Annotated in this window: 37 protein-coding genes; 7 read left to right on the forward strand and 30 right to left on the reverse strand. The window is 73.5% G+C overall.

The window, feature by feature from the left end; translation table 11 throughout:
- From M4J07_RS17240 to M4J07_RS17275, 8 genes are all read right to left on the reverse strand, one after another.
- On the reverse strand, positions 1-1724 hold a 1724-nt coding region (locus M4J07_RS17240), incomplete at its 3' end, for a condensation domain-containing protein (protein WP_255972813.1).
- A gap of 10 nt (positions 1725-1734) precedes the next feature.
- Positions 1735-9525: a non-ribosomal peptide synthetase gene (locus tag M4J07_RS17245; protein WP_255972815.1), complete on the reverse strand. Its 7791-nt coding sequence runs from the start codon at positions 9523-9525 to the stop codon at positions 1735-1737.
- A gap of 97 nt (positions 9526-9622) precedes the next feature.
- Complete coding sequence (locus M4J07_RS17250) at positions 9623-10810, reverse strand: NAD(P)/FAD-dependent oxidoreductase (protein WP_255972817.1); 1188 nt, start codon at positions 10808-10810, stop codon at positions 9623-9625.
- A gap of 227 nt (positions 10811-11037) precedes the next feature.
- A complete protein-coding gene (locus M4J07_RS17255) occupies positions 11038-11268 on the reverse strand; it encodes an acyl carrier protein (protein WP_255972819.1) in 231 nt (76 codons plus the stop codon).
- Positions 11216-12877: an amino acid adenylation domain-containing protein gene (locus M4J07_RS17260; protein ID WP_255972821.1), complete on the reverse strand. Its 1662-nt coding sequence runs from the start codon at positions 12875-12877 to the stop codon at positions 11216-11218. The genes M4J07_RS17255 and M4J07_RS17260 overlap by 53 nt, the downstream gene beginning before the upstream one ends.
- Before the next feature lie 48 nt (positions 12878-12925).
- Positions 12926-13651 (reverse strand): LmbU family transcriptional regulator, encoded by a 726-nt coding sequence (locus M4J07_RS17265; protein WP_255972823.1) that lies wholly within the window; start codon positions 13649-13651, stop codon positions 12926-12928.
- Positions 13652-13710: 59 nt separating this feature from the next.
- Positions 13711-13926 (reverse strand): MbtH family protein, encoded by a 216-nt coding sequence (locus M4J07_RS17270; RefSeq protein WP_255972825.1) that lies wholly within the window; start codon positions 13924-13926, stop codon positions 13711-13713.
- A 496-nt stretch (positions 13927-14422) separates the two neighbouring features.
- On the reverse strand, positions 14423-14578 hold the full coding sequence (locus tag M4J07_RS17275; protein WP_255972827.1) for a hypothetical protein: 156 nt from the start codon (positions 14576-14578) through the stop codon (positions 14423-14425).
- Positions 14579-14747: 169 nt separating this feature from the next.
- Here M4J07_RS17275 and M4J07_RS17280 point away from each other — a divergent pair, with 169 nt between their 5' ends.
- From M4J07_RS17280 to M4J07_RS17290, 3 genes are all read left to right on the forward strand, one after another.
- A complete protein-coding gene (locus M4J07_RS17280) occupies positions 14748-15515 on the forward strand; it encodes a thioesterase II family protein (protein ID WP_255972829.1) in 768 nt (255 codons plus the stop codon).
- Positions 15516-15601: 86 nt separating this feature from the next.
- Positions 15602-16777 (forward strand): serine hydrolase domain-containing protein, encoded by a 1176-nt coding sequence (locus tag M4J07_RS17285; RefSeq protein WP_255972831.1) that lies wholly within the window; start codon positions 15602-15604, stop codon positions 16775-16777.
- 268 nt (positions 16778-17045) lie between these two features.
- On the forward strand, positions 17046-17687 hold the full coding sequence (locus M4J07_RS17290) for an LmbU family transcriptional regulator (protein WP_255972833.1): 642 nt from the start codon (positions 17046-17048) through the stop codon (positions 17685-17687).
- Positions 17688-17714: 27 nt separating this feature from the next.
- Here the strand turns inward: M4J07_RS17290 and M4J07_RS17295 are convergent, their stop codons facing one another.
- Positions 17715-18359 (reverse strand): FMN-binding negative transcriptional regulator, encoded by a 645-nt coding sequence (locus M4J07_RS17295; RefSeq protein ID WP_305127821.1) that lies wholly within the window; start codon positions 18357-18359, stop codon positions 17715-17717.
- 312 nt (positions 18360-18671) lie between these two features.
- Between M4J07_RS17295 and M4J07_RS17300 the strand changes: the two genes are divergently transcribed.
- Positions 18672-20024, forward strand: a complete 1353-nt coding sequence (locus tag M4J07_RS17300; protein WP_255972837.1) for a lysine N(6)-hydroxylase/L-ornithine N(5)-oxygenase family protein — start codon at positions 18672-18674, stop codon at positions 20022-20024.
- Positions 20025-20107: 83 nt separating this feature from the next.
- Here the strand turns inward: M4J07_RS17300 and M4J07_RS17305 are convergent, their stop codons facing one another.
- The 9 genes from M4J07_RS17305 to M4J07_RS17345 form a co-directional block, all read right to left on the reverse strand.
- Positions 20108-20950 (reverse strand): 4'-phosphopantetheinyl transferase family protein, encoded by an 843-nt coding sequence (locus M4J07_RS17305; protein ID WP_255972839.1) that lies wholly within the window; start codon positions 20948-20950, stop codon positions 20108-20110.
- 35 nt (positions 20951-20985) lie between these two features.
- On the reverse strand, positions 20986-22740 hold the full coding sequence (locus M4J07_RS17310; protein WP_255972841.1) for an acyl-CoA dehydrogenase: 1755 nt from the start codon (positions 22738-22740) through the stop codon (positions 20986-20988).
- 236 nt (positions 22741-22976) lie between these two features.
- A complete protein-coding gene (locus tag M4J07_RS17315) occupies positions 22977-23174 on the reverse strand; it encodes a DUF5302 domain-containing protein (protein ID WP_255972843.1) in 198 nt (65 codons plus the stop codon).
- A 56-nt stretch (positions 23175-23230) separates the two neighbouring features.
- Positions 23231-26338: an acyltransferase domain-containing protein gene (locus M4J07_RS17320; RefSeq protein ID WP_255972845.1), complete on the reverse strand. Its 3108-nt coding sequence runs from the start codon at positions 26336-26338 to the stop codon at positions 23231-23233.
- 30 nt (positions 26339-26368) lie between these two features.
- On the reverse strand, positions 26369-26650 hold the full coding sequence (locus M4J07_RS17325; protein ID WP_255972847.1) for an acyl carrier protein: 282 nt from the start codon (positions 26648-26650) through the stop codon (positions 26369-26371).
- A gap of 100 nt (positions 26651-26750) precedes the next feature.
- Positions 26751-27707 carry an aromatase/cyclase gene (locus M4J07_RS17330; RefSeq protein WP_308284755.1) on the reverse strand — a complete coding sequence of 319 codons (957 nt, stop codon included), beginning with the start codon at positions 27705-27707 and terminating at the stop codon, positions 26751-26753.
- A gap of 75 nt (positions 27708-27782) precedes the next feature.
- Positions 27783-28565 (reverse strand): SDR family NAD(P)-dependent oxidoreductase, encoded by a 783-nt coding sequence (locus tag M4J07_RS17335; RefSeq protein WP_255972850.1) that lies wholly within the window; start codon positions 28563-28565, stop codon positions 27783-27785.
- Between the two features lies 1 nt (position 28566).
- Positions 28567-30342: an FAD-dependent oxidoreductase gene (locus M4J07_RS17340; protein WP_255972852.1), complete on the reverse strand. Its 1776-nt coding sequence runs from the start codon at positions 30340-30342 to the stop codon at positions 28567-28569.
- An 85-nt stretch (positions 30343-30427) separates the two neighbouring features.
- On the reverse strand, positions 30428-32032 hold the full coding sequence (locus M4J07_RS17345; protein ID WP_255972854.1) for a class I adenylate-forming enzyme family protein: 1605 nt from the start codon (positions 32030-32032) through the stop codon (positions 30428-30430).
- A 160-nt stretch (positions 32033-32192) separates the two neighbouring features.
- Between M4J07_RS17345 and M4J07_RS17350 the strand changes: the two genes are divergently transcribed.
- A complete protein-coding gene (locus M4J07_RS17350) occupies positions 32193-32675 on the forward strand; it encodes a nuclear transport factor 2 family protein (protein WP_255972856.1) in 483 nt (160 codons plus the stop codon).
- A 39-nt stretch (positions 32676-32714) separates the two neighbouring features.
- Here the strand turns inward: M4J07_RS17350 and M4J07_RS17355 are convergent, their stop codons facing one another.
- From M4J07_RS17355 to M4J07_RS17400, 10 genes are all read right to left on the reverse strand, one after another.
- Positions 32715-33632 carry an MBL fold metallo-hydrolase gene (locus tag M4J07_RS17355; RefSeq protein WP_255972858.1) on the reverse strand — a complete coding sequence of 306 codons (918 nt, stop codon included), beginning with the start codon at positions 33630-33632 and terminating at the stop codon, positions 32715-32717.
- Positions 33633-33643: 11 nt separating this feature from the next.
- The gene (locus M4J07_RS17360; protein WP_255972860.1) at positions 33644-33907 is read right to left on the reverse strand and encodes an acyl carrier protein; all 264 of its coding nucleotides are present in this window, start codon (positions 33905-33907) and stop codon (positions 33644-33646) included.
- A gap of 89 nt (positions 33908-33996) precedes the next feature.
- Positions 33997-35253, reverse strand: coding sequence for a beta-ketoacyl synthase N-terminal-like domain-containing protein (locus M4J07_RS17365; protein WP_305127822.1), 1257 nt, complete (start codon positions 35251-35253; stop codon positions 33997-33999).
- Entirely contained in the window at positions 35250-36515 is a 1266-nt protein-coding gene (locus tag M4J07_RS17370; RefSeq protein WP_255972862.1) for a beta-ketoacyl-[acyl-carrier-protein] synthase family protein, read from the reverse strand. The genes M4J07_RS17365 and M4J07_RS17370 overlap by 4 nt, the downstream gene beginning before the upstream one ends.
- Before the next feature lie 53 nt (positions 36516-36568).
- Positions 36569-37342 carry a thioesterase II family protein gene (locus M4J07_RS17375; protein ID WP_255972863.1) on the reverse strand — a complete coding sequence of 258 codons (774 nt, stop codon included), beginning with the start codon at positions 37340-37342 and terminating at the stop codon, positions 36569-36571.
- Positions 37343-37417: 75 nt separating this feature from the next.
- Complete coding sequence (locus tag M4J07_RS17380; RefSeq protein WP_255972865.1) at positions 37418-38239, reverse strand: AfsR/SARP family transcriptional regulator; 822 nt, start codon at positions 38237-38239, stop codon at positions 37418-37420.
- Positions 38240-38341: 102 nt separating this feature from the next.
- On the reverse strand, positions 38342-39202 hold the full coding sequence (locus M4J07_RS17385) for a 4'-phosphopantetheinyl transferase family protein (protein ID WP_255972867.1): 861 nt from the start codon (positions 39200-39202) through the stop codon (positions 38342-38344).
- Positions 39203-39263: 61 nt separating this feature from the next.
- Positions 39264-40007 carry an acyl carrier protein gene (locus tag M4J07_RS17390; protein WP_255972868.1) on the reverse strand — a complete coding sequence of 248 codons (744 nt, stop codon included), beginning with the start codon at positions 40005-40007 and terminating at the stop codon, positions 39264-39266.
- A gap of 50 nt (positions 40008-40057) precedes the next feature.
- Positions 40058-40699: a ScbR family autoregulator-binding transcription factor gene (locus tag M4J07_RS17395; protein WP_255972869.1), complete on the reverse strand. Its 642-nt coding sequence runs from the start codon at positions 40697-40699 to the stop codon at positions 40058-40060.
- 51 nt (positions 40700-40750) lie between these two features.
- Positions 40751-41581: an AfsR/SARP family transcriptional regulator gene (locus M4J07_RS17400; RefSeq protein ID WP_255972870.1), complete on the reverse strand. Its 831-nt coding sequence runs from the start codon at positions 41579-41581 to the stop codon at positions 40751-40753.
- Between the two features lie 397 nt (positions 41582-41978).
- Here M4J07_RS17400 and fdxA point away from each other — a divergent pair, with 397 nt between their 5' ends.
- The gene (gene fdxA, locus M4J07_RS17405; protein ID WP_255972872.1) at positions 41979-42305 is read left to right on the forward strand and encodes a ferredoxin; all 327 of its coding nucleotides are present in this window, start codon (positions 41979-41981) and stop codon (positions 42303-42305) included.
- A gap of 56 nt (positions 42306-42361) precedes the next feature.
- Here the strand turns inward: fdxA and M4J07_RS17410 are convergent, their stop codons facing one another.
- Positions 42362-45649 carry a condensation domain-containing protein gene (locus M4J07_RS17410; RefSeq protein ID WP_255972874.1) on the reverse strand — a complete coding sequence of 1096 codons (3288 nt, stop codon included), beginning with the start codon at positions 45647-45649 and terminating at the stop codon, positions 42362-42364.
- A 537-nt stretch (positions 45650-46186) separates the two neighbouring features.
- Between M4J07_RS17410 and M4J07_RS17415 the strand changes: the two genes are divergently transcribed.
- Positions 46187-46996 carry a dimethylarginine dimethylaminohydrolase family protein gene (locus M4J07_RS17415; RefSeq protein ID WP_255972875.1) on the forward strand — a complete coding sequence of 270 codons (810 nt, stop codon included), beginning with the start codon at positions 46187-46189 and terminating at the stop codon, positions 46994-46996.
- A gap of 12 nt (positions 46997-47008) precedes the next feature.
- Here M4J07_RS17415 and M4J07_RS17420 read toward each other — a convergent pair whose 3' ends face one another.
- Positions 47009-47599: a ScbR family autoregulator-binding transcription factor gene (locus tag M4J07_RS17420; protein WP_255972877.1), complete on the reverse strand. Its 591-nt coding sequence runs from the start codon at positions 47597-47599 to the stop codon at positions 47009-47011.
- Positions 47600-47629: the final 30 nt, after the last annotated feature.

A 47629-nucleotide genomic window follows, 5' to 3' on the forward strand; every position in this document is an offset into this window, starting at 1 on the left:
GTGGGGCAGCCGGCGACGGCCGATGCCGTGCGGTAGTCGGTGAGGACCAGCGCGGGTTCGGCGGTGGCGAGCAGCAGGCCGACGCGCGCGGCCGGGTAGCCGGGGTCGATCGGCAGGTAGGCGCCGCCCGCCTTGAGGACGGCGAGCAGGGCGACCACCAGGTCGGCGGTCCTGGGCAGGGCCACGGCGACCAGGACGTCGGGGCCGACGCCGCGGTCGCGCAGCACCGCGGCCAGCCGGCCCGCGCGGGCGTCGAGGTCCGCGTAGGACAGCGTGGTGTCGCCGGACACCACGGCGGTCGCGTCGGGGGTCCGCGCCACCTGGGCGGCGACCAGTTCCGGCACGGTCGCGGCGGGCACCGGCTCGGTCGTCCCGGACAGCCGGGCGAGCCGGTCGTGTTCGGTGTCGGTGAGCACGTCGATGCCGCCGAGCCGGGTCCCGGAGTCGGCGGTCACCTGCCGCAGGACGCGCACGTAGCGGTCGACGAGGCTCTCGGCGGTGGTGTGGTCGAACAGTTCCGTCGCGTATTCGAGCCGTCCGTAGGCGCCGCCGGACGGGGCCGGGACGATGTTGAGGAACAGGTCGAACTTCGCGGTCCCGGTGCCCGCGGGGACGGGGGTGACCCGCAGGCCGGGTATCTCGATCTGCGACCACTCGAACTGCCAGGCCAGCATCGTCTGGAACAGCGGCTGGTAGGCGGTGGTGCGGTCCGGGCTGAGCAGTTCCACGAGGCGCTCGAAGGGCACGTCCTGGTTGTCGTACGCGGCGAGGGCCCGCTCCCGGACCTGTTCCAGGAGGTCGCCGAACGTGGGGTTGCCGGTCAGGTCGACGCGCAGCACCCAGGTGTTGGCGAAGAATCCGATGAGGTCGTCGAGCTGTTCGTCGGCGCGGCCCTCGATGGGGCTGCCGATCGTCAGGTCGTGGCCGGCGCCGAGGTGGTGCAGGAGCACCGCGAGTGCGGCCTGGGCGACCATCGGCGCGGTGGCTCCGCGTTCGGCGGCCAGTTTCCCGATGCCGGTGAGCAGGTCCGGGTCGAGGGCGAAGTCGACGTGGCCGCCGCGGTGGTCGGCGGCGGTCGGCCGGGGCCGGTCGAGGGGCAGCTGGACGGGCTGCGGGGAGCCGGCCAGTTGCTGGCGCCAGTAGTCGAGTTGGGCGGCGGCGACGCTCTGCGGGTCGTCCTCGTCGCCCAGCAGTTCGCGCTGCCACAGCGTGTAGTCCTTGTACTGCACGGCGAGCGGGGCCCACCGGGGGGCGCTGCCCCGGTGGCGGGCCTCGTACGCGGACAGCAGGTCCCGCAGGAACGGCGCCATCGACGCCCCGTCCGCGGCGATGTGGTGGAAGACGAACACCAGCACGTGCTCCTGCGGTGCCAGGCGCAGCACCGTGGTCCGCAGGGGCAGTTCCGTGTCCAGGTCGAAGCCCCGGCACGCGGCCTCCTGCGTCGCGGCGTCGACCGCGTCCGGCGCGACGTCGACGACCCGGAACTGGAGGGCGGCCTCCTCGGGCGGCAGGATCCGCTGCTCCGGGGTGCCGTCCGCGTTCTCGACGACGAGGGTGCGCAGGCTCTCGTGGCGGGTGACGACGTCGGTCACCGCCGCGGTGAGGGCCGCCGTGTCCAGCGGCCCGTCCAGGCGCAGCACGAACGGGATGTTGTAGGTCGCGGACGGGCCTTCCAGGCGGTGGAGGAACCAGAGCCGGCGCTGGGCGAAGGACAACGGGATCATCGACGCACTCCTACACGTTCGTCGGGCGCAGCATCGGGCGCAGCCGGGGACGGTTCGACGTGGTGGCCAACTCCGCGATCTGTTCCGCCAGTTGGGCGACGGTCGGATGGCGGAACACGGTCGTGACCTTGACGTCGACGGCGAGTTCCCTGCGGATGCGGCCGATCAGCCGGGTGGCCAGCAGCGAGTGTCCGCCGTGGTCGAAGAAGTCGACGTCGATGCCCACCTCCGCCACGCCGAGCAGGTCGGCGAACAGCCGGCACAGGGTTTCCTCGGTGGGGTTGCGCGGCCCGCGTCCGGTCGCGGTGGCGGTGTGGTCCGGTGCGGGCAGGGCGCGCCGGTCGAGCTTCCCGCTGGGGGTGGTGGGCAGTTCGGCGAGCGGCACGATCGCCGAGGGGACCATGTACTCGGGCAGGTGGGCGCGGGCCAGGTCCGTCAGGGCGGACGGGTCGAGCCCGGCCGGGTCCGTGGTGCCGTCGGCCGGCACGACGTACGCGACCAGCCGCTGGTCGTCGGCGTGGTCCTCGCGGACCACGGCGACCGCGTGGCCGACGTCCGGATGCCCGGTCAGCACCTGCTCGATCTCGCCGAGTTCGATGCGGAAGCCGCGGATCTTCACCTGGAAGTCGGCGCGGCCGAGGTACTCGACCTGGCCGTCCCGGTTCCATCGCACGACGTCGCCGGTGCGGTACATCCGGGTGCCGGGGTCGCCGAAGGGGCAGGCGACGAACCGGTGCGCGGTGAGCGCGGTCTGCCCGAGGTAGCCGCGGGCGAGGCCGGTGCCGGCGAGGTACAGCTCGCCTGCCACACCCGGTGGGACCGGGCGCAGCGCCGCGTCCAGCACGTACACCTGGGTGTTCCACACGGGGGTGCCGATCGGCACGCGGTCCGCGCCGGGCTCGTGCTGCCAGGCGGTGACCTCGACCGATGCCTCGGTGGGTCCGTAGAGGTTGTGCACGCCGCAGCCGGGCAGGACGTCGGCGGCCCGGTCGGCGAGCGCGGGCGGGAAGGCCTCGCCCGCGACCTCGATCCAGCGCAGGCTGTCGCACGCCTTGGCGGCGGGTTCGGCGACGAAGGCCTCCAGCAGCGACGGTACGAAGTCCGCGCCGGTCACCCGCTCGCGCCGGATCAGCTCGGCGAGGTAGGCCGGGTCCCGGCGCCCGTCGGGACGGGCGATGACGACGGCCGCGCCGGCCTGCAGCGGGGCGAACAGCTCAGGCACGGACACGTCGAAGCTCGCCGACGTGCTCAGCAGCACCCGGTCGTCGGCCCCGACGCCGAAGTGCGCGAGGCCCCAGCGGAGCCGGTTCGTGATGGCCCTGTGCGTCACCTGGACGCCCTTGGGGCCGCCGGTGGAGCCGGAGGTGTAGATGACGTACGCGGCGTGGTCCGGGGTCAGGGCACGCCGGGGGGCCGTCGTGGGGTACCCGGTCACGTCCGGCAGGTCCGCGTCGAGGACGAGGAGCGGGCGGGCGCTGTCCAGCACGTGCCGGACCCGGTCGTCGGGCAGCTCGGTGTCGATCGGCAGGTAGGCCGCGCCGGCCTTGACCACCGCGTAGATCGCCACCATGAGGTCGACGGAGCGGGGGATGCGCACGGCGACGAGCCGTTCGGGGCCCGCGCCCTGCTCGACGAGCCAGTGCGCAAGACGGTTGGCGCGCCGGTCGAACTCCCCGTACGTCAGCTGCTCCTGGTCGCTGATGAGGGCGATGCGGTCGGGGTCGCGGGCCACCTGGTCCTCGAACGCGTCGGGCAGGGTGGTGCCGGCCACCGGGTGCGCCGTGTCGTTGGCGCGCCGCACGAGCCGGTCCCGTTCGTCGTCGGAGAGCACCTCGACGGCGCCGACGGGTGTCGCCGGGTCGTCGAGCAGCTGGTCGAGGACGCGCACCAGGCGGTCGGCGATCTCCTCGGCCGCGCCCTGGTCGTAGAGGTCCCGCTGGTAGTCGAGGGAGAGTCGCAGGTAGGGGTCGGAGGAGTTGAGGGTGAGCGGGTAGTGGGAGCCGGCGAAGGGGCGGATGGCGTCGATGGTGAAGCCGGCGGAGGCGTTGGCCTCGACGATGCCCTCGCGGTCGATCGGGTAGTTCTCGAAGACGACGATGGTGTCGAACAGGGCGGGCAGTCCGGCGCCGCGCTGGATGTCGGCGAGGCCGTAGTAGTGGTGGTCGAGGAGGGCGATCTGCCGGTCCTGGAGGCCGGCGATGACGTCGCCCAGGCTCTGGTCGGGGCGGCAGAACACCCTGATCGGCAGGGTGTTGACGAACAGGCCGACCATCTCGTCGGAGCCGGGCAGGTCCGCCGGGCGGCCGTTGACGGCGGCGCCGAACACGACGTCCTGCTGCCCGGTCAGCTTCGAGACGACGATCGCCCACGCGCCCTGGAGGAGCGTGTTGAGGGTGACCCCGAGTTCCGCGGCGCGGCGGGCGAGTTCGCGGCCCTTGTCGATGGACAGCGGCACCTCGACCCGGCCGAGGGCGGACACCTCGGCCTTGTCTCCCTTGCTGGTGGTGTCGGCGGCCACGAGGGTGGGCTGGTCGAAGCCGGCGAGCTCCTCGGTCCACCGGGCGGCCGACGCGGTGCGGTCCTGTGCGGACAGCCAGGCCAGGTAGTCGCCGTAGCCGCGGACCGGGGCGAGGTCGCCGGACTCGGCGTACAGCCGGATCAGGTCCTTGATCACCAGGGGTGAGGACCAGCCGTCGAACAGGGTGTGGTGGGCCGTCAGGATCAGCTTGGCCTGCTGCGGCCCGCAGGTGAGCAGGGCGAGGCGGATCAGCGGGGGCCGGGCGGGGTCGAGCCGGTCGGCCCGGTCGTCGGCGAGCGCCCGGTCGAGCGCCGCGTCCTGGCCGGCCGCGTCCTGCCCGGTCAGGTCGAGGTGGCGCCAGGGCAGGGTGACGTGTTCGGCGACGACCTGCACCGGGTCGCCGTCGGCCGTGGCGAGGAAGGCGGAGCGCAGGTTCGGGTACCGGTCGAGGAGGGCCTGTCCTGCCGCGCGCATGCGGGCGGGGTCGACGGGTCCGGTCAGGTGCAGCACGAACTGCATGTGGTAGACGTCGAAGGACCCGTCGGCGAGGGCGGCCTGGAACTGGATGCCGGACTGGCCGGGGGCCTGCGGCCACACCTCGACCAGCCGGCCGTAGCCGTCCTCCCAGGCGTCGATCTCGGTCTGCCGCACGGTGACGAGCGGGGCGTCCGACGGGGTGAGTCCGCCGATGCCGGGGCGTCCCGCGTAGGCGGCCATGCCGTGCAGCACCTCGACCCACAGGTCGGCGAGTTCGGTGGTCCGCTCGCGGGTCAGGACGCCGGTGGGGAACATGAAGGCGACCTGGAGCCGGGCGCCGTCGGGGGTGTCGGTGGCGACGGAGTTGACCTCCAGCGCGGACAGGGCGGGCAGGTCGGGGTCGGGCGCCGGGACCAGCTCGGCGGACCAGGACGCCGGTCCCCAGCCGCCGGCCCGCAGGTGCTCGGGCACGTCGGCCTCGGAGATCCGGCCGAGGTAGTTGAACCCGATCTGCGGGACGGGGAGTTCGGCGAGCTGCGGGCCGGTCTCCGGGTTGAGATGGCGCAGCAGTCCGTAGCCCAGGCCCTTGTCGGGCACGCCGCGCAGCTGCTCCTTGACCAGTTTGACGGCCCGGCCGGCGGCGGGGCCGCCCGCGAGGACGTCGGCCAGGTCGACCTCGCGCACGTCGATCCGGGCCGGGTACATGCTGGTGAACCAGCCGATGGTGCGGGAGAGGTCGGCGCCGGGGACGGCGTCCTCCTCGCGGCCGTGTCCTTCGAGGCGGACCAGGGTGGAGCGGTCCGCGCCGCGCCACCGGTCGACCGCGAGGGCGAGCGCGGCGAGCAGCACGTCGGTGCCGGTGCCCCTGAACGCGGCGGGCAGCGTGGTGAGTACGGCCTCGGTGACGTCGGCGGGCAGCTGCACCCGCACGGTGTCGACGGTGCCCATCACGTCCACCGCGGGGTCGAAGGCCCGGCTGCCGATGGGCGGGGCGGGCTCCTCCAACAGGTCGCGCCAGTACGCCAGTTCGGCCTCGCGTTCCGGGGAGAGCGCCTCGTCGGCCAGCGCCGCCGCCCATCGTCTGGCGGAGGTGCCGACCTCGGGCAGTTCGGGCGTCCGGCCGGACCTGACCTGCTGCCAGGCCTCGGCGAGATCGGGCATGAGGATGCGCCAGGAGACGCCGTCCACCACCAGGTGGTGCAGGACGACGAGCAGTCGTCCCGGCCCGGACGGGGCGGTGAACCAGACGAAGTCCGCCATGGTGCCGGCCGCCGGGTCGAGCCGGCCGACCGAGGCGTCCAGCTCCGCCTTCGCCGCCGCCAGCGTGGCGGGCTCGTCCCAGCGGCCGTCGCAGTCGACGCGGTGGATCAGGTCGGCCGCCCGGACGGTGCCCGGGGGGCGGACGTCGAGGGAGGGTTCGGCGCCGGGCAGCAGCCGGGCGCGGAGCAGGTCGTGCCGGTCGAGGACGGCGTCCAGGGTCGCGGCGAGGCCGTCCGCGTCGATGTCCGAGGGCAGTTCGAGCACCATCGACATGGCGAACCGGTCGGTGCCGCCGCCGTGTTCGAAGACGTGCCGGGCCACCGGCTGGAGCGGCAGCGGGCCGACGCCGCCGTGCTCGTCCTCGGCGAGCCGGGGCACCAGGTCCTGGCGGGCGGCGGCGGCCTCGGCGAGGCGGGCCGCGGTGCGGCACTCGAAGATCTCGCGGGTGGACAGATGCAGGCCGCGGGACCGGGCCCGCGCCACCACCTGGATGGAGCGCAGGCTGTCGCCGCCGACCGCGAAGAAGTCGTCGTCGATGCCGACCCGGTCGACGCCGAGCACGTCCGCGTAGGCCGCGGTGATGATGGACTCGGCCTCGGTGCGCGGTTCGCGGTAGGCCTCGCCGCGGAACTCCGGTTCGGGCAGCGCCGAGCGGTCCAGTTTGCCGGTCGGTCCGAGCGGCAGCCGGCCGAGGGCCACGAAGGCGGACGGCACCATGTAGTCGGGCAGCCGTGCCGCGACGAACGTACGCAGTTCGGCGGACGAGGCGCCGGCCAGGACGTCCACGTCGCCGATGCCGCCGGCGCCGTCGTCGCCGACGGCCCCTTCGCCGGTGTGCACCACGTACGCGACGAGCTGCCGCCCGCCCGAGGGCACCTCGCGGCTGAGCACGACGGCCTCGCCGATCCCGGGGTGCTGGGTGATCGCCGCCTCGACCTCGGCCGTCTCGATGCGGAAGCCGCGCACCTTCACCTGGCCGTCGCCGCGGCCGACGCACTCCAGCTGCCCCTGCGCGGTCCAGCGGGCCAGGTCGCCGGTGCGGTACATCCGCTCGCCGGCCGGGCCGAACGGGTTCGGCACGTAGCGCTCGGCGGTCAGGCCCGGGCGGTCGTGGTAGCCGCGGCCGAGGCAGGTCCCGGCCACGTACAGCTCACCGATCACGCCCTGCGGGGCCGGGGCGAGTCCCGGGCCGAGGACGTAGGCGCGCATGTTGCCCAGCGGCGTGCCGATGGGGGCGACGTCGCCGCCGTCCCACGGGTCGGCGGCGGCGAGGGAGTAGGTGGTGGCGTAGAAGCTCTCGCTCTGCCCGTAGGAGTTGACGATCTGGACGTGGGGCAGGGCCTCGCGCACCTGCCGGACGAGCCGGGCGGGGAGCACGTCGCCGGCCAGGACGACCGTGCGCACCTCGGTCGCCTTCGCCAGGTGGTCCACCAGTTCGCCGAGCACCGAGGGCACCGCGCTGATGACGTGGCCGTCCCAGGCGTCGCGCTCGGCGAGGGCCAGCGCGTTCGGCACCAGTTCGGCGACGCCGCCGGTGGACAGGGTGGTGAGCAGTTCGAAGACGGAGACGTCGAAGTTCACGGAGGTGCCGGCCAGCATCCGCCAGCCGGGCGGCGCGTCGAGGACGCGCACCAGTTCCCGCACGCCGTTGACGACGTTGCGGTGGGTGATGGCCGCGCCCTTCGGCTGGCCCGTGGAGCCGGAGGTGTACATCACGTACGCGAGGTTGTCCGGGTCCAGCGGCCAGGTCCTGGCGCCGTTGTGCGGCGCCCCCTCGGGCGCGTCCCACGCGGCGCGCCGGTCGAGGTCGATGGTCGTCATGTCGTGCGGCGGCAGGTCCCGGGACGTCGCGGTGTCGGTGACGGCGAAGCGCGGGCGGGCCTCGGACAGCACGCGCTCGGCCCGGCCGCCGAGGTACTGCGGGTCGAGCGGCAGGTAGCCGGCGCCGGACTTGAGGATGCCCAGGAGGCCGACGACCAGGTCCTCGGTGCGCGGCAGGGCGAGGACGACCAGGTCGTCGGGTCCCGCGCCGTGCCGGACGAGCTGCCAGGCGACGTCGTTCGCCCGGTCGTCGAGCTCCTGATAGGTCAGGGTCCGGCCGTCGCAGACGAGGGCGGGGGCGCCGGGCGTCCTGGCCACCTGGTTCTCGAAGAGTTCGGGGACGGTCAGTTCGCAGTCCTGGCCCGCGCTGTCGTCGAACCGCGTGAGCAGGCGGTCGCGTTCGGCCGGGTCGAGGACGTCGAGTGCCGCGACGCCGCGCCCCGGGTCGGCGACGAGCCGGCTCAGGACGCGCACGAACCGGTCGGCGAGGACCTCGACGGTGGCCCGGTCGAACAGGGCGGTGGCGTACTCCAGGCGGACTCCCGCGCCGCCCGAGCCGTCCGGGATCATGTTGAAGAACAGGTCGAACTTGGCCGTGCCGGTCTCCAGCGTCTCGGCCTCGACGTCGAGGCCGGCGAACTCCAGCTCCCCCAGCGGCTCCTGCCAGGCGAGCATCACCTGGAAGAACGGGTGGTAGGCGGTGGACCGGTCCGGGTTGAGCAGCTCCACGAGCCGCTCGAACGGCATGTCCTGGTTGTCGTACGCGCCGATGGACCGGTCCCGCACCCGCCCGAGCAGCTCCCGGAACGTGGGGTTCCCGGAGAGGTCGACGCGCAGCACCCAGGTGTTGACGAAGAAGCCGACGAGGTCCCGGAGTTCCTCGTCGGTGCGGCCCGCGATGGGTGCGCCGATGGGCACGTCGTCGCCGCACCCGAGGTGGTGCAGGAGCACCGCGAGCGCGGAGTGCATGACCATCGACACGGTGGTGTCCTGCTGCGCGGCCAGCCGCTCCACGGCCGCGAGCAGGTCGGGGTCGACGGAGAACTGGACGAGGTCGCCGTCGGGGCTCATCGTCCGCGGCCGTGGGCGGTCGGTCGGCAGCGCCAGCGGCTGCGCCAGATCGGCCAACGCCTCGCGCCAGTAAGCCAGTTGGCGGGCGGCCAGGCTGTCGGGGTCGGACTCGTCGCCGAGGACGTCCTGCTGCCACAGCGTGTAGTCGGCGTACTGGACGGGCAGCGGCTCCCACTGCGGGGCGCGGTCCTCGTCGCGGGCCGAGTACGCGGTGCTCAGGTCGCGCAGCAGCGGGCCGAGGGACTCCCCGTCGAGGGCGATGTGGTGCACCACCAGGACGAGGGTGTGCTCGCGCGGTCCGGTGCGCAGCAGCCGGGCGCGGATCGGCACGTCGGCGGCCAGGTCGAAGGTCTCCTTGGCCACGGCGTCGACCGCCGCCGCCCGCCCGTCCCGCGTGACCTCGACGACCGGCAGGTCGCACAGGGTCTCCGCCGCGGGCAGGACCTGCTGGTGGGGGACGCCGTCGTCGCCCTCGACGATCACCGTGCGGAGGACCTCGTGCCGGTCGACGACGTCGCGGAGCGCCGCCCGCAGGGCGCTCACGCTCAGCTCTCCGGTCAGCCGCAGGGCGAATGCGCCGTTGTAGGTCGGCGACGGGCCTTCGAAGCGGTCCACGAACCACAGCCGACGCTGCGCGAACGACAACGGGATCATTGTGTCTCCAAATCGGCGGAACCAGGAAGCATCGGCGGGCGGAACCAGGGCGGATCAGCGGCGGATCAGCGGGGGGGGTCGGGGAGCTGGGTGCCGCTCAGCCCTGGTCGAGCAGGGTCAGCAGTTCGTCGTTGTAGAAGTCGTCGATGGAGCACGCTCCCGACAGCGTCGAGAAGTACCGGTCGATCAACTCCTGGTGGCCGACCAGCTTCTGGAGCATCTCGGCCCGTCCCTCGGGCTTGAGCTCGGCCACGTTGAGCGCGCCCTGGTAGTGGTTGAGGGCCTCGCCCCCGAGGTCGTTCTCGTAGCGCCGCAGCGCCGCCTTGAGCGCGGCGTCGTCGTGCAGCCGGTCCCCGATGTGGTCGGTGAGCGACTGGGCCTGGACGAAGGCCTCGGTGATGCCGCGGGCGGTGATGGAGTCCTTGTGGTTCACGGCGTCGCCGACGAGCGCCCAGCCGGGCCCGTAGGCCTTGCGGAAGTAGTTCTCCTGATGGCCGGTGCCGTACAGCTGCTCCACGCGTTCGCCCGCCTGCATCCGCTCGTACAGTTCGGGTGCCGTCGTGCGGAAGGCGTCGAGGTAGGCGGGCTCCACGTCCTTGCGGACCTGCCCGAAGTCCTCCTGCGGGAAGTACGCCATGAGCAGCGTGAGGTCGTCGTTGGTGGGCAGGACGCCGATCCAGCGCCCCGGCCGTTCGTACAGCTCGAAGTGCGCGGGCACGCCCGCCCAGTAGCTGTAGTAGGTGCAGGTCAGCCGGGCGTGCTCGATGACGTTCGGCGCGCCGGCCTTGCGGGCCACCAGGGACCGCATGCCGTCGGCGCCGACGACGAGGTGCGCGCGGTCGGTCGCCTCGGCGCCGCCGGGCGTCGTGTACCGGACCCCGACGACGCGGTCGCCCTCGAAGACCAGGTCGTTGACCGCGCAGCCCTCCCGGAACTCCACGCCGGCCGCGACCGCGCCGTCCGCGAGGATCGGGTCGAGCACGTACCGGCGCGGCGCGTACGTGGTGCGCAGGCCGTCGATCGGCAGCGAGAAGCCGTCGACGCGGACGCCGGGGGCTTCGTAGCTCTGGTGGTCGATCGGCCGGCAGCCCGCTTCGCGGAGCCGGTCGAGCAGCCCCCACCGGTTGAGCAGCGCCACGCCCTGCTGGTGGATGTAGTGCGAGGACAGCGTGTCCTGCGGGAACCGCGCCTTCTCCAGGAGCAGGACCCGATAGCCCTGCCGCGCGAAGAGCATGGCCGTCGGCGAACCCGCACAACGGGCACCTATGACAATCACGTCGTACATGGCGCCTCTCTAACCAGATAGTTTTTTGGCACACTGCGGCCACGACCGGAAATGCCGTGAATGAATTCGATGGGCGAATGCGTGCGTGCGGTGAGTGCAGTAAGTGCGGTGAATGCATTCGCGCATTCGATGCTAGCCGGTGAAAACCGGCGGAATAAAGGGAGTTGGCGCGTCTCGCCGGCGGGACACGGCGGGAATTGCACCGACCGGCCCCGGAATTAAGGGAACTACGGAGCGACCGCGTCCAGGGATTCGATGTACGCGGAGATCGATGCCACCGTGGGACTGCGGAAGAGCTCGTCCATCGTGACCTCGACGCCCAGTTCCTCGATGAAGGCGCCCTGGATCTTGACCATGATCAGGGACTGTCCGCCGAGGGCGAAGAAGTCGTCGTCGAACGCGATGTCATCGCGCTGGAACTCCCGGCACCAGATGGCGTGCACGCTGTCGGCGATCATCGCTGTCCTCTCCGTCGTCTCTGTCGTTTCTGTCGTCGGCCTGGCCGGCCGGCTGTGCCGTCGCGGCCAGCGCCGCGCGGTCGACCTTCCCGTGCGGGCTGAGCGGGATCCGCGGGACGGTCACGAACCGGGCCGGCACCATGTTCCGCGGCAGCGTCTCCAGGAGACGGGCCCGCAGCTCGTCGTCGGCGGGGGCGTCGTCGCCCTCCGGGACGAGGAACGCGGTCAGTTCGGCCTCGCCCGCGCCGGTGTGCGTGACCACCACGGCGGCCTCCCGGATCCCGGCGAGCCGGCCGAGCGCGCGCTCGATGTCGGTGGGGTCGATGCGCATGCCCCGCACCTTCACCTGCGCGTCGATCCTGCCGAGGACGACGAGTTCGCCGGCCTCGGTCACATAGCCGCGGTCGCCCGTGCGGTAGAGCCTGCGGGGTGCGCCGTCGACCACGACCGTCGTGAACTTCTCGTTCTCCGGGCCCGTCGCGCCGAGGTAGCCCGCGCCGACGCCGGCTCCGGAGATGCAGATCTCGCCCTGCTCCCCCGGCGCGACGCCGCGCGAGCGCTCGTCGAGCAGGTGGATGTCGGTGTTGTGGGCGGGCCGGCCGACCGGGGCGACCTCGTGGTCGCCGGGCCGGTAGTCGGCCAGGTCGTACGACGTCGCGACGTCGGTGCACTCGGCGACGCCGTACTGGTGCAGCAGGGTGCAGGTGGTGCCCGGGCGCCGCGCCCAGTCCAGGACCCGCTCGGGCTTGAGCGGTTCGCCGCCGAAGAGCAGGTAGTCGAGCCGGGCCAGCGCGTCGCCGCCCCGCGCGGTCTCCCAGTCCACCAGCAGGTACAGCGTGCTGGAGGCACAGTGCACCACACGGATCTCGTGCTGTTTCAGCATGCGGTGGGCGAGCATGGCGTCGAAGTTCCGGCTCGCCATCAGGTACTGGGTGGCACCGCAGAACAGCGGTGTCATCAGGGCGCGTTGGGAGAGGTCGAACCCGAAGGCGCTGACCACCAGGTGGTGGGAGCCGCTGTGCAGGCCGTATTCCAGCCGCAGCCACTCCATCAGGTTGAACCAGCCCTCGTGCCGTACCGCGGTCAGCTTCGGCGTGCCGGTCGACCCGGACGTGAAGACCGCGTAGCACACGTCGTCCCCGGTGACCGGGACGTCGGGGCGGGTCGCGGGGAGTTCGGCCAGCTCGTCGGCGAGTTCCGCGAGGTCGACGACCGGGACGGTCGCCGACTCGACCAGTGCGGCCGTGTCCGGGGACGCCACGATCAGGGCGAGTCCGGGGATCTGCCCGAGCAGCAGCCGCAGGCGCGCCGACGGGTAGGCCGGGTCGAGCGGCACGTAGGCCGCGCCCGCCTTGAGCGTGCCGAGGATGGCGACGAGCAGGTCGGCCGAGTAGTCGAGACAGACGCCGACCTTCGCTCCCCTGCCGTGTCCGAGCGCGGCGAGATGGTGCGCGAACCGGTTCGCCGCCGCGTCCAGTTCCGCGTACGTCAGCTGCCGGCCTGCCCGGTGCACGGCGACGGCGTCGGGGGTGGCCGCCACGTGCTCCTCGAAGCGCCGGTGGACGACGGGCACCGGGGGCAGGGCGACGCGCTTTCCCTGAAGGATCATCAACTGACTCCGATGTGAGAGGTGTTCCCTTCGGGCGGTGCGGCTCCGCTAGGCCGTGCGCTTCCCGGCGGTGCGCCCGTCGGCGCTCTCGAGCACCTGGGTCACCCACTTGTCGACGGGCAGACCGTGCGCGGCCGCGGCCTTGGAGTAGTACTCCAGCTGGCCGGCGGACAGCTCGATGGTGAGCGTGGTGACCTTCTGCCTGCGCTTCCCGGCGGCCGCCGCCGTGGCCAGTTGGGCCACTTCCTTCGGCTCGTCGCCGCCGGCCGGGGTGATCTCGGCCGTCTCGTTCTGCGCGGCCAGGGCGGCGCGGACGGCGCGGCGGAGTTCGTTGCGCGACCACTTCTGCTGTTCGGCCTTGCGCAGCCAGTAGTCCTGCTCCGGCGGCGACAACCGGGTCACCTCGGCGTGGTGGGCGAAGCTGAGGCTGTCGCGCCTGCGGTGGTGCTCGAACCGCCGGGCCACCCACGCGTAGTTGCGCAGGGTCTGGTAGTCGAGCCCGGTCCGCTCGATCGCCTCCTTGTACCGCCGCCACCCGTAGGTGCTCTCGCCGTAGATCAGCCAGTCGGCGAGCCACCACGCCGAGGAGTTGACCAGCTCGCGCAGATTGGCCCCGATCTGCTCCCAGGACCGCTCCGGCAGGTTCTGCGGGAAGACCATCCCCGACTTCTGGACCGTGGCCTGCGATCCCACGAAGGACAGGACCACGTCCCGTTGCGCGGGCTCGCCGCCGCTGCCCACCGGCCTCGTCTTGTACCTGCTCGCGGTTCTCACAGCGCCCGTCACCACGTCATCTCCCAACTCTGAGTGTCTTCCCGGTCCGGGGGGCGCGATCAGTCCGCCGCCATGGCCTCGCGCAGGCTCTTGGGGCGCAGGTCGGTCCAATGGCTCTCGACGTACTCCAGGCACTCGGCCCTGGCCGCCTCGCCGAAGACCACCCGCCAGCCCGCGGGCACCTCGGCGAACGCCGGCCACAGGGAGTGCTGCTCCTCGTCGTTGATCACAACGCAGAAGCGGCCGGCCTCGTCATCGAAGGGGTTCGTGCTCAACTGGCACCGTCCTTAACCGTCGTGGTGTGACTCGGGATGGGGCTCCGCCGGGCCGGGTGCGGGACCGCACCGGGCCTGAGGTCGCCGCTCGGCGTTGTCCGGTCGACGGGACAACGAACGGGTGTCCGGTCGACGGGACACCCGGCGGTGGGGCGACTGCGGCGTTGCGACGTCACCGTAAGGAACCGGCCATCGGCGCTACAAGGGCGACGGGCCCGCCGGCCGCCCGTTCGTCCGCCGGGGTCCGTGCCCCGCCGGGATTCCCTGTACCGGGCCGGAATCGTGTGCCACGATGCCGGTCCGCGGCCCGGGGACGGCCTTCGGACCTGTCCGTGGACCTGTCTGCGGATCTGTCTGCGGACCTGTCTGGACCTGTCTGAAGACCTGTCTGCGGGCGGCCGTGCGGACCGACTAATTCCGGCCCGACAATGCGTCCTACAAGGGCAGTTGCCGCGCCCGGTCGGTACGGGCGGCCGGTGCGCCAGTGGCAGGTGCGTCAGTCGATGCCGCGGACGATGTGCGGCTCGGCCGTGACGGCCGCGTCGTCGTCGGCTCCGGCGAGCCGCAGCGGCGGTGCGCCGGCCCGTGCCGGGCGGCCGCCGCCATGGGGGTGGCCGGGCGTTTTGTCGGACCTCTGCGCGTCGTCGTTCACCGGTTCGTCCTTCCGCCGGACTGCGTCGTCCTGGGCACAGCCGCCTCTCGCGAACCTGCTCACGGTAGCGACGCTCCCCCGGCGGCCCGGTCGAGTCCGGCTCGGGCGGGCCGGCCGCGGCGTGCCGTGCCGTGCCCCCCAGACGTGCGACCCGACCCGAGGGAGACCGATGGACAGCACCCGACCTGCCCTGCGCCTGTTCGTCCTGCACCACGCCGGCGGCTCACACCTGCTGTACCGCGACTGGCCGGCCGGGCTGCCCGCCGACTGGGACGTGCGGCTGCTCGACGCGCCGGGCCACGGCCTCCTCATGGACCAGCCACAGATCGCGGACGCGGGCCGCCTCGCCGACCACCTGCTGCACGAGATCGCGCCCCGGCCCGACCGCCCCTACGCCCTGTTCGGGCACAGCATGGGCGCTCTGCTGACGTACGAGATCACCCGGCGGGCCGTCGAGCGGGGCCTGCCGCCGCCGGTGTGGGCCGGTGTCTCCGCCCGCTCCGCACCCCAGACGCCCCGGTTGGGAGCCCGCTACCACCACCTGCCCGACGCCGACCTGCGGACCCGCCTGCGGCAGCTCGGCGGCACCCCCGACGAGGTCCTGGACGCCCCGGACCTGTGGGCCCTGTTCGCCCCGGTCATCCGCGCCGACCTGCGGCTGGTGGAGACCTGGCGGCCCGACCCGCGGACCGGTGCGCTGCCCGTGGCGCTGTCCGCCTTCGCCGGCGTCGACGACCGCTCCGCGACACCGGGGCGGATGGCCGGCTGGCGGGAGCACTCCACGCACTTCCTGGGGCTGCGGGTCTTCGACGGCGGCCACTTCTACTTCCAGGACGACCCCGGACCGCTGCTCCGGCAGATCGAACGGGACGCGACCGCGGCACTCGACGCGGCGTGCACGACGGCACGTACACAGCGGACCACACAGACCGCATAAACCGCACGGACCGCGCGGGCGGACAACAGGCCGCACGTACGGAACTGACGCACATCAACCACCAACACGACTTTCAGGAGTGGGACATGAGCATGTGGAAGAGACCGAGGGCCACCGTGGTGGGTCTGGCGGCGCTCACGATCACCGCCACCGCCTTCACGGGCCCCGCCCACGCACAGCGGGACCCGGCCCCCACGGCGGCCGCGCACCAGGCGACGCAGCGGGCGATCGACGCGGCCGTCGCGGCCGGGGTCCCCGGCATCACCGCTGAGGCGCGCGACGCCGACGGGGTGTGGCGGTCGGCGTCGGGCGTGGGCGATCTGACAACGGGCGCGCCACGCGGCAAGAACGACCGGTTCCGCGTCGCCAACCTCACCGACACCTTCGTGGCGACGGTCCTCCTCCAGATGGTGGCGGAGCGCAAGCTCGGCCTCGACGACAGCGTCGAGCGCCATCTGCCGGGCCTGGTCACCGGCAACGGCAACCACGGCAGCCGCATCACGGTGCGCCAGCTGCTCAACCACACCAGCGGGCTGTTCGACTACCTCGCCGACACCGGTTTCGCCGAGACGTATCTGATGGGCGACGGCTATCTCCAGCACCGCTACGACACCCTGACGCCCGAGGGGCGGGTGCGGGTGGCGCTCGCGCACGAGCCGCTGTTCGAGCCCGGTGCCCGGCACGGGTTCTCCCACACCAACGACGTCCTGGCCGCGTTGCTCGTCGAGAAGATCGGCGGCAGGCCGTACGCGGACGAGGTGCGCCGGCGCATCATCGAACCGCTGGGACTCACGGCGACGTCCAACCCCGGCACGGCAGTCGGGCTGCCCCAGCCGAGCGGCCGCGCCTACTCCAAGCTGTTCGGCGCGCAGCCGGACCGGATCGACGACGTCACCGAGGTGAACACGTCGCAGATCTGGGGCAACGGCGACATCATCTCCAGCACCGCCGATCTGAACCGGTTCTACGGGGCCCTGATGCGCGGAAAGCTGTTCCCCGCCGAGCAGTTGGCGCAGCTGCGGACGACCGTCGACAACCCCGGCTTCCCCGGCTCGTCCTACGGTCTCGGCATCGAGCGGCTCACGCTGGGCTGCGGCACCACCCTCTGGTACCACGACGGCGGCACGGTCGGGTGGCTCACCCTGGCCGCGCTGACCGAGGACGGCCGCCACCAGCTCGCGTTCAGCTACAACAGCAACTACGGCGCGGAGACGATCCTCTCGGTGCTGAACGCCGAGTTCTGCCCCGCGCCCGCCTCCTGAGGTCCTCAACTCCTGAGCTCCTGGTCCTCCGCCGCCGGGGCAGGCCGCGTCCGGGCCGGGTGCAGTCCGGCCTGACGACGGCCTGCCCTTCGCTCAAGACTCACTGGGCAAGGGTTCGAGCGCCGCTCCAGCCCGCCTCGCAACACTTCTCGCCGGTTATGTGCACCCTTCCCATGGAGGCATGATGGCGCGTCAGGCCGGTCAAACCTCAGGGTCGCGTGGCGGCCCGGCAACCGCTCTCCTGCAACCCCCGCCGCACCGGGGCCAGGTGCTGACGACCAAGGTGGGCCTGCAGCTGCCGACCGTGATGGGCTACGACGACTGGGAGCGGGCCGGGCGCCAGCTCGCCGACGTCCTCGACTCGTCGTCCTGGTGGCTGGGCGACTGGCTCGTCTACGGCAAGGACCACTACACCGACCGGTACCAGCGCGGGATCCGCGCCGCCGGTCTCTCGTACCAGACCCTGCGCAACTACGCGTGGGTCTCCCGCCGCTTCGTGCTCGCCCGGCGCCGGCCCACGCTGAGCTTCCAGCACCACGCCGAGCTGGCGTCGATGCCGGTGGGCGAGCAGGACCGCTGGCTCGACCGGGCCGAGCAACGGCAGTGGACCACCAAGCAGTTGCGCGGCGCGATCCGGGCCGCGCGCCAGAGCCAGCAGCCGCCCTGCGCGCCCGTCGAGCAGAGCCACCGCCTGGACCTCCCCGGCAGCCGGTTGCAGTGGTGGTACAAGGCCGCCGAGCAGTTGGGCGTCGACTTCGAGCAGTGGGTGCTGAACACGCTGGACAGTGCGGCCGAGAACGCCCTGGAGGACCTCGTCGCGCTGGAGGACCGCAAGGAGGTCGCGCAGCTCAAGAGCGCGCGGACGGAGGGGCTCGCCGAGCGGGCCCGGCCGGTGGCCATCAGCGCCTGAGGCCCCGGCCCACCGGCCCCCGGCGGGTCAGGGCAGCCGGCTCATCAGGCCGGCGGTCTCGCGCCGGTACGTGCACGCGCTCTGCCCGAACGAGTCCCGCACCCGCTCGCGCACCTCGCAGGGCTGCTCCTGGCTGAGCTTGAACATGCCCTCGGCGCCGGTCACCCGGAACCGGAAGGCCCCGACGGCGGGCACGATCTTGCGGAAGTAGCCGAGCGACTCGGTCATGTCCCAGCCGTTGCCGAACGCCCCCTCGAAGGCGCGCACGGTGGACTGCACCACGCCCAGCGTCTCCTCCGTCGAGTCGATCTTCTCGACCACGCCCCGGACGTGCACCGCGGTGAAGTTCCAGGTCGGGGCCGCCGGCGACTTCTCGTACACGGTGGGCGACACGTAGGAGTGCGGTCCGGTGAACGTCAGCAGCAGGACGCTGCCCGTCTCCAGTGCCGCCCAGTGCGGATTCGCCCGGTTCAGGTGCCCGAGCAGGGTGGTCCCGGGCAGCTCGCCGGTCGGGTCGCCGGACGTCTCGGGGTCGAAGATGACCGGCAGGTGGGTGGCGTAGGGACCGGTCTCCGGACTGCCGTTGGTCACGGCGAGCGCCAGGGGATTGCCGCGGATCAGGTCCACCATCCACGAATGGTCCGGTTCGCGGTAGAAGCTGGGCACGAACATATGGATCGACCCTTTCAGCAATTGGCTCAGGGCATGGCTCCGGCACGGGGCCGGCACGGGGCATGGCTGATCGCATTGCTCCGGGCGTCTGCGCCGTAGGCCGCGCCACGCAGAGCGGTTGAGAATTCGCGCCGACCGTACCGTTGTCCCGTCGACGGGACAACGCTTTCGGATATCGAGCGGCTCAAGTGGCGCTCAATCGGGCCTCGTTCGGTCTTCAAGTTGCTTTCTGGCCGTTCTCCGGGGCAACACTGGGGACGGGTCTCTCGGGCCACAGGACGAGTTTTCCAGACGCGAACGGGAGAATTTTCTATGGGCATAACGGGCAGGCGCAGCGGGGAGATCTTCGACGTGGTCGGTATCGGGTTCGGCCCGTCCAACCTCTCGCTCGCGATCGCCTTGGAGGAGCACGGGACGAGCGCTCCGCAGCATCCGGTCACGTCTCATTTCTTCGAGCGTCAGCCCTCGTTCGGCTGGCACCGGAACATGCTGCTGCCGTCGACGACCATGCAGATCTCGTTCCTCAAGGACCTGGCGACCTTCAGGAACCCGATGTCCCGGTTCAGCTTCGTCTCGTATCTGCACGCCTCGAACCGGCTGGTGCAGTTCGTGAACAACCAGGACTTCTTCCCGACCCGACAGGAATTCCACCAGTACCTGGAGTGGGCGGCCGCCGGCCTCCGCGACCGGGTCTCGTTCGGCGCCGAGGTCACCTCGATCCGGCCGGTGGACGAGGACGGCGGGCAGGGCTCCGGTCTCCTGGAGGTCGAGGTGCGCGGCGGCGACGGCACCACCCGTGTGGTCACCGCGCGCAACGTGGCGATCTCGACGGGCCTGGTGCCGCGCCTGCCGGAGGGCGTGACCGCCGACGAACGGGTGTGGCACAGCTCGCAGTTCCTGAGCCGGTTCAACGCGCAGGCGCCGGACGACCTCAAGAGCGTGGCGGTGGTCGGCGCCGGCCAGAGCGCGGCGGAGATCACCCGCTTCCTGCACGACGCGCTGCCGCACGCCGAGGTGTCCGCGATCATCCCGTCGTACGGCTACTCCATCGCCGACGACACCCCCTTCGCCAACCAGGTGTTCGACCCGGGCGCGGTGGACGAGTACTACTTCGGCACCGAGCGGGCGCAGGACGCGTTCTGGCGCTACCACCGCAACACCAACTACTCGGTGGTCGACTCCGACGTCATCCGGGACCTGTACCAGCGCTCGTACGACGAGCAGGTGCGCGGCAGCCGGCGGCTGCACTTCCGCAACCTCACGCGGGTCGCCGAGGTGAAGCGGGCCGGGAGCGGCACCCGGGTGGTGCTGCGCTCGCTGCTCGACGACCGGACGGAGGAACTCGCCGTCGACGCGCTGGTGTTCGCGACCGGCTACGACGGTCTCGACCCGTCCCACCTGCTGGGCGACTTCGACCGGCACTTCGCGCGCGACGCGGCGGGCCGGCACCGGGTGGAGCGGGACTATCGCCTGGTCAGTACGTCAGGGCTGACCTGCGGTGTCTATCTGCAGGGCGGCACCGAGCACAGTCACGGTCTGACGTCGTCCCTGCTGTCGAACATCGCGGTGCGCAGCGGTGAGATCGCCGATTCGATCGTGCTGCGGCGCACCGAGCGGGAGCTGGGCCGGGCCCGCCCGGTGGAGGCGGCGCCCTCGACCGCCTGAGGCGGCCCGCCGCGGGGCGGGTGCCGGGCCGCGGCCCGGTGCCCGCCCCGCGGCGGTCGTCGTCAGTACCGGTCGGCCGGTCGTCAGTACCGGTCGACGTCGAGGAGTTCGGTGACGGCGCCCATGAAGCCCTCGTCGAGCATGGTGCGGGCCGCCGTGTCGCGGGAGGTGTCCAGGCCGGCGTCGTGCCGGGCCACGCTGAGCATGTAGCGGCCGAGGACGCGGTGGGTGGCGAAGGACCATTCGCCCCGGGCGGCGGGCCTGCCGTCGGGGGCGAGCAGATCGCCGCTGCCGACGCCGAAGCCGAACTCGGTGAAGCCGAGCCGCAGTCCCTGCCCCAGCGCCTTGGTGTAGGCCTCCTTCAGGGTCCACAGGCGCAGCATGGCGGCGGTGCGGTCGGCGTCGTCGAGGGGGTCGAGGTCCGCGCGCTCGGCGGGGGTGAGGACGTGGCCGCTGAGCAGGTCGTACGACATGCGGCGGTCGGCGGGTTCGGCGTCGACGCCGATGCGGCCGTCCCGGCTGACGCCGACGGCGATCAGATCGTCGGTGTGGGTGAGGCTCACGTCGATCTGGTCGAGGCCCCGCAGGTACGGGCGGCCGCCGATCTTGTACGCGAGGTCGAGCTCGACCGGGTCGGTGTGCAGGGCGGCGGCGGCCGTGTACTTGGTGGCGAGGCGGGAGGCGACGAAGCGGTAGCGGACGGTGGGGTCGGCCGTGCGGCGGTAGCGCGGCCAGTCGCGGCCGAGCAGCGGGCGCAGCGAGGGTTCCGTGACGGCGGCGGTGAGCCATTCGCCCCAGGTGGTGTGGACGACGGCGTTGCCGTAGCGGTCCATGGACTCGCGTACCCGGTGCCACGGGGCGTCAGGGCCGCTGACGTGGAGCGGTGTGCTGATGCGGTCGGCGCCGCCGGGGATGACGGTCGTCAAGGGGCCTTCCTTCCCTGGAGCGTCGTGGCGGGGTGTCATGGCGCGTGGGAGACCGCGTCGAGGTCGCAGCTGAGGCCGTCCCGGTGGCGGCGGACGAGTTCGTCGAGCAGCTGCGCGTGGACGCTGTCGGGCAGGTCGGGCACGGGGATGCCGAGCCGGCCGGCGAGCCGGGACAGGGCGAGGACGGCCCACGCCGGATCGGCGAGGAACGGGTCGCTGCCGTCCTGGTGCTCCCAGATGCCGAGGACTCCGGCGGCGCCGACGACCCCTGCGTAGCGGTCGCTGAGCACGACCACCGCCGGGTCGGTGAGGGCGGCGCCGGACGTCGGCAGGCGCCGGCACTGTTCGCGCAGGGCGCGCAGTTCGGTGCGGAACGCCTCGGCGAGGTCGGCGAGGGCGCCGAGGGTGCCGGACGTGCCGCGTGCGGGGGCGAGCCGGTCGGCGCTGCCCACCAGGGAGGCGGCCATGAAGTCGCCGCCGCCGGCGATGCCGAGCAACCCGTAGTCCAGGTCGGGCAGTTCGCTGCCGGAGCGGAACAGCTGGGGCGGCGGTTCCTCCTCGGCGAACCAGGAACGTTCGGCGAGACCGCGCAGCTGGGGCACGAGCACCGCCTGGCAGGAGGCGCTGCCCGCGTGGCCGAGTCCGGCGACGGGCAGGTCGCGCACGAGCTTGTCGAGCGCGCCGTAGACGGGGCTGGCGTGGTCGTAGCCGCGCGCGCCGAGGACGGTGGCGAGTTCCTCCAGGTCCTCGCGGAGCAGGTCGGGCACCACGTACTTGACGGCGGCGGCGTAGACGTGGGCCTGGGTCGGCAGGAGGGACAGGGCCCGCAGCACGACCGTGGCCATGGCGTCGCAGGCCAGCAGGTCGGCGAAGACGCCGGCGAGCGGCTTGTGCCAGCGCTTGGCCACCGGTGCGGTGCGTCCTTCGGTGACGGCCCGCACGGCGGAGTGCAGCACGGTGCCGACGGCCGAGGTGACGACGCCGCAGATCACGCTCCGGTTGACCTGGAACACCCGCAGGGCGACGCCCACTCCGTCTCCTTCGGCGCCGACCAGCGCTTCGGCGGGGACGGGGCAGTCGGTGAACTCCAGGCCGGAGAAGAGCGCGCCGCGCATGCCGGGCAGCGCCACGCGCGGCAGTCGCTGCACGTGGCCGGACCCGGCCCGGTCGGGGTCGAGGAGGAGGACGGAGTGGCTGCGGGGTCCGCGGGCCGCGTCGGTGCGGGCGTAGACGACCTGGAGGTCGGCGCGGGCCGCGTTGATGATGACGTCCTTGCGGCCGTCGAGCCGGTAGCCGTCGGCGGTGCGGCGGGCGCTGAACTCGTGGCGCAGGATCGCATTGGCGTGAGCGAGTTCGTGGTGCAGGATCGTCGCCCGGCCGCCGTTCAGGAGCAGGTCGGCGACGTCCTGGCGCTGCCGCGCGGTGCCCGACGTCCAGACGGCGCCGGCGGCGAACAGCGAGGTGATCCCGTAGCCGAAGCCGAGGGCGACGTCGCGCCGGAAGACGGGCCGCAGGGCGCGTGCCAGCAGGTCGGCGCGGGTGAGCAGGCCGCCGTGGGCGGCGGGCACCAGTTCGGCGCCGAAGCCCGCCCCGGCGAGCAGGGTCTCGGTCGCGGCGGGCGGCTCGCCCCGGTCGTCGGCGGCGAACAGCGCCTGCAGGCCGTGCGGGTTCGCCGGGTCGTAGGGGTCGCCCAGCAGCGCCTCGAGCCGCGCGGCTCGCGCGTGGGCGTCCGCCTCCGTCCGTCCGAACGGCGCGCCCGGGGGGTGGATGATCTCGGCGGTGATGGTCATGGCGGCGGTGGTCAGCTCCCTCGTCGCACGGCACCGGGGCGCAGCGTGCGCACCCGTATCCAGACCTTCCACGGCTCCCCTCGAGTCCGGGTGGAGGTGCCCTCGACAGATGCTCCGGCGCTCGTGCGGCGGTTCTCCGGCGGTTCTCCAGCGGTTCCGTGGGCGGCACGGTCCGCAAAAAAGCTGCGGCACCCCGGGGTCGGGGTACCGCAGCATGGTCCGGAAGAGGTCGTCGGTCAGCCGGTCTTACGGCGGAAGTTTCGCTTCTGGCCTGCGGGGTTGTTGCCCATGTTCTTGACCTTGGCGCGGCCTTCTTCGTGTGCCTGCTTGGCCTGCGAGGCCCGCGACTTGCGCTCCAGCGCCTCCTTGAATTTCGCGCGAACCGTTTCCGCGTCGTCGCCCTCGCCGCGGTTGCTCTGCGGAGTCTCGGTCATGCGGTTCTCCTTGCCGTAAGGATCAGCCCTGCCGGAAGTGCACGGCATCACCACTGTCACGACCGGAGCTGGACGCTCACTTGAACGTCGCTCGATGAGTGATCACGCTCCGGTCGTGCTGAAACCCGGTGGCGAGCCGCGGGTGCCGGCTCGCGCTGGAAAGCATAGATCGGCAGATCGACCGGGGCACCGGTGGCGAACACCCGCTCCCAGGCGATGGCCTGTCCCGCCACGTGCAGCGCGCCCAGTGCCCGGACCAGCGCCCGCACTTCGCCCAGGGGTTCGTCCGGGTCGCGCGCCGCGTCCTGCGACGCCACGAGGACGGCCGGTTCCCGCACGCACGACGCACCGGTCGTGGCGGGCGTCGCGGCGGGCCCGCACTCCACGAAGCGGCCCACCCCGGAGCGCTCCAGGGTGCGTACGGCGTCCGCGAACCGCCCGGTGTCGCGCACCCAGTACGCGGGGTCCGCCACCTCGCCGGCCGACGCCGGGCCGCCCGTCACCGCCGACACCCACGCGATGGACGGTTCGCGGAACGCGCACGCGGCGACGGCCCGCGCGAACTCGTCCGGCACCGCGCCCCGGTGCGGGGAGCGCAAGCCGCGCGACGCCGCGACGAGCCGTGCCGCGTCCGTCAGGCCGAGGGCGCCCGCCACGTGCGCGGCGGCCACCTCCCCCGCTCCGTGGCCGGCCACCGCGGACGGTGTCACGCCCCACGACTGCCAGAGCCGGTACAGCGCGACCTCGACGGCGAACAGGGCGGGCCGGGCGAACTCCGGTTCGTGGATCAGCGCCGCGTCGGGGCCGTCCTGCGCGGCGAACAGCACCGCCACCAACGGCAGGCGCAGATGCGGGTCGAGCGCGGCGCACACCTCGTCGAGGGCCTGCCGGTACGCGGGGAAGTGCGCGTACAACTCCCGTCCCACGCCGCTTTGCCGACCGTCCTGGCCGGGGAAGAGCAGGGCGAGGCCGGGTCCCGTGACCGCCGTCCCCGTGACGAGGTCGGGGTGGCCGCGGTCGTGGGCGAGGGCGCGCAGGGCCAGCGCCGCCTCCGCGGCCGACGATGCGACGACGCCGGCCCGGTGCTCCAGGTGGGGGCGGTGCCGGGCGGCGGTGTACGCCACGTCGGGGAGTCCCGCGTCGGGTGTGCCGTCGAGGCGGTCGGCGAGCCGGGCCGCGTTGTCCGCGCGGGCCCGTGCGGTGCGGCCGGAGACGGTGACGGCGACCGGCCCGGCCGCGGCACGGCGCCGGCGACGGCCGGTGACGGCGCCCCAGTCGACGTCGGTGCCGTCGCACCACAGTGCGGCGGCCACGTCCTCCAGGGCCTGGCGGGCCGGGCGGTCGCGGTGGCCGGTGCTCAGGATGCGCGGCTGGTCGCCGCCGGCCCGGTCGAGGCCGCGCCGCAGCGCGAGGCGGGCCACCGGATGCGGGGTGATCTCGACGACGCGCAGCCTCCGTCCGTCCGCGAGCGCGCGGGTGGCGTCGGCGAGGCGGGCGTGGCTGCGCATGCCGCGCGCCCAGTACCCGGCGTCGAGGTCCGCGCCGTCGACGTATCCGCCGGTGCTCGTCGACCAGAACGGGATCGTGCCGGGGCCGTTGCGCAACGCGCCCAAGGACCTTCTCAACTCCGGTGCCAGGCAAGCACGTTGGGCGCTGCGCCGGGACCAGGCGGTGATCAGGCGGGCGCCCTCGGCGAGCGGCAGCGCGCCCGCGACGACCGCGGCCGCCACTTCGCCGGTGCCCTGTCCGAGGACGACGGTGGGCTCGACGCCCCAGGCGCTCAGGGTGCGGGCGACGGATGTCTGGAGGGCGAACAGGACGGGCTGGACGACGTCGGCGCGCGCCAGGCGCGAGGTGTCGGGCCCGGCGAGGAGTTCCGCGGTGACCGACCAGCCGGTGAACGGCAGCAGGGCCCGGTCGCAGGCGTCGAGCGCGGCCCGGAAGGCGGGTTCGCCGAGCAGGTCGCGGCCCATGCCGAGCCATTCGCCGCCGCGCCCGGAGAAGCAGTAGGCGAGCGCGTCCGGCCGGGCGGCGCCGGACCGGGCGTGCCGGTCGACATGGGTGCGCAGCGCGTCGGCCAGTTCGCCGGTGCGGTCGACGGTGGCGACGGTGCGGTGCGTGCCGGTGGCGCGGCCGAGGAGTTCGGGCGCGTACCAGGAGCCGCCCGCGCGGACCCGGCGGGTCAGTTCGTCGGCGGCCGCGCGCAGGCCGCTCGCGCTGTCGGCGGCGAGCGGGACGAACAGCCGTGGCCGGTGCGGGGGTTCTTCCAGGGTCACGTGGGTGCCGGTGCCGCTGACCACGGCGTGGCGGCGGGCGTCGCCCGGCCACGGGGTGCGGTCGGCGCCGGTGTGCAGGCCGGCCGGGAGCTCGCCGTGGTGCAGGGCGAGCGCGGCCTTCGTCAGGGCCACGACGCCCACGACCCCGTCCGAGCCGCCCTCGCCCCCGTCGCCGACCTGGATCTCGGCGGGGGCGAGGGGCAGGATGCGGGCCGGGTCGTCCGCGGGGGCGCTGTCGCGGATCAGGGCGTGGACGCGGTCTCCGGCGGCGAGCGCGTCGGACAGCCGCCGCAGTACGAGGATGCCGCAGCCCTCGTCGCGTACGGAACGGGTGGTCCGCGGGCCGGGCGGCGCGCTGACGCCGCCCGCGAGGGCCAGGTCCGCCGCTCCGTCGCGCAGGGCGCGCACGGCGAGGTGGACGGCGGCGAGCGAGGAGCCGCAGGCGGTGGCGACGGCGAGCGGGTGGCCTTCGGGGACTTCGAGGGCGTGGGCGATGGCGACGGGGACCGTCGGCGCCGTGGTGCCCATGAACACACCGGTCCGGCCGTGCGCGACGGCGTCGTGGACGATCCTGGCGTCCTCCAGCGCGGCCCAGGAGGTCTCCAGGGCGATGGTCCGCGCGGGGTCGAGGCGGCGGGCCTCGGCGGCCGGGATGCGGAACAGGTCCGCGTCGAACCCGGTGACGTCGTCGAGGAAGCCGCCCGTGTCGGCGCCGTCGAGCAGGGCCTGCCACAGCGCGTCGGGGGTGTCGATGCCGCCCGGCAGCCGGCAGCCGATGCCGACGATGGCGATCGGCTCGGGATCGGGCGCGCGCCCGCGCTCGGGCTGCGCGGCGGGCGCGGGGTACTTCCAGACGGTCGGGTCGGTCGGGTCGGTCGGGGTGGGCATGGGGCGCTCCAGCCGGGGGGACATCCGCGCCTACCGCGCGAGAGGGGCGGCGAGTTTGCGCGTGACGAAGGCGTCGAGGGCGCTGACGGAGCGGAAGTGGTCGAGCTCCAGGTCATCCGCCTCGACGGTGATGCCGAATTCCTGCTCGACGAAGGAGACGAGCTGCATCGCGAACATCGAGCTCACGAAGCCGAGTTCGAAGATGTCGGCGTCGTCGTCGAGGGCGTGCACCGGGAAGAAGCGGGAGAGGTACTGCGCGATCCGGTCCCGGGTCCCACCGGTAGCCGTACCCCTGAGCGTGTCCTTGTCCATGGATGGTTCCGTCCTTCCGCCGTGTCGTCCGCGACCAGGCCGGTGCCGCCGGCGTCACCAGCCTGGTCCCCTCGGCTCGAGCGGGGCCGGAGCCTGGACATCACAGCACGTGGATCGCCGATTCGGCGTGCTGCCGGGCCAGTTCGAGCGTGGCGGTGGAGTTCCGGCCGAGCGCCTGGCGCACGTAGCGGCGGGCCGTGGTCAGGTCGGCGGCCGGGCCCAGGACGCGCGTCACGGCCTCCTCGCGCAGCACCACGCTGTGCTGGGACACGACGGTGACGCCCGTCTCGTCGGGCACGACCGACCACTCGCCGGTGTGGGCCTCCATCAGGGCGGGCGTGGTCGTCTGCTTGTAGACGATGCGTCCGGCGTGCGGGAAGCAGATCCGTACCGACTCGGTGGTGTGGGTGCTGCCGTCGGCCGTCAGCGTGTCCATGGACATGATCTGGACGCCGGGGCTGTCCTCGGTGAGGTCGAGGCGGGAGACGTGCGGGATGAGGTCGGGCCAGTCGCCCACGCGGTACAGGAAGTCGTAGACCAGCTCGGCCGGCCCGTTGATCCGTACGGAGTCCTCGAAGGACAGGACGAGTTCGTCCAGACGCGTCCAGCGCTCGGCGAGGCGCTTGATGTTGTCCAGTTCGGCGCGGGAGTTGGTGTCGCAGGCGCTCTCGACCCACGCCACGTCGTCGGGGCGGTCGCCGACGACCGTGAAGTCGTGCAGCAGCGTCAGCAGGCTGGTGCCGCCCGGCCGTTCCTCGACGATCCAGGTCCCGTACATGGTCTCGACGGGCGCCTGCGGCACGGTCTGCCGGAACTCGATCCGCCGCTCCTGGGGGTCCTGCACCCGCTCGGAGATCCACGAGCGGACCTCGCCGTTGGCCGTGGCCCACATCCGCAGCCGCTCATGCGTGCCGTCGAACTCAAGCCGTTCGACGTTCACGTTCGGCGGGAAGTACAGCGGCCACTGCACGGCGTCGGAGATCAGCCCGTAGACGACTCCGGCCGCCGCGTCCACCTGGACGGAGTGCGTGGTGCGATGCACCCGCCCGATCGACACCACGTTCATGTCTTCCTCACTTCTTTGACAGGGACAGAAACAGAGACGGAGATAAGGACAGGGACAGGGACAGGGTCAGTAGTTGCCGAGTCCGCCGCAGACGTTGAGCGCCTGTGCGGTGATCGAGGCGGCGGGCTCGGAGGCCAGGTACGCGACCAGGGCGGCCACCTCCTGGGGCGTGGAGTAGCGGCCGAGCGGGATCTTCGCCTCGAACTGCGTCTGCACGTCCTCCTCGGTGGTGTCCCAGGCGGCCGCGTAGCCCTGCCGCACCCGCTGCGCCATCGGCGTCTCCACGTAGCCGGGGCAGACCGCGTTGACGGTGACGCCGTGCGGGGCGAGCTCCCGGCCGAGGGCCTTGGTGAAGCCGACGACACCGTGCTTGGAGGCGCTGTAGGGGGCGCCGAGCAGGACGCCCTGCTTGCCCGCGGTGGACGCGATGTTGATGATCCGCCCGTACGCGGCGTCGGCCAGGCCGCCGTTCTTGATGACCTCGCGGGTCACCAGGAACACGCTGTTGAGGTTGGTGTCGATGACGTCGTACCAGAGGTCGTCGGAGAGGTCGGCGGTGACGCCGCCGCCGCTGCGCCCGGCGTTGTTGACGAGCACGTTGACGGGTCCGTACGTCTCCACGGCCGCGGCCACGAGGGCGCGCACGGAGTCACGGGAGCGCACGTCGGCGGCCTGCCCCGCGACGTCGAGGCCCTCCGCGCGCAGGTCCGCGACGGTCTGCTTGACGTCCTCCTCGGTGCGGGCGCACAGGAAGACCCGGTGCCCGGTGCGGGCGAGCTGGCGGACCGACTCCAGGCCGATGCCGCTCGTGGCTCCGGTCACCAGGGCGACGGGGTGGTTGTCGGGCATGTCAGTGCTCCTCGAAGTCGTGGGTGGTGGCGCGCAGGGTGGGGGCCGGCTCGCGCCGTGCCTCGTCGGCGAGCGGGACGGGGGCCACCAGCGGGGCCAGGGCGCGGCGCAGGGCCGGCCGGGTGAGCAGGGAGCCGCGGGCCGCGACGTAGCCGTCGGGGCGGACGAGGATCCAGGCGCCGGGGCGCAGGCCGAGCGCGGCGCGCAGCCGCCGGCCGGGGTCGGCGAGCGGCGCGGGGCCGTCGGAGCCGGTGCCGCCGACGGTCCGCACGGACAGCCACTCGCCGTACTGGGCGGCTGCCGTGACGGCGACGCCGACGGGGACGTCGCCCGGTCCGCGGCCGCCCGCGGCGAGCAGCAACGCCCAGCGCGGATCGCGCAGTTCGGCGCGGTAGGCCTCGAAGGCCGGGGCGGCCGGGTCGAGCGGTCCTGGCGCCGGGACCGCGGCGGCGCGGGCGCCCGGGCCGGGAGCGCGGGCCGGCTCGCGGGCGCTCATCAGGACGGAACCGGTGTCCGCGAGGTGGGTGAGCGCGTCGGACTCGGGGGTGGTCAGCGACGACGTGCCGTAGTCGATCTTCAGGCCCGACATGCCGCCCAGCACCTTGCGCTGCACGGCCCGGCGCAGCGGCCGCATGGTGTTCACGACGCGCAGGGCGATGGGCAGGACCACGCCCGCGAGCGCGTTCTTGAACTGGACCAGGGTGGTGGCGGTGCGGGTGGAGCCGAGGAGTGCCGCGCCGATCGGGACGCGCTCCTCGCTGTAGGTCTCCAGCAACTCCCGTCCGGCGTGGCCCTGTTCGACCATGGCCAGCTTCCAGGCGAGGTTGTACGCCTCCTGGATGCCGGTGTTCATGCCCTGCCCGGAGGCGGGGCTGTGCACGTGCGCGGCATCGCCGGCCACCATGACCCGGCCGTCCTGCATCCGCTCCACCATCCGCTGCTGGAAGGTGAACACGGACGTCCAGGTGGCCGTGCCGACCCCGATCCGGTGGCCGAAGCCCGCGCTGAGCTTGGCGGCGAGCAGTTCCTCGGTGCGGCCGGGCCCGGCCGCGGCCGTGGTGGGCACGGTGTCCAGGATCCGCCAGTGTCCTTCGCGGGCGAAGGGCACCATCATCAGGGCCTGGCCGCCGGTGTGCGTCCAGTAGATGCTGTCGGGCTCCACCTCGGTGTCGACGGGCACGTCCGCGAGCATCCACGTCTCGCTGCTCTCGCCGACGAGTTCGAGGCCGAGGCGTTTGCGTACGGTGCTGTGGCCGCCGTCGCAGCCGACCAGCCAGGAAGCCGTGCACACCTCTTCGCGGCCGTCGGCGTGCACCAGGTTCGCGCGCACCGCGGCGGCGTCCTGGGTGAGGTCCGCCAGGCGCACGCCCCATTCGACCCGCACCCCGAGCCGGGCCACCGCCGCGCGCAGCGCCGCCTCGGTCTCGGTCTGCTCGATGATCAGCGTGAAGGGGTAGCGGGTGGGCATCGTCGCGTAGTCGGCCCGCAGCCGCACCCGGCGCCGGCCCCCCGCGTACATGGTGAACGCCTGGTTGCGGCGCCCGCGGGGCAGCACGTCGTCGACGACGCCCATCTGGTCGTACGTCTCCAGGGTGCGCGGATGAGTGGCGACGGCGCGGCTGGTGGCGGCCGGTCCCGGTGCGGCGTCGATCAGCCGCACCCGCAGTCCGCGGCGGGCGAGTTCATGGGCGGCGGCCAGTCCGACGGGGCCCGCGCCGACGACCAGCGCCTGGGTCGCGGGGGCGGGCTCGGCCGGCCGTCCGGCGGGGTTCACCATGGTCTGCTCCAGGGTCGATGGCGGGGCGGGGCGGGGCGGGGCGTGGGGCGCACGCGGACGGTCACGAGGGGCGTCGCGCGGCAGGTCAGGCGGCGGCCCGGTGTCTCAGCTGGGTGCGCACGGAGCGTCGTTCGGGTTTGCCGGTGGGGGTGCGCGGCACGGCGTCGATGGCCTCGGCGAACCGGATCTGCTCGAAGGCGGCGAGGTGCTCGTTGGCCCGGTTGGTGATCGAGTCGAGGACGTCGAGGATGCCGAGGCCCGGCAGGGCGTCGTCGGGGAAGCCCGATCCGGCCGCGGCGCCGTCGGCGAGGATGATGCCCGCCCAGACCAGCGCGCCGTGCTCGGCGTCGGGCCAGTCGGCCACGATGCAGTCGGCGACGCGCGGGTCCTCGCGGATGACCTGCTCGACGCGGCTGGGCGCGACGATCTCGTTGTCGTGCTTGAAGACGTCGGCGAGCCGGTCCACCAGGCGCAGGGCGCCGTCGTCGTCCAGGTAGCCGACGTCGCCGGTGGAGAACCAGCCGTCCGCGTCGATCCTCGTCTCGTGCCCGCCGTCGAGATATCCGGCCATCACCTGCGGCCCCCTGACCTGGACCTCTCCGGTCGACCAGACGTCGACGGGGCGGCGCGTGGTCAGGTCGACGAGCCGGCACTCGGTGCCGGGCACCACGCCGCCGACCATGCCGGGGCGGTAGCGGTCGGGCTGCTGGCAGTGGGTGAGCGGGGAGAGTTCGGCCATGCCGTAGCCCTGGATGACGGGCACGCCGAGCCGTTCGCGCAGCGTGGTCGCCGTCTGCGGGGCGAGCGCCGAACCGCCGGACAGGACGGCGGTGAGCTGCGGCCCGGGGTGGACCGCTCCGGCCAGCCGCCCGTCGTGGGCCAGGGCGTGCAGCCGGGCGGGCAGGCCGTAGTAGTGGGTGGCGCCCGCCTCGGCGGCGACGGCGAGCGACGCGACGGGGTCGGGGTCCTGGCACAGCACCTGGCAGGCACCGGCGTACAGGCCGGAGTTGAGGTGCATCACGTGGTACAGCGGCAGGTGGTTCAGGGTGACCGAGCCGGTGTCCAGGCGGTGGGCGAGGGCGATCTGCTTGGCGTTGGCGACGATGTTGCGGTGGGTCAGGAGCACGCCCTTGGGGCGGCCGGTGGTCCCGGTGGTGAACTGCACGCAGGCGACGGCGCCGGGGTCGGCCGGCGGCGTTCCGGTGGGGCGGGCGGGCGCGCCGGCCAGCGCCTCGTGGAGCGGCACGGTGCCGGCGGGGACCACGCCGTCGGCGGCGTCGGTGACGACGACGGCGCGCAGCGCGGGCAGCTCGGCGCGCAGCTTGGCGAGCAGCCCCGCGGTGGCGGCGGGCACGAGGGCGACCTCCACCCGGGCCGTGCCGAGGACGTGGCGCAGCCCGTCCTCGCCGACCAGCGGGTTGACCAGGACGACGGTGGCGCCGCTGCGGGCGGTGCCGTAGTAGGCGGCGGCGAAGACCGGGTCGAGGACGCCGGCCACGCCGACGCGGGCGCCGGCCGCGCCGCCGAGCTCCTGGTCCAGGTAGGCGGCGATCCGGTCGGCCCACGCGTCGAGTTCGGCGAAGCCGACCGAGCGGGTCGCGGTGCGGATCGCGATCCCGTCCGGGTCGCGCCGGGCGGCGCGCCGCAGCAGTCCGTCGACGGGGAAGTCTGGGTGGGCGAAGTTCGACAACGCTCGTTCTCCTCCGGCTCCGGCTGGGCGGCGTGCGCCACTTGACGCACTCACCGTCCGCCGGGCCGCTTGAGGAATCTTCGAAGAGCGCTCGATCGGCGCCACAGAGAGTGTCGGCATCCAATCCAACGGAACGGTGACGAAGGGACAGGGGCGAGCCATGACCATCGAGGTACTCGTACCTGCCGAACCCGCCTCCTCGCAGGAGGCGTTCGGCGCGCTGTACGCGACGATCCAGCAGTTCTACGCGCACCAGATGCAGCTCTTCGACGACCACGACGCCGAGCGCTGGGCGGGTACGTTCACCGAGGACGCGGTCTTCGTCGTGCCCACGCTCGACCAGCCGGTGCGCGGCCGTGCCTCGCTCGCCGCGAACGTGCGCCGCAACAAGGAGCAGCAGGAGCGCAGCGGTGAGCAGTTGCGGCACTGGATCGGGATGCTCGACGTGCGGCAGCAGGTCGACGGGTCGCTGCGCACGCGGGCCTACGCCCTGGTGTACGCGACGCCGCGCGGCGGCGAGTCGAAGGTGTCGCGGGTGTGCGTCCTGGAGGACGAGCTGGTCCGCTCGCGCGGCAAGTGGCGGGCCCGCTCCCGCCTGGTGACCCGCGACGACCTGGCTCTCGCCACGAGTGCGGCGGCCTGACCGTTCGCGGGCCCGACTGTTCCCGGGCCTGACTGTTTCCTAGGCCCGGCAGACCGGCAGGCCGCCGTGGTGCTCGGCCATCTCGCGGAACAGCGCGGGGATGTCCAGCGGGTCGCCGGGCGCCGCCCCGAGCTCCTCGGCGTAGGCGCGGTGCAGGTTGGGGACGAGCCGCTCGGCGTCGAGCAGGTCGGCGTACGGTCCGGGGCCGGCCTCCCGGGCGGTTTCGAGCGGGGTGAGGCCCGCCGCGACGCCGTCGGCCGCGAGGCGCTGGAGGCGGCGCAGATAGCCCTCGTTGACGTCGAACAGTTCGGGGCCGCCGACCGGGCCGTGGCCGGGCACGACGGTGACGGCGTCCAGGGCGCGCAGCCGGGCGAGGGCGTCGAGGGACCCCGTCACGGAGCCCATCGGGCAGAACGGGGTGGCACCCGCCATCACCAGGTCACCGGTGAACAGCACCCGCTGTTCGGGCAGCCAGACGACGGTGTCGCCGGTGGTGTGCGCGGGCCCCGGGTGCAGCAGCCGGGCGTGTCGCGCGCCCACGTGGAGGTCCATCCGCTCGCGGTAGGTGACGGCGGGCACGACGATCTCCAGATCGCCCCAGCACACGTCGGGCCACAGTCCCGTCAGGTGCGTCCCGGCGGCGGTGGCCTCCTCGCGGGCCCGCTCGTGGCCGACGACGGTGGCCTCGGGGAAGACGAAGTTGCCGAAGGTGTGGTCGCCGTGGAAGTGCGTGTTGACGAGGAACCGCGGGGGCCGTCCGGCCACGAGCAGGACGTGCTCCCTGAGCCGGCGGGCCCGCGCCTCGGTGGCCACCGTGTCGATCAGGAGGCACTCGCCGTCCGAGACGAGGAGCCCGGCGTTGCTCAGGCACCAGCCGCCGTCGGGCTGCACGTAGGCGTGGACGCCGTCGGCGACCTCGCGGAACCGGCCCTTGGCGGGCGCGTGGACCGAACGCACCGCGGCCCCGTTCAGGCCGCGGCGCGCGCGGCCAGCGCGCCGTTGACGAGGTCGAGGTACTGGCGCGGCGTCTGCGCGTCGGCCAGCGCCTCCTCGTCGAGCATCACGTCGTGGTCGCGCTCGACGACGCCGGTGACCTGCAGCAGGGCCAGGGAGTCGTAGCCCAGGTCCAGGAACGAGACGTCCAGGGTGTTCTCGTCCAGGACGGTCCCCTCGTCGCCGCCCGCGGCCTCGCGCAGCAGGACGGCGAGTTCGGTCAGCTCCAGCCGCTCCATGGTGTTCCTCATTCCTCGGTTGCCGGATCTTCGGGGGTCATAGGGGGTCATAGGGGGTCGTGGGGTGGGGCGTCGGGTGGTCGGGGCCGTCAGTGTGCGGCGCGCACGACCGTCGCCGCGTTGAAGCCGCCGCGCCCCCTGGCCAGGACCAGGGCGTGGCGCAGCCGGGCCGGACGCGGGGCGCCGGTGACCAGGTCCAGCGGGCAGTCGTCGGCGACCCGCACGGCGCCGGCCGTCGGCGGGACCACCTGGTCGCGCAGGGCGCACAGGGCGGCCGCCAGGTCGAGCGCGGATCCGCCCGAACCCAGCCGCCCGGTCAGTGACTTGGGGGCGGTGACCGCGACCCCGTACGGGCCGAACAGCTCGGCGAGCGCCGCGGCCTCGGCCCGGTCGGCGTCCCGGTCGCCCGCCGCGTCGGCGAACACCACGTCCACGTCAGCCGGTTCGATCCGGGCGTCGGCGAGGGCGAGCCGGGCCGCGGCGAGCAGCCGTGGCGCGCCGGTGCCGGGCGCCGGGTCGAAGGTGGCGGCGCAGCCCTCGACGGTGCCGAGCACGGCGGCGCCGCGGGCGCGGGCCGCGTCGGCGTCCTCCAGGACCAGCAGGGCGCCGCCCTCGCCTGCCACGTGCCCCGACGCGTCGGCGTCGAACGGCAGATAGGCGCGGTGGGCGTCGGCACGCTCGCTCATGCCGCCCGCGGCGAGCTGCGCGGTCCAGCCCCAGGGGCACAGGGCGGAGTCGAAGCCGCCGGTGAGCACGGCGCGTACGCCGCCGCGGAGCCGGCGGCGGGCCTGCGCCACGGCGTCGAGGCCGCCCGCCTGCTCGCTGACGACGACGCCGCTGGGCCCGCGCAGTCCGTGCTGGATGGACAGCTGGCCGGAGTTGGCGGCGTAGAACCAGGCGAAGGACTGGTAGGCGCCGACGTGCCGGCGGCCCTTGCTCCACAGGGCCTGCAGTTCGCGCTGGCCGAACTCGAAGCCGCCCATGGCGTTGGCGGTGACGACGCCCATCGCGTAGTCGGGCAGGCCGTGCGGGTCCAGGCCGGCGTCGTGCAGGGCCTCGGCGCCCGCCGCCAGCGAGAGCCGTGTCACGCGGTCCGTCTGCGGCAGCAGTTTCGCCGGTACGTGGTCCTCATCGACGAAGTCCGTGACCTCGCCGGCGAGCCTTGCCGGGTATCCGGAGGCGTCGAAGCGGGTGACGGGCGCGATGGCGAGTTCGCCGCGCAGCGTCGCGTCCCACCAGGCCCGTGCGCCGATGCCGCCGGGGGCGACGACGCCGAGTCCGGTGACGGCGGCGGTCATGCCGTGCCACTCGATCAGGCCGGTGTGCTCGGTGGCCACGGCGGTCATGCGGCCACCCCCAGGTGGCGGGTGGTGAGGACCATCGCGCTCTGGAAGCCGCCGAAGCCGCTGCCGACGCTGAGCACGGTGTCGGTGCGCTGTTCGCGTGCGGTCAGCGGCGTGTAGTCGAGGTCGCAGGACGGGTCGGGTTCGTGCAGGTTGGCCGTGGGCGGCACCGTGTCGTGGGCGATGGCCAGGGCGCTGGCGGCGATCTCCAGGGCGCCGATCGCGCCGAGCGAGTGGCCGATCATCGACTTGATGGAGCTGATCGGCACCCGGTGGGCGTGCTGCCCCAGGCTCGTCTTGAACGCGGCCGTCTCGTGCATGTCGTTCTGCTTGGTGCCCGAGCCGTGGGCGTTGACGTAGTCGACGGCGGTGGCGGCCAGCCGGGCCTCGTCGAGGGCGAGCCGGATGGCCTCGGCCATCTCGCCGCCGTCCAGCCGCAGTCCGGTCATGTGGTACGCGTTGGAGCGGGTCGCGAACCCGGCGATCTCCGCGTAGATGCGGGCGCCGCGCCGGACCGCGCGGTCGTGCTCCTCCAGGACGAGCACGGCGCTGCCCTCGCCGAGCACGAACCCGTTGCGGGTCCGGTCGAAGGGCCGGGAGGCGGTGGCCGGCTCGTCGTTGTGCACGGAGGTGGCGCGGATCGCGTCGAACGAGGCCAGGGTGATGGGTGTGATGGGGGCCTCGGCGGCGCCCGCCACCATGAGGTCGGCGCTGCCCTCGCGGATCAGCTCGACGGCGTGGCCGAGCGCGTCGAGCCCGGAGGTGCAGCCGGTGGAGACGACGCCGACCGGCCCCAACGCGCCGGTGTCGCGCGCCACTTCGGCGGCGACGGAGCTCGGCGCAAGGTAGTCGCCGAGCCGGGCCTCGGCCCGGGTGTGGTCCAGGAGCCACCGGCTGCCCGACTCGCTGACGTGCGCGTACACCTCGTCGAGGCCGCTGCTGCAGCCGACGGCCGTGCCCAGGGACACGCCGGTGCGCTCGCCGTCGGCGGCGAGGGCGAGGCCACTGTCGGCGACCGCTTCCCTGGCCGCGACGAGGGCGAACTGGGCGACGCGGTCCAGTCGGTGCGCCTCGGCGGGGGCGAAGCCGTGGTCGGCCGGGTCGAAGTCGGCCTCCGCGGCGATCTGCGAGCGGAAGCCGGCGGCGTCGAACAGGGTGATGCGGCGGGTCGCGGTGCGTCCCTCGGACAGCAGCGACCAGAACTCCCGGGTGCCCGTGCCGCCGGGCGCGACCACCCCGATTCCGGTGATGACGACTCGTCTCATCGGTTGCCCCCTCATGTCGATCGGTTCCGGTTGCGGTGCTGGTCCCGCGCCGGTCACCGGCCGGCCGGGACGGGCGCGAGGCGCGTCACGGCGCGGCTCGCGCGGCCGAGCAGGCGGGGCAGTTCGCGACCCCGTACGAAGAAGTGGTCGCCCGGCACGGTGCGCAGGGCGAAGGGGCCGGTGGTCCAGCGCCGCCAGCCGGCCATGGTGGCGGCCGGGGCGAGCGGGTCGTCCCGGCCCGCGACGGCCACCACCGGCACGTCGAGCGGTCCGGCGGGCGACGGCCTGCGGGCCGCGGTGCGCAGGGCGTCGGCGAGCAGGAGGTCGTCCCGGAGCACGGGCAGCACCATCCGGTGCCACAGGCTGCCGGGCGCCGCGCCTCCGGGGAACGCCGCGAAGTCGCCGAGCAGGCCCAGCAGTTCCTCGTCGGGGGCCCGGCCGGCCTTGGCCAGGGCGAGGCTGGTGTCCGGCGGCGGGCAGGCGCCGACGACGAGCAGGGCGGGGGCGGGCAGCGCCATCTCGCGCAGGGCCCGGGTGAGCGTGAGGGCGACCAGGGCGCCGAGGCTGTGCCCGTAGACCAGGTACGGGGCGGACGGGTCGGCGGTGCCGGTGATGTCGTCGGCCCCGGTGAAGTGGGGCAGCAGGTCGGCCAGCAGGGCGTCGGGTCCGGTGACGCGCGGCTCGCGGCGCCGGGTGTCGCGGCCGGGCAGCAGGTGCGGCACGGTCCGCGCGCCGGGACCGAGGTCGCGGCGCCAGCCCGCGAAGGAGGAGACGCCCGCCCCTGCGTGGGCGAAGCAGTGGACCCGGAGCGGCTGTTCGTCGGACATGCGGCGTACTCCTCGGGGTCGGACCGGACTGAGGTGGGGGTGAAGTGCCGGGCGCGTCTCGTCGGGCGCCCCGGCTCAGGCCGCGTAGAGGTTGAAGGTGGAGCCGCGGCGCGGTCCGCACAGGACGTCGAGGGCCGGGTCGACGGCGAGCATCGCCTGGTGCAGGCGCTGCAGTTGGGGCGAGGGTTCGACGCCGAGGTCCTCGACGAGCCGCAGCCGGAGCTTGCGGTAGACGTCGAGGGCGGTGGCCTGGCGTCCCGAGCGGTAGAGGGCCACCATCGCCTGCGAGTGCAGTCCCTCGTGCTGGGGGTGGCGGGCGATCAGGTCGGCGAGCTCGGCGATGACCTCGGAGTGCCGGCCGAGCCGCAGGTCGGCGTCGATGCGGCGCTCGACGGTGACGAGGCGGCTCTCCTCCAGGCGCATGACCTCGATCTCCAGGATCGGCCCGGTGCTCACGTCCACCAGGGCGGTGCCCTCCCACATGCCGAGCGCGTCGCGGAACCGCGCGGCGGCCTGCTCGTCGTCACCGGCTTCGAACGACGTCTGTCCGGCGGTGACCAGCTGCTCGTACCGGTGTACGTCGACGCACTCCGGGGACACCTGCAGCAGGTAGCCGCCGTGTCGCGTGGCGAGCACCTCCTTGGCACTGCCGGGTGCGCCGGGCCCCATCGCTGTGCCGAGGCGCCGGCGCAGCTGCAGGATGTACGTCTGCAGCGTGGTCATCGCGCTCTGGGGCATGTTGCTGCCCCAGATCTCCTCCATGAGCGTGGACACGGGGACGACCCGGCCCGGATAGAACGACAAGAGCGCGAGGATCTGCCTCGGCTTGCCGGCGGTCGGCACGATGGACACTCCGTTGACGTCGGCGCTCAACGGGCCCAGAACCTGAATCTGCACGGCTTCCTCCCATACCCGATCGAGTCCGCGGTGGTTCGATACCACCGGCGCGTCGCACGGTAGCCGTGATGTCCCGGCCACTCTTCGTATCTCCACTGCGGTTCAAGTCCGGCTCCACGGCGCCCGGTCGGCGTCCTGGCCGGGCGCTCCCACGGGCGGCGGCAGCACGACGCGCCGCGGTGCGCTGCGGCTCCACGGGAAGCCGTGGTGCAGGTCGAGGACGGGCTCCTCGTCGGGGCTCGTCATGACGGTGACGGCGACGAGCACGCCGGGTTCCGGCTCCAGTTCGGCGAAGCGCCACTGTCCCGGCGGTTCGTCGTCGGGCGGCCGGAAGGCGAGCACGCCCTCGTCGTCGGCGAGCGTGAACGCGAAGGAGTCGAAGGCGAGTCCGAGCCCGAGCCCGCGCGCCTTGGCGTAGGCCTCCTTCAGCGTCCACAGCCGCAGGATCCTGCGGTCGCGGTCCCGGCCGGGGGCGGCCCGCGCGACCCACGCCGCCTCCTCGGGCGCGAAGCTCTCGACGATGGCGTCGATGCTCCGGTCCCGGTCGAGACGTTCCACGTCGACGCCGATACGGTGCCGGCGCACCACGCCGAGCAGGTTGTACCCGCCCGCGTGCGACAGGTTGAAGTCCAGTTCGCGGCCGCCGCGCGGCAGTCCCTCCACGGGTTTGCGCAGGAACGGCCGGCCCCGCGAGGAGCGCCACAGCACGGCCTCGGCCTCGGGAACGCCGCTCTCCAGGGCCAGGACGCGGCGGACGAGCGCGTGCGCCACCAGGTACTGGCGCCGGTCGCGGTCGAACAGGAACCGTCCGGCGGTCTCCTGTTCCTGCTCGTCCAGCCAGTTCGTCGCGAGCGTGGCGGCGATGGCCGGGGCGAGCGCCTCGTTGGGGCAGAACCAGAGCTGGACGGGCGCCGCGGGCCGGGCCATCCGCTCGGGCCGGTCCACCAGTGCGGGAGACGTCATGCGTCCGGCTCTCTCCCCCGTCGGGCGGGTATGTGGTCGTGGTCCATGTCCGTGCGCCGCCTCAGTCCTGTCGGGGCATCAGGGTGAGCGCCTCGTCGACGGTCATCCGCCCGTCGCGCACCGCGTCGAGCAGTTCCTCCAGCGGCATCGGCGCGGCGGCCCTGGCCTGCGCCACGGCGACCGGGTCGGGGCCGACCGGCAGCTGCGCGGCGATGTGGGCGGCCAGCGCGGTGAGGTTGGGGTGGTCGTACAGGACGCCGTCGCGCTCGCGCAGCCCGTAGACGAGGTTGATGACGGAGACGAACTCGGCGGCGAGTCCGGTGTCCACGCCGAGGCCGGTGAAGGACTCGGCGGTGTCGATGTCCCACGGGTCGCAGCACAGGATGCGGGCGACCTCCTCGCGCAGCACGTCGAGGACGGGCGGCGCGGGTACGGAGACCGGCGGCGCGGGCGTCTCGGGCGCGGGGGCGGCGGGCGGCAGCGGTGCCGGGACCGCGGGCGACGACGCGGGCAGCGCGGAGGACGGCGCCGTCTCGCGCGCCAGGTAGCGGGCGAAGTCCAGCGGTGTCGGGTGGTCGATCAGCGTGGCGGGCTTGATCGCGGTGCCGTAGTGCAGGTTCAGGGTGGCCACGTACTCGACGGAGAGCAGCGAGTCGACGCCGCAGGTGCGGAAGGTCTGCTCGGGGTCGATCTTCTCCGGCTTGATGCGCAGGACGTCGGCGAGCATGCGCACGATCTGGGCCAGCGTGTCGGCCTCGTGGGCGGCGGGCGCCGCCGTGAGGGCGATCTGTCGTTCACGGGGCATGGGGGCTCCAATGGTCCTGGGTCCTGGGTCCTGGATGTGCGGTGCGCGGGTCACGTGACGTCCGCCGGAGCGGGGACGTGGTCAGGCGCTTGCGTGCGGTACCAGACGGCTTCGTCCGGCGGTACGAGCAGGGTGAGGAGGAGGTCCCACGACGCGGCGAGCCGCCTCGCGAGTTCGTCGGCGGACAGCGTCTTGGCCACAGCGGCCAGCCAGCACACCGTCGCCCACAGCAGCGTCGCCGCTCCCTCGCTGCGGCCGGCGGCCCGCAGGTCGCCCGCCTCGCCGGCCCGCCGGAGCAGGCGCAGCACCTCGCGGTTCCACACCCGGTAGAAGTCGGTGACCGGGGGGACCCGGTCGACGCATTCGTGGGTGATCCGCAGTCCGGCACCGACCAGCGGGTCCTCGCGCAGGGCGCGGGCCAGCCAGTGCGTCATGTCGATGAGTACTTGTACGGGCGGGGTGCCGGCGTCCTCCTGACTCCGCAGGAAGCCGACGAGCCTGGCGCCGCCCTCCTGTTGCACCGCGTCGGCGAGCTCGTCCTTGGAGGCGAAGTGGAAGTACAGCGCCCCCTTCGTCACGCCCGTGACCGCGACGATCCGGCCGAGCGTGGCGCTGGCGTAGCCGTGCTCGGCGAACATGCGCGCGCCCGCCTGGATCAGGTTGTCCCGTGTCCGTTCCGACCTGGCCTGCATCGCGGCTCATTTCTCCCGATTCTCAAGGGCCCAGAACCCCGGGTGCCGGCCTCAGCCGACCCGGGTCAGTCGCTCGCGGTCGGCGCCGAGCGTCTCGGTGGTGTGCTCCGGATTGGCCATCAGGATCGAGCGCTGCAGTCGGCGCAGGCCGGCGGAGGGCTCAAGTCCCAGCTCGCGTACGAGGGTTGCCCGCAGCCGCTGGTACACGTCGAGCGCCTCGCTGCGGCGCCCCGAGCGGTGCAGGGCGAGCATGAACTGGGCGTGCAGGTTCTCGTGCGTGCGGTAGCGGCTGACCAGGACGGTCAGTTCGCCGAGGAGCTCGCGGTGCCGGCCGAGCCGCAGGTCGGCCTCGATGCGCTGGTCGAGCGCGCAGAGCCGGGTCTCGTCCAGGCGCCGGGTCTGCATCTCCAGCTGCGGTCCCGCCTGTACGTCGGCGAGCGCGGAGCCGGTCCACAGCGCGAGGGCGTCACCCAGCTCGCGGGCCGCGCGCGGGAAGTCGCCGCCGTCCATGGCCCGGTAGCCGAGCCCGGCGAGCCGGTCGAACTCGCGGACGTCGCTGGAGCCGCCGGAGGTGTGCAGCACGTAGCCGCCCGGAGCGGTGGCGAGCACGTCCTTGGGCGAACGCGCCGGCGTGCCCTCCGGGTCCTTCTCCAGCGCGGTCGCGATCATCTCCCGCAGTTGCAGGACGTAGGTCTGCAGGGTGGTCCGCGCGCTGCGCGGCGGGCAGTCCCCCCAGAGTTCCTCTATGAGCGAGGCGACGGGCACCACCTGGTCGGCGTGCAACGCCAGCAGGGCCAGTACCTGTCGCGGCTTCGGTGCCCGCGGGGTCACCGAGACCCCGTTCTCCCTCACGGCCAACGTGCCCAGTACTTCGATGTCCACGCCGTTTCCCCTCTTCGTGCATGAGTCATCAGTCACCCGAGGCCGCGTCCAGATCCATGTCTCGGTACGTTGAGTTAAAAACAGGACGGACGGTTTGTCAATATCAAACCGACCGTGCTGTTTTAATAGTTCCTCATGAGGCCTCGAGGATCCCTCAGGTGCCCAGATTGCTTACGTAAGCTGCCAAAACCGGGCATACAAGGCCGAGAAGAACCGCGGAAGTTGCCACAGAGGCAACCTGAAAGCGCAGATAAAGAGACCTCTTGGTCTGTTCTTGGGGAACTTTACGGGTCGATAACCCAACTCCCCTGCCCCACGGGACGATCAGCGCTCTAGCTCCTCACGAGTCCCGGCCGGTCGAATGACCACGCCCGTCCGACTGCCGAGGAGTCGCCCCATGACGTACGTGATCGCGCAGCCCTGTGTCGACGTCAAGGACAAGGCCTGCATCGAGGAATGCCCCGTGGACTGCATCTACGAAGGCCCGCGGATGCTGTACGTGCACCCCGACGAGTGCGTCGACTGCGGCGCCTGCGAACCGGTCTGTCCCGTCGAGGCGATCTTCTACGAGGACGATCTGCCGCAGCAGTGGGCCGCGTTCGGGCCCGCCGCCGTCGAGGTGTTCGGCGAGGCCGGCTCCCCGGGCGGGGCCTCCGCGTCGGGGCCGCTGGGCAGCGACCACCCCGTGGTCGACCGCCCCTCCCCCGCCGCCGCGTCCGCCTGACCGGCCGGGCGGTGGTCCGGGGCCCTGACCGCCGCGGGACCGCCACGACAGGTCGCTCAGACCTCCTCGGGCCGCCGGGCCGCCTCGCCCAGCAGGCGCGCCAGATCGCCGACCGCCTCGTCGGTGCCGGTGTCCGCCGTCAGCACGACGGTCCGGATGCTGCACCCGTCCGCCGCCAGCCGGCGGGCCGTCTCGTAGGCACCCGCGCCGCCGCCGGAGAACGCGACGAGCAGCAGCGGCCGCCCCGCCTCGGCCAGCGCGCCCAGCGCCCCGTGCCAGGCCCTCGGCCCCTCCGGTGACAGGCGCAGCAGGATCACCGTCTGCGGCCCCGCGTACTGCCGGGACAGCCGCGCGTACCAGGCCCTGGGCACGCCAGGGGACGGCACCAGACAGATGACTCCGCTCCCGCTCTCCCCCTGCCGCAGCGTCACGAAGGAGGGCCGGGCGGCCGCCGTGACCGACAGTTCGTCGAGCAGTTCGCCGATGGGCGTCGACTCGTCGGCCTCGTGCGGCAGTTCGCGCAGCAGGTCGGCGCAGTCGGTCAGCAGACCGGTGCCGTCGGCCAGCCTGGCCCGGTCGTGGATCACGGACAGGACGAGGCCGCCGGCCCCGTCGCGGCGCGAGACCAGCGTGACCGGGAAGGCGTTCGCGGCGCCCGTGGTCTCCGGGAACTCCATGCGGATGCCGTGCGCGGCGAACGAGGGTTCCAGCCGGCGCAGCGGGTCGAGGCCACTCTCGAAGACGAGCAGGCTCTCGGTGGTCGGATCGTGCCCGGACGGCCCGTCGGGCACCGTGCCGGTCCAGTCGTGGATCTGACCGGCCGACACCCACTCGTACGACGACAGGTCGATGGCCTGGTCCCGCAGGGCGGCCAGCAGGTCGGGCACCGTCGCGGTGGGGTCGACGTCGACCGAGACCGGCAGCGAGTTGCGCAGTGCGCCGGGCAGCAGTTCCACGCCCTCCAGCGGGATGCCGCGCCCGGACACCGCCACGCTGAACCGCACCGGCAGCGAGCCGTCCGCGCCGGCCGCCCGGTAGAGCAGCAGCGCCCAGGCGGCCTGCAGCGCACCGCTCTCCGTGGCGCCCCAGCGGGCGGCCCACGCGTCGAGCCGGGCGGCCTCGGCGGAGGTGAGCCGCACCCGGGCCCGTCCCGAACCGGTCTGCCAGGCGACCGGCGACGCGGTGACGTGCGCCGACACCGAGGCCGCCGGGCGCAGTTCGGAGCGCAGCCAGAAGTCCCGGGCCGCGGCGAGGTCCTGGGCCTCCAGCCAGCGCGCGTAGTCGCGGACGTCCGGGCGCCGGTCGCCGCCGGGCAGCGGGCCGTCCGCCAAGTAGGCGCGGCAGAACTCCGCGACGAGCAGGCGCACGCTCCAGGTGTCGATCAGCGCCAGGTGGTAGGTGAGCAGCACCCGGGTGGCCGGTACGTCCGTGCCGTCGTCCCGGGGACCGTCGAGCAGCGTGATCCGCAGGGGTCCTGGGGACCGCGGGTCGAGCCCGCGCCGCCGGTCGTCCACGAAGGCGTCGGGCCGGGCGCCCGCGCGGGTCATCCGCACGACCTCCGGCACGATCCGGTCATGGATGGTGATCATGGGGTCGGGGCCGTGGTCGAAGGCGGCCCGCAGCGCGGCCTCCCGGTCGAAGACGGACTGCCAGGCGGCCCGGAACCTGACGAGGTCGAGCGGCCCGTGCCAGACCCAGCTGAGCTGCTCGATCTGCCGCCCGGTGCCGGGGTGCGCGTCGGCGTCGGCCAGCAGTTCGTGCTGCACCGGGCTCGCGGAGACGGTGCTCGTCGTGGCCGGCGGGGTGCCCCTGCCGCCCGCCAGTTCGTCCAGGACCTCGCGCAGCACGGCGAGCAGCCGCTCGGCGGAGTCCTCGCCGACGTCGTCGCGGGCGGCGGGCAGCCGGTCGAGCCCGACGCACAGCCGGCCGCTCCTGACCCTGGCGTCGACGTCCAGGGCGTACGGGACGGCGCCGCGCCGCGGCTGGCGGGCCGCGCGGACGTGCGCGTCCGGGGTGAACCGGACCAGTACCGGCACGGGTTCGCGCAGCGCGAGCCGGAGCATCGGGTCGGGGGCGTACTCGCGGCACGCGCCGAACGAGCCGCGCCCCAGGTCGCCGAGGCCCGCGGCGACGCGGGCGATGAACTGGCGCGCGTTGTCGTCGTGCCTGCCGTCCAGCAGGACGGGTTCGGTCTCGACGAGCGGTCCGACGGTCCGGGCGAGCGCCGGGCCGCCCTGCCGTCCGTCGACGCACACGTCGAAGGAGGCCCGCTCGGTGCCGCGCCACCGGATGAGCGCCAGCCCCATGGCGCCGGTGAGGAGTTGGGCGGGGGTGAGGCCGAAGCGCCGGGGCACGGCGCCGGTGAGCCGCCGGGTGGCCGCCCGGCCCAGCGCGAAGCCGGGGTGGCGGCGCGGTTCGCCGGGGGGCAGCGGGACGCGGGGGCGCAGCGCGCGGGTGGCGGCGCGGCCCTCGGCGACGGCGTGCCAGCGGTCGGTCTCGCGGGGATCGGTGGCCAGCACGGGCAGCGCGGCGCTCCAGTCCGTGTACCGCACGTCCTCGGCCGCGGGTTCCTCGTCGGGCCGGTCGAGCGCCGCCCGCAGGTCGGCCGTCAGGATGTCCAACGAGAGCTGGTCGGCCACGAGTTCGTGGGCCACCACCACGAGCCGGCGCCGCTTGCGCAGCAGCAGGGCGCACAGGGTGCGGCCGGTGGCGGGGTCGAGCCGGCGGGCGGCGGCGGCGACGGCCTCGTGCTCGCGGGCCCGCGGGACGTCGACGAGGTCGGTGCACTCGGGCGCGGGGACGAGCGGCACGGCGTGGATGCCGCCGCCCTCCTGGGTGTCGATCCGGGCGCCGAGCAGCGGGTGCGCCCTGGCCAGGGCGCGCAGGGCGGCGTCCACGGCGGCCGGGTCGAACGGCTCGGCCGCGTTCAGGGCCCGTACGAGGTGCGGTCCCGGCGGGTCCTCGGCGCGCCGGACCAGGTCGAGCTGGGCCGGGGCGAGCGGGACGGCGGGTCCGCCGCGGGCGGTGAGCAGGTCGGCGACGAGGCCGGCCGGGAAGACGTCGGGGTGCTGTGCCGCGGCGTCCGGCCCTGCGGTGGGCCGCGGCTCGACGTGCAGCAGGTGGTGGTCGGGGCCCAGCCGTTGCAGGCTGTGGCGCCAGGGTCCGCCACCCGCGGTGCGCGTGGCGGCGTGGTCGAGGGCGGCGGAGACCCGGCCCTCGGCCAGTGGCCCCCGGACCTCCAGGACCGGGGTGTCGTGCTGGGACTGCTGGCCCGGGTCGACGACCACGGTCATCGACACATCGGTGCAGCGCTCGGCGGTGGCACGGCCGTAGCTCATCGGCATCCGGGGCGGGGCCCCTACCCCCTCTCACGCTCACGCAGCGAAACGCTTTCGCCCTGCTCAGCAAGGTAGCGGCGGTGGCGCGGCGCGTCCGATTCCTCCAGCGCCGCTGGAGCGCACCCCGATCGGGCCTCAGCCGGAGGACCGCCCGGGCACGGAGATCCGCGGGTGGATACGGGCTGAACACGCACCGAATGCGGACGGAACGAGAGGCGTGGCCCGCCCTCCTGACGGGGGAATGAGGAGGACGGGCCGCGAGGCGGGTTCGCCGCCGAGCACTACTGTGCGCCCGCGTTCTCGAAGGGTGCCTGAGTCCCGGTACAGCGGGCGGCTCCGCCCCCGCCCCCAGCTCATCACGGGCGGGCGGCCGCGTGGGCTGTCCCGCCGGCGGGACGGCACCGGGTGATCGGGTCCGTTGAAGAGCGCTCCGCGGTCTGGCGATACTCGCCGTCCGTCACGAGCGCGAACTCCCGTGACAGGCAAGGAAATTGACGGCCGACTCCCGGCACCCCGTGCGCCGCAAGCCTTCTGGAGGCCTCTTTGAACTCGGAACTGCTGATGTGCGATGCCACGCATTTCCGCATCGACTACGTCATCAACCCGTACATGGACACCGGCATCCAGCCGGACAGCCTGGCCGTCCTCGCCGAGCACGAGGCCATCGAGAAGGCGCACGTCGCGGCCGGCCGGATCGTCACGCGCATGGAGTCCGCGCGGGAGTGCCCGGACATGGTGTACACGGCCAACGGGGCCTTCGTGAGCGACCGCCGTGCGGTCCTCGGCGCGCCGCCGGCCGCCCGCCGCCCCGAGATCCCGCACTTCCGGGCCTGGCTCAGGGGCCGCGGCTTCGACGTGCTGGACGCGCCGTACGACTTCAGCGGCCAGGGCGACGCGCTGCCGTGCGGATCCCTGCTGTTCGCGGGGTACGGGCAGCGCACCGACCGCCGGATGCACGGGGTGCTGGCCGATGTGCTCGGGTACGAGGTGGTGCCGCTGCGCACGACCAGTGAGCAGTGGTACGACCTGGATCTCGCGCTCGCGGTGATCGACGCGCGCACGGTCGCGTACTGCCCGCAGGCGCTGGACGCCCCGAGCGGTCAGCGCCTGCGCGAGCTGGGCCTCGACCTGGTCGAGGTGAGCGTCGAGGAGGCGAGCACGTTCGCCCTGAACCTGATCAGCGACGGCTCGACGGTGACCATGACCACGGGCGCGCCGCGCCTTCGCGACACGCTGCGCGAGCGCGGCCTCGACGTGGTCGAGCTCGACACCACCGAGCTGCGCAAGGGGGGTGGCGGTGTGCGCTGCACCGCCCTCACGCTGGACAACCGGCTGCCGTCGCGGGCGCGTTGAGCGGTTCCGCCCTCACCCGCTCCGGGGCAGGGCGGACACCAGGACGTGCTCGGGTGCGAGGCCGGGCAGCAGCAGCTCCCAGAAACCGGCGATCCGCCGCTCTGCGAGCCACTGCGGGTCTCCCCCGGCCAGCACCTCGATGCCGACGGTCACCGCCACGACCGCCGCGGCGGCGACGTCCGGTGACACGCCGGGTGCCAGGTGTCCCTCCGCCTCGGCGCGGTGGAGCGTCTCCTCCACCCAGGTGTGCCAGGTACGCACCAGTCCGGCATCGGCCCCCAGGGCGTGTTCGGCGCTGAGGTCGAACCCGGCCCGGACCACGATGTCGTCGGAGAGACAGGCCACCAGCCGGTGCGTCGCGTCGACGAGTGCCTGCAGGGCACTCGTCGACGCGCTCCCCGAGAGCCGGACGAGCTCGTGGATCACGTCGGTGGCCGCTTCCTCGACCGCCTGGGCGAGCGCCTTCTTGTTCTCGAAGTGGAAGTGCAGCGCTCCGTTGCTGACACCTGCCCGCTTGCTGATCGTCGCGAGCGAGGAGGGCACGTAGCCCTCTTCCGCGAACACCGCGGCCGCGGCGTCGATCAGCGATTTCCTCGTGCGCACCGCACGTTCCTGCTTGACCATTCAACTTCT

It is taken from the genome of Streptomyces longispororuber (assembly GCF_024448165.1).
GTDB lineage: Bacteria > Actinomycetota > Actinomycetes > Streptomycetales > Streptomycetaceae > Streptomyces > Streptomyces longispororuber_A.

Bases quoted from the DNA above. Each gene is read 5' to 3' on its own strand.
- M4J07_RS17245 (WP_255972815.1), bottom strand. From the start codon at position 9,525: ATGATCCCGTTGTCGTTCGCGCAGCGTCGGCTGTGGTTCGTGGACCGC.
- M4J07_RS17365 (WP_305127822.1), bottom strand. From the start codon at position 35,253: ATGACCGCCGTGGCCACCGAGCACACCGGCCTGATCGAGTGGCACGGC.
- M4J07_RS17335 (WP_255972850.1), bottom strand. From the start codon at position 28,565: ATGCCCGACAACCACCCCGTCGCCCTGGTGACCGGAGCCACGAGCGGC.
- M4J07_RS17250 (WP_255972817.1), bottom strand. From the start codon at position 10,810: ATGTACGACGTGATTGTCATAGGTGCCCGTTGTGCGGGTTCGCCGACG.
- M4J07_RS17350 (WP_255972856.1), top strand. From the start codon at position 32,193: ATGACCATCGAGGTACTCGTACCTGCCGAACCCGCCTCCTCGCAGGAG.
- M4J07_RS17360 (WP_255972860.1), bottom strand. From the start codon at position 33,907: ATGGAGCGGCTGGAGCTGACCGAACTCGCCGTCCTGCTGCGCGAGGCC.
- M4J07_RS17285 (WP_255972831.1), top strand. From the start codon at position 15,602: ATGAGCATGTGGAAGAGACCGAGGGCCACCGTGGTGGGTCTGGCGGCG.
- M4J07_RS17260 (WP_255972821.1), bottom strand. From the start codon at position 12,877: ATGATCCTTCAGGGAAAGCGCGTCGCCCTGCCCCCGGTGCCCGTCGTC.
- M4J07_RS17300 (WP_255972837.1), top strand. From the start codon at position 18,672: ATGGGCATAACGGGCAGGCGCAGCGGGGAGATCTTCGACGTGGTCGGT.
- M4J07_RS17320 (WP_255972845.1), bottom strand. From the start codon at position 26,338: ATGCCCACCCCGACCGACCCGACCGACCCGACCGTCTGGAAGTACCCC.
- M4J07_RS17385 (WP_255972867.1), bottom strand. From the start codon at position 39,202: ATGACGTCTCCCGCACTGGTGGACCGGCCCGAGCGGATGGCCCGGCCC.
- M4J07_RS17325 (WP_255972847.1), bottom strand. From the start codon at position 26,650: ATGGACAAGGACACGCTCAGGGGTACGGCTACCGGTGGGACCCGGGAC.
- M4J07_RS17310 (WP_255972841.1), bottom strand. From the start codon at position 22,740: ATGACCATCACCGCCGAGATCATCCACCCCCCGGGCGCGCCGTTCGGA.
- M4J07_RS17340 (WP_255972852.1), bottom strand. From the start codon at position 30,342: ATGGTGAACCCCGCCGGACGGCCGGCCGAGCCCGCCCCCGCGACCCAG.
- M4J07_RS17395 (WP_255972869.1), bottom strand. From the start codon at position 40,699: ATGCAGGCCAGGTCGGAACGGACACGGGACAACCTGATCCAGGCGGGC.
- M4J07_RS17390 (WP_255972868.1), bottom strand. From the start codon at position 40,007: ATGCCCCGTGAACGACAGATCGCCCTCACGGCGGCGCCCGCCGCCCAC.
- M4J07_RS17370 (WP_255972862.1), bottom strand. From the start codon at position 36,515: ATGAGACGAGTCGTCATCACCGGAATCGGGGTGGTCGCGCCCGGCGGC.
- M4J07_RS17410 (WP_255972874.1), bottom strand. From the start codon at position 45,649: ATGCCGATGAGCTACGGCCGTGCCACCGCCGAGCGCTGCACCGATGTG.
- M4J07_RS17255 (WP_255972819.1), bottom strand. From the start codon at position 11,268: ATGATCGCCGACAGCGTGCACGCCATCTGGTGCCGGGAGTTCCAGCGC.
- M4J07_RS17315 (WP_255972843.1), bottom strand. From the start codon at position 23,174: ATGACCGAGACTCCGCAGAGCAACCGCGGCGAGGGCGACGACGCGGAA.
- fdxA (WP_255972872.1), top strand. From the start codon at position 41,979: ATGACGTACGTGATCGCGCAGCCCTGTGTCGACGTCAAGGACAAGGCC.
- M4J07_RS17295 (WP_305127821.1), bottom strand. From the start codon at position 18,359: ATGTTCGTGCCCAGCTTCTACCGCGAACCGGACCATTCGTGGATGGTG.
- M4J07_RS17375 (WP_255972863.1), bottom strand. From the start codon at position 37,342: ATGTCCGACGAACAGCCGCTCCGGGTCCACTGCTTCGCCCACGCAGGG.
- M4J07_RS17280 (WP_255972829.1), top strand. From the start codon at position 14,748: ATGGACAGCACCCGACCTGCCCTGCGCCTGTTCGTCCTGCACCACGCC.